Annotated in this window: 52 protein-coding genes and 1 other RNA gene (1 of these 53 only partly in view); 36 read left to right on the top strand and 17 right to left on the bottom strand. The window is 62.3% G+C overall.

Features of this window, described 5'->3' with window-relative positions; genetic code table 11:
* On the top strand, positions 1-862 hold the 3' portion of the coding sequence (locus H7A76_RS21305) for a DUF1329 domain-containing protein (protein ID WP_185700324.1). The gene continues 503 nt to the left of window position 1, outside the view; only the last 862 of its 1,365 coding nucleotides appear in the window; its start codon lies off the left edge, out of view; it ends in the stop codon at positions 860-862.
* 311 nt (positions 863-1,173) lie between these two features.
* On the top strand, positions 1,174-3,909 hold the full coding sequence (locus tag H7A76_RS21300) for a LuxR C-terminal-related transcriptional regulator (RefSeq protein WP_185700323.1): 2,736 nt from the start codon (positions 1,174-1,176) through the stop codon (positions 3,907-3,909).
* Here the strand turns inward: H7A76_RS21300 and H7A76_RS21295 are convergent.
* The 3 genes from H7A76_RS21295 to H7A76_RS21285 form a co-directional block, all read right to left on the bottom strand.
* Positions 3,906-4,844 carry a LysR family transcriptional regulator gene (locus H7A76_RS21295; RefSeq protein ID WP_185700322.1) on the bottom strand — a complete coding sequence of 313 codons (939 nt, stop codon included), beginning with the start codon at positions 4,842-4,844 and terminating at the stop codon, positions 3,906-3,908. The two genes, H7A76_RS21300 and H7A76_RS21295, sit on opposite strands and share 4 nt — an antisense overlap.
* Positions 4,845-5,015: 171 nt before the next feature.
* Complete coding sequence (locus H7A76_RS21290) at positions 5,016-6,356, bottom strand: HAMP domain-containing sensor histidine kinase (protein WP_185700321.1); 1,341 nt, start codon at positions 6,354-6,356, stop codon at positions 5,016-5,018.
* A complete protein-coding gene (locus H7A76_RS21285; RefSeq protein WP_185700320.1) occupies positions 6,349-7,023 on the bottom strand; it encodes a response regulator transcription factor in 675 nt (224 codons plus the stop codon). The genes H7A76_RS21290 and H7A76_RS21285 overlap by 8 nt, the downstream gene beginning before the upstream one ends.
* Positions 7,024-7,323: 300 nt before the next feature.
* On the opposite strand from H7A76_RS21285, the gene H7A76_RS21280 reads away from it, so the two are divergent.
* From H7A76_RS21280 to H7A76_RS21265, 4 genes are all read left to right on the top strand, one after another.
* The gene (locus tag H7A76_RS21280; RefSeq protein ID WP_185700427.1) at positions 7,324-7,572 is read left to right on the top strand and encodes a hypothetical protein; all 249 of its coding nucleotides are present in this window, start codon (positions 7,324-7,326) and stop codon (positions 7,570-7,572) included.
* A 142-nt stretch (positions 7,573-7,714) separates the two neighbouring features.
* Positions 7,715-8,215, top strand: a complete 501-nt coding sequence (locus H7A76_RS21275) for a methylated-DNA--[protein]-cysteine S-methyltransferase (protein ID WP_185700319.1) — start codon at positions 7,715-7,717, stop codon at positions 8,213-8,215.
* A 56-nt stretch (positions 8,216-8,271) separates the two neighbouring features.
* Entirely contained in the window at positions 8,272-8,916 is a 645-nt protein-coding gene (locus tag H7A76_RS21270; RefSeq protein WP_085594834.1) for an MBL fold metallo-hydrolase, read from the top strand.
* Positions 8,917-9,026: 110 nt separating this feature from the next.
* A complete protein-coding gene (locus tag H7A76_RS21265; RefSeq protein WP_185700318.1) occupies positions 9,027-9,776 on the top strand; it encodes an OmpA family protein in 750 nt (249 codons plus the stop codon).
* 81 nt (positions 9,777-9,857) lie between these two features.
* On the opposite strand, the gene H7A76_RS21260 is transcribed toward H7A76_RS21265, so the two are convergent.
* Positions 9,858-10,292 (bottom strand): YhcB family protein, encoded by a 435-nt coding sequence (locus H7A76_RS21260; protein ID WP_185700317.1) that lies wholly within the window; start codon positions 10,290-10,292, stop codon positions 9,858-9,860.
* 144 nt (positions 10,293-10,436) lie between these two features.
* On the opposite strand from H7A76_RS21260, the gene H7A76_RS21255 reads away from it, so the two are divergent.
* From H7A76_RS21255 to zapE, 3 genes are all read left to right on the top strand, one after another.
* Complete coding sequence (locus H7A76_RS21255; protein WP_185700426.1) at positions 10,437-11,066, top strand: alpha/beta hydrolase; 630 nt, start codon at positions 10,437-10,439, stop codon at positions 11,064-11,066.
* Between the two features lie 24 nt (positions 11,067-11,090).
* Positions 11,091-12,446, top strand: coding sequence for a tryptophan--tRNA ligase (locus tag H7A76_RS21250; RefSeq protein ID WP_185700316.1), 1,356 nt, complete (start codon positions 11,091-11,093; stop codon positions 12,444-12,446).
* An 88-nt stretch (positions 12,447-12,534) separates the two neighbouring features.
* The gene (gene zapE, locus H7A76_RS21245; protein WP_185700315.1) at positions 12,535-13,629 is read left to right on the top strand and encodes a cell division protein ZapE; all 1,095 of its coding nucleotides are present in this window, start codon (positions 12,535-12,537) and stop codon (positions 13,627-13,629) included.
* Between the two features lie 43 nt (positions 13,630-13,672).
* Here zapE and H7A76_RS21240 read toward each other — a convergent pair whose 3' ends face one another.
* Positions 13,673-14,572: a GlxA family transcriptional regulator gene (locus tag H7A76_RS21240; protein WP_185700425.1), complete on the bottom strand. Its 900-nt coding sequence runs from the start codon at positions 14,570-14,572 to the stop codon at positions 13,673-13,675.
* Positions 14,573-14,815: 243 nt separating this feature from the next.
* Here H7A76_RS21240 and H7A76_RS21235 point away from each other — a divergent pair, with 243 nt between their 5' ends.
* The gene (locus tag H7A76_RS21235) at positions 14,816-15,952 is read left to right on the top strand and encodes an acyl-CoA dehydrogenase family protein (protein ID WP_409519200.1); all 1,137 of its coding nucleotides are present in this window, start codon (positions 14,816-14,818) and stop codon (positions 15,950-15,952) included.
* A gap of 68 nt (positions 15,953-16,020) precedes the next feature.
* Here H7A76_RS21235 and H7A76_RS21230 read toward each other — a convergent pair whose 3' ends face one another.
* A complete protein-coding gene (locus H7A76_RS21230; protein WP_185700313.1) occupies positions 16,021-17,061 on the bottom strand; it encodes an NADP(H)-dependent aldo-keto reductase in 1,041 nt (346 codons plus the stop codon).
* A gap of 246 nt (positions 17,062-17,307) precedes the next feature.
* Here H7A76_RS21230 and rplM point away from each other — a divergent pair, with 246 nt between their 5' ends.
* From rplM to H7A76_RS21195, 7 genes are all read left to right on the top strand, one after another.
* On the top strand, positions 17,308-17,736 hold the full coding sequence (rplM, locus tag H7A76_RS21225; RefSeq protein ID WP_022640822.1) for a 50S ribosomal protein L13: 429 nt from the start codon (positions 17,308-17,310) through the stop codon (positions 17,734-17,736).
* 14 nt (positions 17,737-17,750) lie between these two features.
* On the top strand, positions 17,751-18,143 hold the full coding sequence (gene rpsI / locus H7A76_RS21220) for a 30S ribosomal protein S9 (protein WP_022640821.1): 393 nt from the start codon (positions 17,751-17,753) through the stop codon (positions 18,141-18,143).
* 254 nt (positions 18,144-18,397) lie between these two features.
* Positions 18,398-18,991, top strand: a complete 594-nt coding sequence (gene petA / locus H7A76_RS21215) for a ubiquinol-cytochrome c reductase iron-sulfur subunit (RefSeq protein WP_185700312.1) — start codon at positions 18,398-18,400, stop codon at positions 18,989-18,991.
* On the top strand, positions 18,991-20,202 hold the full coding sequence (locus tag H7A76_RS21210; RefSeq protein WP_053131929.1) for a cytochrome b: 1,212 nt from the start codon (positions 18,991-18,993) through the stop codon (positions 20,200-20,202). Before petA ends, H7A76_RS21210 begins: the two co-directional genes overlap by 1 nt.
* A complete protein-coding gene (locus tag H7A76_RS21205; protein ID WP_185700311.1) occupies positions 20,202-20,984 on the top strand; it encodes a cytochrome c1 in 783 nt (260 codons plus the stop codon). The genes H7A76_RS21210 and H7A76_RS21205 overlap by 1 nt, the downstream gene beginning before the upstream one ends.
* A gap of 152 nt (positions 20,985-21,136) precedes the next feature.
* Positions 21,137-21,754 carry a glutathione S-transferase N-terminal domain-containing protein gene (locus H7A76_RS21200; RefSeq protein WP_185700310.1) on the top strand — a complete coding sequence of 206 codons (618 nt, stop codon included), beginning with the start codon at positions 21,137-21,139 and terminating at the stop codon, positions 21,752-21,754.
* Between the two features lie 16 nt (positions 21,755-21,770).
* Positions 21,771-22,184 (top strand): ClpXP protease specificity-enhancing factor, encoded by a 414-nt coding sequence (locus tag H7A76_RS21195; protein WP_185700309.1) that lies wholly within the window; start codon positions 21,771-21,773, stop codon positions 22,182-22,184.
* 48 nt (positions 22,185-22,232) lie between these two features.
* Here the strand turns inward: H7A76_RS21195 and H7A76_RS21190 are convergent, their stop codons facing one another.
* The 4 genes from H7A76_RS21190 to H7A76_RS21175 form a co-directional block, all read right to left on the bottom strand.
* The gene (locus H7A76_RS21190) at positions 22,233-22,811 is read right to left on the bottom strand and encodes a BON domain-containing protein (protein WP_185700308.1); all 579 of its coding nucleotides are present in this window, start codon (positions 22,809-22,811) and stop codon (positions 22,233-22,235) included.
* Positions 22,808-23,401: a phosphoheptose isomerase gene (locus tag H7A76_RS21185; protein ID WP_022640815.1), complete on the bottom strand. Its 594-nt coding sequence runs from the start codon at positions 23,399-23,401 to the stop codon at positions 22,808-22,810. Before H7A76_RS21185 ends, H7A76_RS21190 begins: the two co-directional genes overlap by 4 nt.
* Before the next feature lie 103 nt (positions 23,402-23,504).
* Positions 23,505-23,876, bottom strand: coding sequence for a YraN family protein (locus H7A76_RS21180; RefSeq protein WP_185700307.1), 372 nt, complete (start codon positions 23,874-23,876; stop codon positions 23,505-23,507).
* Complete coding sequence (locus H7A76_RS21175) at positions 23,876-25,687, bottom strand: penicillin-binding protein activator (protein ID WP_185700306.1); 1,812 nt, start codon at positions 25,685-25,687, stop codon at positions 23,876-23,878. Before H7A76_RS21175 ends, H7A76_RS21180 begins: the two co-directional genes overlap by 1 nt.
* A 215-nt stretch (positions 25,688-25,902) precedes the next feature.
* Between H7A76_RS21175 and rsmI the strand changes: the two genes are divergently transcribed.
* The 18 genes from rsmI (at position 25,903) to lpxC (ending at position 45,332) form a co-directional block, all read left to right on the top strand.
* A complete protein-coding gene (gene rsmI, locus H7A76_RS21170; RefSeq protein WP_185700305.1) occupies positions 25,903-26,757 on the top strand; it encodes a 16S rRNA (cytidine(1402)-2'-O)-methyltransferase in 855 nt (284 codons plus the stop codon).
* 72 nt (positions 26,758-26,829) lie between these two features.
* Positions 26,830-27,183: RNase P RNA component class A (rnpB, locus tag H7A76_RS21165), an RNA gene on the top strand.
* Positions 27,184-27,491: 308 nt separating this feature from the next.
* Positions 27,492-27,947, top strand: a complete 456-nt coding sequence (mraZ, locus tag H7A76_RS21160) for a division/cell wall cluster transcriptional repressor MraZ (protein WP_011063319.1) — start codon at positions 27,492-27,494, stop codon at positions 27,945-27,947.
* Positions 27,944-28,891, top strand: a complete 948-nt coding sequence (gene rsmH, locus H7A76_RS21155) for a 16S rRNA (cytosine(1402)-N(4))-methyltransferase RsmH (protein WP_022640810.1) — start codon at positions 27,944-27,946, stop codon at positions 28,889-28,891. Before mraZ ends, rsmH begins: the two co-directional genes overlap by 4 nt.
* A complete protein-coding gene (gene ftsL, locus H7A76_RS21150) occupies positions 28,888-29,181 on the top strand; it encodes a cell division protein FtsL (protein WP_003171871.1) in 294 nt (97 codons plus the stop codon). Before rsmH ends, ftsL begins: the two co-directional genes overlap by 4 nt.
* A complete protein-coding gene (locus H7A76_RS21145; protein ID WP_185700304.1) occupies positions 29,178-30,914 on the top strand; it encodes a penicillin-binding protein 2 in 1,737 nt (578 codons plus the stop codon). Before ftsL ends, H7A76_RS21145 begins: the two co-directional genes overlap by 4 nt.
* Positions 30,914-32,377, top strand: coding sequence for a UDP-N-acetylmuramoyl-L-alanyl-D-glutamate--2,6-diaminopimelate ligase (locus H7A76_RS21140; RefSeq protein ID WP_185700303.1), 1,464 nt, complete (start codon positions 30,914-30,916; stop codon positions 32,375-32,377). The genes H7A76_RS21145 and H7A76_RS21140 overlap by 1 nt, the downstream gene beginning before the upstream one ends.
* Entirely contained in the window at positions 32,370-33,752 is a 1,383-nt protein-coding gene (gene murF, locus H7A76_RS21135; protein WP_185700302.1) for a UDP-N-acetylmuramoyl-tripeptide--D-alanyl-D-alanine ligase, read from the top strand. The genes H7A76_RS21140 and murF overlap by 8 nt, the downstream gene beginning before the upstream one ends.
* Positions 33,752-34,834 carry a phospho-N-acetylmuramoyl-pentapeptide-transferase gene (gene mraY, locus H7A76_RS21130; RefSeq protein ID WP_185700301.1) on the top strand — a complete coding sequence of 361 codons (1,083 nt, stop codon included), beginning with the start codon at positions 33,752-33,754 and terminating at the stop codon, positions 34,832-34,834. Before murF ends, mraY begins: the two co-directional genes overlap by 1 nt.
* Before the next feature lie 5 nt (positions 34,835-34,839).
* The gene (gene murD / locus H7A76_RS21125) at positions 34,840-36,186 is read left to right on the top strand and encodes a UDP-N-acetylmuramoyl-L-alanine--D-glutamate ligase (RefSeq protein ID WP_185700300.1); all 1,347 of its coding nucleotides are present in this window, start codon (positions 34,840-34,842) and stop codon (positions 36,184-36,186) included.
* Positions 36,183-37,400 (top strand): putative lipid II flippase FtsW, encoded by a 1,218-nt coding sequence (gene ftsW, locus H7A76_RS21120; protein ID WP_409301671.1) that lies wholly within the window; start codon positions 36,183-36,185, stop codon positions 37,398-37,400. Before murD ends, ftsW begins: the two co-directional genes overlap by 4 nt.
* Positions 37,390-38,460: an undecaprenyldiphospho-muramoylpentapeptide beta-N-acetylglucosaminyltransferase gene (gene murG / locus H7A76_RS21115; RefSeq protein ID WP_185700299.1), complete on the top strand. Its 1,071-nt coding sequence runs from the start codon at positions 37,390-37,392 to the stop codon at positions 38,458-38,460. Before ftsW ends, murG begins: the two co-directional genes overlap by 11 nt.
* Entirely contained in the window at positions 38,453-39,910 is a 1,458-nt protein-coding gene (murC, locus tag H7A76_RS21110) for a UDP-N-acetylmuramate--L-alanine ligase (RefSeq protein ID WP_185700298.1), read from the top strand. The genes murG and murC overlap by 8 nt, the downstream gene beginning before the upstream one ends.
* The gene (locus H7A76_RS21105; protein ID WP_185700297.1) at positions 39,907-40,863 is read left to right on the top strand and encodes a D-alanine--D-alanine ligase; all 957 of its coding nucleotides are present in this window, start codon (positions 39,907-39,909) and stop codon (positions 40,861-40,863) included. The genes murC and H7A76_RS21105 overlap by 4 nt, the downstream gene beginning before the upstream one ends.
* A gap of 4 nt (positions 40,864-40,867) precedes the next feature.
* On the top strand, positions 40,868-41,734 hold the full coding sequence (locus H7A76_RS21100; protein WP_016966667.1) for a cell division protein FtsQ/DivIB: 867 nt from the start codon (positions 40,868-40,870) through the stop codon (positions 41,732-41,734).
* A 14-nt stretch (positions 41,735-41,748) separates the two neighbouring features.
* Positions 41,749-43,008, top strand: a complete 1,260-nt coding sequence (ftsA, locus tag H7A76_RS21095; RefSeq protein ID WP_053131918.1) for a cell division protein FtsA — start codon at positions 41,749-41,751, stop codon at positions 43,006-43,008.
* A gap of 103 nt (positions 43,009-43,111) precedes the next feature.
* Entirely contained in the window at positions 43,112-44,308 is a 1,197-nt protein-coding gene (gene ftsZ, locus H7A76_RS21090; RefSeq protein WP_022640798.1) for a cell division protein FtsZ, read from the top strand.
* A gap of 112 nt (positions 44,309-44,420) precedes the next feature.
* The gene (lpxC, locus tag H7A76_RS21085; RefSeq protein WP_011063304.1) at positions 44,421-45,332 is read left to right on the top strand and encodes a UDP-3-O-acyl-N-acetylglucosamine deacetylase; all 912 of its coding nucleotides are present in this window, start codon (positions 44,421-44,423) and stop codon (positions 45,330-45,332) included.
* Positions 45,333-45,401: 69 nt separating this feature from the next.
* Here lpxC and H7A76_RS21080 read toward each other — a convergent pair whose 3' ends face one another.
* The 7 genes from H7A76_RS21080 to H7A76_RS21050 all read right to left on the bottom strand — a co-directional run bounded on the left by H7A76_RS21080 (position 45,402) and on the right by H7A76_RS21050 (position 55,277).
* The gene (locus tag H7A76_RS21080) at positions 45,402-46,925 is read right to left on the bottom strand and encodes a sensor domain-containing diguanylate cyclase (protein ID WP_185700296.1); all 1,524 of its coding nucleotides are present in this window, start codon (positions 46,923-46,925) and stop codon (positions 45,402-45,404) included.
* A gap of 138 nt (positions 46,926-47,063) precedes the next feature.
* Positions 47,064-48,395, bottom strand: a complete 1,332-nt coding sequence (locus H7A76_RS21075; protein WP_185700295.1) for an OprD family porin — start codon at positions 48,393-48,395, stop codon at positions 47,064-47,066.
* A gap of 189 nt (positions 48,396-48,584) precedes the next feature.
* Positions 48,585-48,809, bottom strand: coding sequence for a hypothetical protein (locus H7A76_RS21070; RefSeq protein ID WP_022640787.1), 225 nt, complete (start codon positions 48,807-48,809; stop codon positions 48,585-48,587).
* Positions 48,810-48,984: 175 nt separating this feature from the next.
* Complete coding sequence (locus H7A76_RS21065; RefSeq protein WP_185700294.1) at positions 48,985-50,349, bottom strand: heavy metal sensor histidine kinase; 1,365 nt, start codon at positions 50,347-50,349, stop codon at positions 48,985-48,987.
* Positions 50,339-51,016, bottom strand: a complete 678-nt coding sequence (locus tag H7A76_RS21060; RefSeq protein ID WP_185700293.1) for a heavy metal response regulator transcription factor — start codon at positions 51,014-51,016, stop codon at positions 50,339-50,341. Before H7A76_RS21060 ends, H7A76_RS21065 begins: the two co-directional genes overlap by 11 nt.
* 8 nt (positions 51,017-51,024) lie before the next feature.
* Entirely contained in the window at positions 51,025-54,120 is a 3,096-nt protein-coding gene (locus tag H7A76_RS21055) for a multidrug efflux RND transporter permease subunit (protein WP_185700292.1), read from the bottom strand.
* Positions 54,117-55,277: an efflux RND transporter periplasmic adaptor subunit gene (locus H7A76_RS21050; RefSeq protein WP_185700291.1), complete on the bottom strand. Its 1,161-nt coding sequence runs from the start codon at positions 55,275-55,277 to the stop codon at positions 54,117-54,119. The genes H7A76_RS21055 and H7A76_RS21050 overlap by 4 nt, the downstream gene beginning before the upstream one ends.
* A gap of 371 nt (positions 55,278-55,648) precedes the next feature.
* On the opposite strand from H7A76_RS21050, the gene H7A76_RS21045 reads away from it, so the two are divergent.
* A partial coding sequence (locus H7A76_RS21045; RefSeq protein ID WP_185700290.1) for a PAS domain-containing methyl-accepting chemotaxis protein occupies positions 55,649-56,748 on the top strand: 1,100 nt, incomplete at its 3' end.

The following is a 56,748-nucleotide window of genomic DNA, read 5'->3' as shown; positions in this document are numbered from 1 at the left end:
CTGGAACCACATCACTCGCTATCGCGGCGGCAGCGTGACTCGCCTGGTGACCCAGGCCACTCCGCAAGCCAACGGCTCCTACAGCCTGGTGTACTTCCAGGACCAGTTCGTGTTCCGCGACAAGATGAAGGACTACGACCCGAAGAACCCGGGCAACATCCTGTTCTACTTCAAGCAGAAGGTCACCGCCCCGGCGCGCCTGGCCGGTGGCGTGCTGCTGGTGCACGAAACCCTGGACCAGGTGAAGGAGCCGCGTTCGGCCTGGGTCTACAACGCTGGCCAGCGTCGTGTGCGTCGCGCCCCGCAAGTCTCCTATGACGGCCCGGGTACCGCGGCCGACGGCCTGCGTACCTCCGACAACCTGGACATGTACAACGGCGCTCCGGATCGCTACGACTGGAAGCTGGAAGGCAAGAAGGAGATGTACATCGCCTCCAACAGCTACAAGATCGACTCGCCGACCCTCAAGTACGCCGACATCATCAAGGCCGGCCACATCAACCAGGACCTGGCTCGCTACGAGCTGCGCCGGGTCTGGCATGTGGTCGCGACCCTGAAGGAAGGCCAGCGCCACATCTACGCCAAGCGTGACTTCTACATCGACGAGGACACCTGGCAGGCCGCGGTGATCGACCATTACGACGGTCGTGGCCAGCTGTGGCGCGTGGCCGAGGCCCATGCCGAGGACTACTACGACAAGCAAGTGCCCTGGTATGCCCTGGAAACCCTCTACGACCTGCAGTCTGGCCGCTACCTGGCACTGGGCATGAAGAACGAAGAGAAACAGGCGTATGACTTCGGCTTCACCGCCACCACCAGCGACTTCACCCCGGCCGCCCTGCGCCAGGACGGAGTCCGCTGATCCGCGTTACCCCTTAGAGGCCGCATCCTCGAAAATTGCCCCGGCTGGTTCGGGGCTTTTTTTTGTCTGCGCGATAGGTCCGGGCCAGCTGACGTAGAAATCAGTGGCAATGCGACTATCTTTCTCGGGACGAATTGGGAGCTTGTCTAAATAAGCAAACGAAATATCGCCCAATAATTGCGGAATATCTGACCTATTTGGTCATAGTCTTTTTCGCGCGAATGGTCGCAAAAATCTTCAACAGGTGGCCTTTTACCGCTAGTCTGCGGACATCTGCTACGCCGACAACCGTACACCAATAAGAGTTGGCCATGACTGATCTGTTCTCCCTCCTGCGGTCTGACAGCGCAGTGATTCCTGCGCTGGAAGGGCGTTTCTATCGACCGCCATTGCCTGATGGCTATGTGTCGCGGCCGCGCCTTTGCGAACGTCTTAAGGGAGGGTTGAAAGGGCGCCTGTTGCTGGTCTGTGCTCCGGCCGGGTTCGGCAAGAGTTCGCTGGCGATCGAGTTTTGCCAGAGCCTGCCGGTGAACTGGCAGAGCCTGTGGCTGGGCTTGAGCCGACGGGATAGCGATCCAGGGCGTTTCCTCGAGCGCCTGCTGGCCGGGTTGCAGCAGTATTTTCCGCAGCTGGGCCGGCAGTCCCTGGGCTTGTTGAAAATGCGCCAGCGTCATCAGCCGTTTGCCTTCGAGGAGTGGCTGGACGGCTTGCTGGACGAGTTGGCGGAGCAATTGACCAGTGCCAACCCCGTGTTGCTGGTACTGGACGACTACCACCTGGCCCAGGGGCCGGTGCTCGATCGTTGCCTGCAATTCTTCCTCAATCACCTGCCCGATGGCCTGCTGGTGATGGTCACCAGCCGGCAGCGCCCGGATTGGCACCTGGCGCGCCTGCGCCTGTCACGGCAATTGCTGGAGCTGCATGAGCAGGACCTGCGGCTGACCCACGACGAGTCCCTGAGCCTGCTGGACCGACACAGCAGCGCCTTGCGCGGCGAGGCCCTGGAAAACCTGATCGAACGTAGCGAGGGCTGGGTCGCGGGGCTGCGTTTCTGGTTGCTCGCCGCCTCCGAGGCCGGAGCCGTGGGCACCTTGCCCCAGGGCTTGCATGGCGGCGAGGGGTTGATCCGCGATTACCTGCTCGAAGAAGTCATCGATTGCCTGCCCGCCGAGGTCCAGGCCTTCTTGTACGACACCGCCCCCCAGGAGCGCTTCTGCGCCGAGCTGTGCGATGCCCTGCGCGAGGCCCACGACAGCGCCGAGATCCTCGGCTTCCTGCAGGCGCACCAGGTGTTCCTGGTGCCGCTGGACGAGCATGGGCACTGGTACCGTTATCACCACCTGTTCTCCGACCTGCTGCGCAGCCGCCCAGCGGCCAGCGCCCTGGTGCCGGCCGCCAGCCTGCACTTGCGCGCCTGTCGCTGGTTCAACGCCCAGGGCCTGCTGGATGAGGCGGTGGAACAGGCGCTGCGTGCCGGGCACCTGGACGTGGCCGCCAACCTGGTACAGAACTTGTCCGAGGAACAACTGCTGGCTGAGCAGAATATCGGCATGCTGTTGCGCTGGAAGATGGACCTGCCCGACAGCCTGCTGATCAGTTCGCCGCGCTTGATCGTGTTGTATAGCTGGGCCTTGGGCCTGGCCTGCCAGCTGGATGCGGCCCAGGAGCTGGCTGCCCAGTTGAGCCGTTTCCTGCCGGCGCCTTCGGCGACGGCGCAAAAGTCGATGCTGGCGCAGTGGCTGGCCCTGAGCGGGATCATCGCCCGAGGGCGCGGCCAGCGGGAGCAGACCCTGGCCTATTGCAGCGAGGCCCTGGAGAGCCTGCCCCTCAAGCGTTATGGGCAGCGGCTGATGTGCCTGTCGACCTTGTCCAACCTGGCCATCACCGATGCCGACGTGTGGCGTGCCCGCAGCCTCAATCGCGAGTCGCTGGAATTGGCGCAGCGGGTCGGCAACCCGCTGTTCGAGGCCCTGGCCCACTATGACCGGGCGCGGGTCCTGCAGGCCCGGGGCGAAGTGTTGCGGGCGCTGGATGAGGTGCAGCAGGGACTGGGGCGCTTGCAGGGGCTGTCGGCCCAGCGGTTGTACGCAGTGCGTGCCCGGCTGACGCTGTATGAAGGCTACCTGCTGACCCTGAGGCTCGAGCCCGAGTCCGGCCTGGCCAGGTTGCAGGCCGGGCTGGTGGAAGCGCGGGCCTGTCGCGATATCAGCGTGCTGATCGGTCATTGCGTGATCGCCAAGCAGGACGGCATGCGCGGCGAATTCGCCCGGGCCTTCGCCGAACTGGCCGAGGCCGAGCGCCTGATGCATATCTGGGATGTGCCGCCGATCTACTACCTGGCGATGATCACCCTGGTGAAATGCGAGCTTTGGCTGGCCCAGGGCCGCATCGACCTCGCCGAAGCCTGGCTGGCCCGCCTGGGGCAGACCTACACCGGGGGGCAGGCGGCGGCCCCGCCAGAGTTCCATCCCCAGTTGCCCTTGCATATCGAATTGCAGCAAGCCCGGTTGGAAGTCATCAAGGGCGACGTCGTCCAGGCCGAGCGGCGCCTGGCCCGGCTGGTGGAGGATGGGCAGAACAGCGGCCGGCAGTTGCTGTGTGCCATGGCCCTGACCCAGAAGACCGCGCTGTTGCTGGCCCTTGGTCGAGGCCAGGAGGCACGCCGTGATCTGCTCCTGGCCCTGGAGGCGGCAGTGGGGGGCATCCTCCAGCCGTTCGCAGGCTTGATCCTCGATTATCCCGGCTGGATGCGCGAGCAGCTGGAGCAGTGCACCGGCACCGCGTTGACCCAGGCTTTGCTCGAGCGCCTGCCCTCGGCGCCCCGTGAATTGCACGAGGCCGTTGCCCACAGCGAGAGCCTCAGCTCCCGGGAACTGGCGGTGCTGCAATTGATTGCCCGAGGCTGCTCCAACCAGGAGATCAGCGAGCGCCTGTTCATTTCCCTGCACACCGTGAAGACCCACGCCAGCCATATCAACAGCAAGCTGGGAGTGGAGCGTCGGACCCAGGCGGTGGCCCGGGCCCAGGAGCTGGGCCTGCTGGGCTAGGACTCGGCGTGCGGGTTGGCGTGCGGGTTGGCGGCCAGGGCCAGGTGCTGCTTGCAGTAGTCGGCGAACAGGCGCGCCGGTTTGGTCAGTTGTCCACGCTTGAGCCAGGCCGCCACCAGCCCGGACCCGGTCACGTCCTCGACTATCTCCACGCACACCACCGGCCTGCCGTCGTAAGAGCATTGGCAGTGGGGGCGGGTGACCAGGATCGAGAAGCCGAAGCCCTGGCCCACCATGCCCCGGACCATCTCGATGGACGGTGAGCTGAAGGCGATCTGCGGGGTCAGGCCCAGCTCCTCGAACAGGCTGACGAAGTAGGTCCGGCTCGGCTGCACATCCAGCAGGATCATCGGTTCCAGGCACAGGTCGCGCAGCGAAACCCGGGCCTGCTGGGCGTAGCGGTGGCCGGCCGGCAGCAGGGCATAGGGACGTTGTGGCGGCATCAGTGGCTCGGTCTCGATGGTGCCGTCCAGCTCATGTTCGTACAGGATCACCAGATCGTAGGCACCGCCGGTCAGGCCTTGCACCAGTTCCTGCTGCTCGCCGTCGCGGATGCGGATCTCGACACCGGGATAGAGCGCGCCGAAGCCGGCGATCAATTGCGGCAGGTACAGCGGCGCCACGGTCTCGAAACAACCGATGTCGATCTGCCCGCAGACCACATCGTTGTCCGCCAGGGCGTTCTGCTCGAACTCCCTGGCCATGCGCAGCAGTTCCTGGGCCTTGCGGTAGAAGCGCGCGCCACTGGGAGTCAGGGAGACGCCCTGGGCGTGGTGGCGGATCAGTAGCTGCACGCCGAAGCTGTCCTCCAGGCCCTTGATTGCGGTGGAGATCGAGGGCTGGGCGATGTACAGCTTGCGCGATGCCTCGGCGACACTGCCGCATTCGACGGTGGTGATGAAGTACTTCAATTGACGCAGATTGTAGGTGGCCACGGCGAACCTCGTTCCTTGCCCGGGGCGCAAGGGGAGGGCAGGACCGGTGGCTGGCCTCCCGAGCGCGATTGTCGTGCGCCCACGATACCCACAAGCGATGCTGTACAGGGCTTGGGCGGCCGAGCTTTTTCATCGCTTGCGAGCATATTTTTCCTCGCTAGTGGAGGCCGCCTAGGACAGCTGTCCGGGCTCGTTGTCTTCTTCGGCAGGTGGCTGCTCGGCGGCCGGGGCGGGCTCGAATGCCAGGGTGACGATGTAGCACTGTTGCTCGACCGCCACTTCGATGTGCCAACCCAGGCGCGCCGACAGCTGGCGCATCAGCTCCAGCCCCAGGCCGTAGCCAAAGTCGCTGGAGGTCTCGCTTTGCAGGGTTTCGCGGATGCGATTGACCAATCGCAGTTGCGGGTAGCCGAAGCTGACCTCGACGACGCCGTCATCGGCGTACTGCAAGGCATTGCGCAGGAAGTTGCCGACCACGATGCGGCATGCGGTGAGCGGCAGGCGACAGGGCTCGCTGCTGATATCGAGGATCAGCTCGATATCCCGGGTGCCGATCAGGTAGCGGTGTTCCTCGATCAGGTCGTTGACCAGGCCGCTCATGTCGATGGGCTCCTCGGGCAAGGGTTCGGGCAGCTCGCGGCTCATCCACAGCAGGGTCTCGGCGATGCGCTGCATGTTCAGCACCGAGCGTTCGATCCTTTGCAATGGCGGCGGCAAGACCCCGCCAGACTGCAGGGCCAATAGCTCGATATTGGCCTTGAGCACTGCCAGCGGGGTGCGCAGTTCGTGGCTGGTGTAGCGCAACAGGCGACCTTCGCGGGCGCTGGCGGCCTGTACTTGTTGCACGCTCTGGGCCAGGGCATCTGCCAACATGTTGAACTCCTTGAATCCGAAATTCGGGCGTTCGCCGGACACGGCTTCCGGGTCCTTGAGGGTGGTGGACCACTGGGCCAGTCGTCCCAGGGGGCGGACCACCCACCAGACCAGCAGGGCGATGATGATCAAGGCCGGTATGAACACCGCGAGGCTGATGAAGATGACGCCACGCAGTTCATGATCCATATAGGCGTCGGAACGTGGCGTTTCCACCTCTCCGCCTTCTTCTTGGTCATGATCGATGTCGTACATGTACAGGATCTTGCCGTCGCTCAGGGGCTGGGCCAGGACCGCGCGGCCTTCGTCCTCGTCGTCGGAGTCCAGGTCGCCGAACACTTGCACCGCGCCGAAGGACATGCTCGGCGGGGTATCGACCATGTGGCGGATCTTCTCCGGCAACGCTTCCTTGCCGATGACGCTGGTATAGAAGTAGTTGCTCGGTGGCGGCGTGTTCGGATCCTTGGCGTAGTGCCTGGAAAAATACTGGGCCTCCTCTTCCATCATCGCGCTGGCGGTATAGAGCAGGCCGCGCACGCTGTACTCGGGCAGCAGCAGGCTGTAGATCAGCAACACGATGGCGATCAGCAACAAGAAGCTGCCGCTGATCACCCATTTCAGAGCCAGGCGCTTACCCATGGGACCTCAACTGGATCCCGACGCCAGGTAGGGTGTGGATCAGCGGCTGGCCGAAGGACTTGTCCACGGTCTTGCGCAGCCGGTGCATGTGCACCTTGAGCGTGTTGCTGTCCGGCGGTTCGTCCCCCCAGATGGTCGCTTCCAGGCGTTCGCGGGTGACTGGCTCGGGGCTGGCGCGCATCAGGCATTCCAGCAGGGTCCAGCAGATCGGCGACAGGTGCAGTTCCTGGCCTGCCCGGCTGACCTTGCGACTACTCAGTTCCATGACCAGGTCGGCCACTTGCAGGCGGCTGGCCTGGCCGCTGCGGCGTACGCTCAGGGCGCGGATCCGGGCGACCAGCTCGGCCAGCTCGAAGGGCTTGACCAGATAGTCGTCGGCACCGGCGGCGAAGCTGGCCAGTTTGTCCGGCAGGGCATCGAGGGAGGTGAGCATCAGGATCGGGGTTTGGCTGCCTTGCTGGCGCAGCTGTGCGCAGAGCTGCTGGCCATCCAGGCGCGGCAGCATGATGTCCAGGAGAATGACGTCGTAATGCTGGTTCAGGGCCAGATTGAGGCCGGCCTGGCCATTGCTGGCGTGATCGCAGACGATGCCGCTGATTTCCAGGTATTCGATGACGGTATTGGCTAGATCGAGATTGTCCTCGACCAGCAGCAGGTTAATGTGCACGGGAGTGTCCTTCAGGGCCTGTGTCGCTCATTGGAGCGAAGGATAGCGAACTCCACTTGGGCTCCGCCGATGTTTACCTGCCGTTAACCCGGGGCTCGCTAGTCTGCAATCCTACTTCTCTTGAGCGTGGCGCCGCCATGAACCTGTCTTCGGTAATCAGAGGTCTCTTGCTGATCCTGATTCTTCTGGGCCTGATGACCTGTGCCCTGCCTCCCAAGGCGCCTTGGGGGCGACTGGGCGCGGGTGGGGCGCTGAGCGGGTTACTGATTGGGCGGAGCGTGGAGCATGCAGGTCCGGATTATGTTGCCAGCGCATTCTGATGACGCCAGCTACACCGATCAGTTGGTGTTGTGCCTGGTGTTGATACTCTGTGTTTCGATTTCCCTGGGCGCCTATATCATGCGTTTCAATGCGCAGATCGATAAGCAGCGCGAACTGTCTCCCGTGCACCTGCTCGAGTGTGGCAAGGGGCGTGGGGCGTTTATCGTCGACCCTCACGGCCAGCGCAGCAGCAGTGACAACTGCTACGTGATCGAAGACGATAACTAGCTCGGGGGCGCTTGGTTCTCCGTCGAGTTCGAGCGCAAGAAACGTAGTTCTTGCGCTCGAATCGCGATTTACAGTCAAGGCGTATCCAGGCTGCCCCCGCAAGGGCCGCCGATTGCCTTGGTGGATTGAAGGAGAACCCGATATGTCCTGTGCATTCAAGATCATTCCCTCCCCGGTGGGGGAGCTGACCCTGGTAGCCAGGGGCGCGAAGCTGGCCGCGATTCTCTGGGAGCAGGAGCGCGAGAACCGGGTACGCCTCGGCCCGCTCGAACAGGCCCCCGAGCACCCGCAACTGCTGGAGACCGAGCGTCAGTTGCAGGAATACTTCGCCGGTACGCGCAAGCGTTTCGAGCTCGAACTGGATTTCGTCGGCACCGAGTTCCAGTGCAAGGTCTGGCAGGCGCTGTTGACGATCCCCTTCGGCGAAACCCGTAGCTACAGCCAGATCGCCCAGCAGATCGGCAGCCCCAAGGCGGTCCGCGCAGTGGGCGCGGCCAATGGGCGCAACCCGATTTCCATCGTCACTCCCTGCCATCGGGTGATCGGGGCTTCGGGCGGCCTTACCGGCTTTGCCGGAGGGCTCGAGGCCAAGCAGTTCCTGCTGGCGCTGGAAGGTGGGGAAACCCTGCCGCTGGGGTTCTGAGTGAGCGGTGGCGGCACCTGTGCCAGAATGTTCCATCGTTTTTTCTGGACATTCCCATGGACGCCGCCAAACCCAGCCTCATCCGCGAAACCTTCCCCGTCGGTCCGTTGCAGTGCAACTGCACCATCATCGGCGACCCGCTGACCAAGAAAGCCATAGTCGTCGATCCGGGCGGCAATCCTGACTTGATCATGGCGCGCCTCGATGCCCTGGGCCTGAAGGTGGTCAGCATCATCCACACCCATGCTCACCTCGATCATTTCCTGGCCTCCGGGCAGATGAAGGAAAAGACCGGCGCCACCCTGCACTTGCACAAGGATGACCAGTTCCTCTGGGACAACCTGGAGATGCAGTGCAGCATGTTCGGCGTGCCCTATGCGCCGGTGCCGGCCCCGGATCGCTGGTTGGGCGACGACGAGGAGTTGGCCTGCGGCTGCGGCGTGGCCCTGCATACCCCGGGACATACTCCAGGTTCCATGAGCTTTTGGTTTTCCGAGGCTAAGCTTCTGATTACCGGCGACACCTTGTTCAAGCGTGGGGTCGGGCGCACGGATCTGTGGGGCGGCGACCAGGCCACCCTGGTGCGTTCGATCCAGCAGCGTCTGTATACCCTCGACGAAGACGCCACGGTGGTTGCCGGGCACGGTCCGGACACCCGGCTGGGCGATGAAATGCGTCAGAACCCTTTCGTGAGAGCTTGAGTTTTTGCTCGGCGTTCCACGGAATTTTTGCCGTTCTGTGTGTTCCAACGCCGGCACAGGTCCGTTGCCAACGTCCTTTGCATTACAGAATGCATATGTAGGAGCTTTCCATGTTCACCTCGCGTCGTTTGATTGTTGTCGCTACTGCTGTGGCCTTGTTATCCGGCTGCGCTTCGCCTAACCCCTATGACAACCAGGGGCAGGCCGACGGCGGTTCGTCGGGCATGAGCAAAACTGCGAAATATGGTGGCCTGGGTGCCTTGGCCGGCGCCTTGGCCGGTGCCGCGATCAGCCACAACAACCGTGGCAAGGGCGCGCTGATCGGCGCCGCGGTAGTCGGTGCGTCCGCGGCCGGTTATGGCTACTACGCCGACCAGCAGGAGAAGAAGCTGCGCGCCAGCATGGCCAATACCGGGGTCGAGGTGCAGCGCCAGGGTGACCAGATCAAACTGATCATGCCGGGCAATATCACCTTCGCCACCGACTCGGCGAACATCGCCCCAAGCTTCTATCAGCCGCTGAACAACCTGGCCAATTCCCTGCGCGAGTTCAACCAGAATCAGATCGAGATCGTCGGCTACACCGACAGCACCGGCAGCCGCCAGCACAACATGGACCTGTCCCAGCGTCGCGCACAAAGCGTGGCCACCTACCTGACTTCCCAGGGCGTGAGCGGTGCCAACCTGTCTTCGCGCGGTGCCGGCCCGGACAATCCGGTCGCCAGCAACGCCGACGTCAACGGACGGGCGCAGAACCGTCGAGTGGAGGTCAACCTCAAGGCGATTCCTGGCCAGCAGTACCAGCAGCCAACCCAGCAATACCAACAACCAACCCAGCAGCCGTACCAGCAGGGTTACTGATCGAACCGGCTTGAGCCGCAGGTACAAAAAAGCCCGCCCGATGAAAGTCGGGCGGGCTTTTTGTTGGCTGGCTGTAGCCGCTTACTTCTTCAGGCCATATTGCTCGTCGAGCATGCCCGGGGCGTTCGGCGTCTTTGGCGCGTAGTCCCGTGGCGGCTCCTGGTCCCGTGGTGGGGTCAGGCGTTCACGTGGTGCGTGTACCGACTCGGAGTGCAGGGCGGCCAGCAGGCGCTGACGGGTCAATTCGTCCAGGGCCAGGCGATTGGCGCCTTCGGCCAGGTGATCCTGTACTTCCTGATAGCTCTGGGTGAGTTTCTTCACCAGGTTGGCGGTACTGTTGAAGTGTGTCACCACTTCGTTCTGGTAATTGTCGAAACGTTCCTGGATATCGTCCAGCTGACGCTGCGTGCGGTTAGGCGCGGCATTGGGCAGCAGGCGAGCGACCAGGAATCCAATGGCGACACCCGCGACCAGGGCAAGAGTCGGCAACAACCAAACTAAGAGCGAGTGTTCCACGAGTCCTTCCTCTATAAACGGCTTTGCTTTACGTTAACGGCTCGAACCTGCGCTGTATACCGCGATTCACTCGCAATAGATTGGCACAGACCATTTGCTAGACGAGTCGACCCCCTTCGAGGTCACGGAGTTCCTTCCTTGCTTATGCGTGAAACCCCTGTAGTGATTGCCGGCCCCGTCGGCCAACTGGAAGCCCTGTATCTGGAGGTGCCCGACGCTCGCGGCGTGGCGCTGATCTGCCACCCGAACCCGGTACAGGGCGGCACCATGCTCAACAAGGTGGTGTCCACCTTGCAACGCACGGCACGGGATGCCGGGTTGATCACCCTGCGCTTCAACTACCGTGGCGTCGGCGCCAGCGAAGGCAGCCACGACATGGGCACGGGTGAAGTCGACGATGCCGAGGCAGCGGCCCACTGGCTGCGGGCCAGGCATCCGCAACTGCCGTTGACGCTGCTGGGCTTTTCCTTCGGCGGCTTCGTCGCGGCGAGCCTTGGCGGGCGCCTCGAAGCCCAGGGCGTGCAGCTCAAGCACCTGTTCATGGTGGCCGCGGCAGTGACTCGCCTGCGCGATACCGATACCTTGCCCCAAGGCTGCCCGCTGACCCTGATCCAGCCGGAGACCGACGAGGTCATCGATCCGCAGGCGGTCTATGACTGGTCCGCGGCCCTGGTTCGTCCCCATGAGCTGCTGAAGGTGGCAGAATGTGGGCACTTTTTTCATGGCAAGCTCACCGATCTGAAGGATCTGGTGCTGCCGCGACTTTCGAATTGATTGCAGTCTGATAAGCGATTACCCATGACTACTCGTACGCGCATCCTCACCGGCATCACCACCACCGGCACACCGCACCTGGGCAACTATGCCGGGGCGATCCGCCCGGCGATCCTCGCCAGTCGCGATAGCAATGCCGATTCCTTCTATTTCCTGGCCGACTACCACGCCCTGATCAAGTGCGATGATCCGCTGCGCATCCAGCGTTCGCGCCTGGAGATCGCCGCCACCTGGCTGGCCGGTGGCCTGGATGCGGATCGCGTGACCTTCTATCGCCAGTCCGACATCCCGGAAATCCCGCAACTGACCTGGCTCTTGACCTGCGTCGCCGCCAAGGGCCTGCTCAACCGTGCCCACGCCTACAAGGCCTCGGTGGACAAGAACGTCGAGGCTGGCGAAGACCCGGATGCCGGCGTCACCATGGGTTTGTACAGCTACCCGGTGCTGATGGCCGCCGACATCCTGATGTTCAACGCGCACAAGGTGCCGGTGGGCCGCGACCAGATCCAGCACGTGGAGATGGCCCGGGATATCGGCCAGCGTTTCAACCACCTGTTCGGCCAGGGCAAGGAGTTCTTCGCCATGCCCGAAGCGCTGATCGAGGAAAGCGTCGCCACCTTGCCGGGCCTGGACGGTCGCAAGATGTCCAAGAGCTACGACAACACCATTCCGCTGTTCACCAGTGCCAAGGACATGAAGGATGCGATCTCGCGGATCGTCACCGACTCCAAGGCACCGGGCGAGGCCAAGGATCCGGATAATTCCCACCTGTTCACCCTGTTCCAGGCGTTCTCCACTGCCGAGCAGGCCGCCGAGTTCCGTAGCGAACTGCTGCAGGGCCTGGGTTGGGGCGAGGCCAAGAACCGCCTGTTCCAGTTGCTGGACCGCGAGTTGGGCGAGGCCCGCGAGCGCTATCATCAATTGATCGCACGCCCCGCCGATCTGGAAGATGTCCTCCTGGCTGGCGCGGCCAAGGCCCGTAGCGTGGCGACGCCGTTCCTGGCCGAGCTGCGCGAAGCGGTAGGCCTGCGTTCCTTCGAAAACCAGGTGCAGGTGGCGGCCACCACCAAGAAGAAGGCGGCCAAGGCTGCGCGTATCGTCAGTTTCCGCGAGGACGATGGCAGCTTCCGCTTCCGTTTGTTGTCCGCCGATGGCGAGCAACTGCTGCTGTCGCGCAACTTTGCCGACGGCAAGGCTGCCGGTGCGGCGAGCAAGCAGTTGCAATCGGGCCAGGAGCTGGACCTGCGTGCCCAGGCCAACGGCTTCAGTATCTGGCTGGACGGCGCCAGCGTGGCTGACAGCCCGGTATTTGCCGACACTGCTGCCCGTGATGCGGCCATCGAAGAAGTACGGATCGCCTTGGCCCCGGCCCAGGACTGAGCGGAATCTTCCCGACCAAGGGCTGATTGCCATTCCCCAGGGCCGTCGCTAAAGTGACGGCCCGTTTTTGTTGCCTTGCTAACGAATTATGACGCCCCTAGAACGATACCAAGCAGATCTGAAACGCCCGGATTTCTTTCATGACGCTGCACAGGAAACCGCTGTGCGTCATTTGCAGCGCCTGTATGACGATCTGATCGCGGCCGAGCACAACAAGCCGGGCCTGCTCGGCAAGCTCTTTGGCAAGAAAGACCAGGTGCCGGTCAAGGGTCTGTATTTCTGGGGCGGCGTGGGGCGGGGCAAGACCTATCTGGTCGACACCTTCTTCGAAGCCTTGCCATTCAAGGAAAAGGTTCGTACGCACTTCCATCGATTCATGAAGCGCGTCCATGAGGAAATGAAGACCCTGGGCGGCGAGAAGAATCCGCTGACCATCATCGCCAAGCGTTTCTCCCAGGAGGCGCGGGTGATCTGTTTCGACGAATTCTTCGTATCCGATATCACTGACGCGATGATTCTCGGCACGCTGATGGAAGAACTGTTCAAGAACGGTGTGACCCTGGTCGCCACCTCGAACATCGTGCCGGACGGCCTATACAAGGATGGCCTGCAGCGTGCCCGCTTCCTGCCGGCCATTGCCTTGATCAAGCAGAACACCGAAATCGTCAACGTCGACAGTGGCGTCGACTATCGCCTGCGTCACCTGGAGCAGGCCGAGCTGTTCCATTATCCACTGGACGAGGCGGCCCACGAGAGCTTGCGCAAGAGCTTCCGGGCGCTGACGCCGGAATGCACCCAGGCCGTGGAAAACGACGTACTGATCGTCGAGAACCGCGAGATCCGTGCACTGCGCACCTGTGACGATGTGGCCTGGTTCGATTTTCGCGAGTTGTGCGACGGTCCACGCAGCCAGAACGACTACATCGAGCTGGGCAAGATCTTCCATGCGGTGCTGCTCAGCGGCGTGGAGCAGATGGGCGTTGCCACCGATGACATCGCTCGGCGTTTCATCAATATGGTCGATGAGTTCTACGACCGTAATGTCAAGCTGATCATCTCCGCCGAAGTGGAGCTCAAGGATCTCTACACCGGTGGCCGGTTGACGTTCGAGTTCCAGCGGACCCTCAGTCGTTTGCTGGAGATGCAGTCCCACGAGTTCCTTGCGCGGGCGCACAAGCCATAAATCCCGACTCAATGAAAAAGGGCCTGCAATGCAGGCCCTTTTTTCATGCCGCCAGTTGCTGGAACTGTTGGCGATACTGGTTGGGCGAAAGCTCGGTGTGCTGGCGGAATAGCCGGGCGAAGAAGCTGGCGTCGTCATAGCCGACTTCGTAGCTGATGGTCTTGATGCTCTTGCGTGTCCCCGACAGCAGGCCTTTTGCGGTTTCGATCCGCAGGCGCTGCAGGTAGTGCAGGGGCTTGTCGCCCGTGGCGGTCTGGAAGCGGCGCATGAAGTTGCGAATGCTCATGCCATGCTCGCGAGCGACGTCCTCGAAGCGGAACTTGTCGGCGAAGTGTTCTTCGAGCCAATGCTGGATCTGCAGGATGATCACGTCCTGGTGCAGCTTCTGGCCGCCAAAACCCATGCGTCCCGGAGCGTAGCTGCGCTGGACCTCGTAGAGGATGTCCCGGGCTACGGCCTGGGCCACGCTGGCGCCACAGAAGCGCTCGATGAGATAGATGTAGAGGTCGCAGGCCGAGGTGGTGCCGCTGGCGCAGTAGAGGTTGTCGGCGTCGGTCAGGTGCTTGTCCTGGTTGAGCTGGACCTTGGGAAAACGCTCGCTGAAGGTGCTGAAGAAACGCCAATAGGTGGTGGCCTCCTTGCCATCGAGCAGCCCGGCCTCGGCCAGCCAGAAGACCCCGGTGGCCTCACCGCATAGCACGGCGCCGCGGGCGTGCTGGGCGCGTAGCCAGGGCAATATCTGGGGGTAACGCTGGCACAGGGAGTCGAAGTCGTCCCAGAAGGCTGGGAGGATGATCACGTCGCTATCTCCCAGTGGACCATCCACTGGCATGACTACATCGCTGAAGCTGCGCACCGGCTGGCCATCAGGGCTGACCAGGCGGGTCTCGAAGGCTGGCGTCAGGCCTTGGCCCAGTTGCTTGCCGTAGCGCAGGCTGGCCAGGTGGAAGAAATCCTTGGCTTGCATGAGGGTGGAAGCGAAAACCCGGTCGATAGCCAGGATGCTGACGCGCCGCAAGGGCGTGGAAGTTTGGTTAGACATAATTCGATTGTTCTTATAGGGGAAAGTGGTCACCAGACGGCTGGATCGTCTTATTTTTTGTCGGATGTGTCCAGTGTCCCGTGCCGGTGGCTGGGCTTAGGCTCTGGCAGTCAGACCCGATAAATGACAACCACAGGTGGCTGCATGATCCCCAGAACCTTGTTCAGTTCCGAGCACGAACTCTTCCGCGACAGCGTGCGTACCTTCCTTGAAAAAGAAGCGGTGCCTTTCCATGGCGAATGGGAAAAGCAGGGCCACATCGACCGCAAGTTGTGGAGCAAGGCCGGGGAGGCGGGGATGCTGTGCTCGCACATTCCCGAGGAGTACGGCGGGCTGGGGGCGGACTTCCTGTATAGCGCGGTGGTGATCGAGGAGGTCAGCCGCCTGGGCCTGAGTGGCATTGGCTTCTCCCTGCACTCGGATATCGTCGCGCCCTACCTCCTGCATTACGGCAGTGAGGCGCTGAAGCACAAATACTTGCCACGGATGGTCTCGGGCGAACTGGTCACGGCCATCGCCATGACCGAGCCCGGAACCGGGTCCGACTTGCAGGGCGTGAAGACCACGGCAGTGCTGGACGGCGATGAGTATGTGCTCAACGGTTCCAAGACCTTCATCACCAACGGCTACCTGGCGGAGCTGGTGATCGTGGTGGCCAAGACCGATCCCAAGGCCGGGGCCAAGGGCACCAGCCTGTTCCTGGTGGAGGCCGATTCGCCGGGCTTCACCAAGGGCAGGCGCCTGGAAAAGGTCGGGATGAAGGCCCAGGACACCTCGGAACTGTTCTTCCAGGATGTGCGGGTACCCAAGGAGAACCTCCTGGGCCAGGCCGGGATGGGTTTCGTCTACCTGATGCAGGAGCTGCCCCAGGAACGCCTGAGCGTGGCCGTGGGTGGCCTGGCCAGTGCCGAGGCGGCGTTGAAATGGACCCTGGACTACACCCGCGAGCGCAAGGCCTTCGGCAAGGCGATCGCCGACTTCCAGAACAGCCGGTTCAAGCTGGCGGAGATGGCCACGGAAATCCAGATTGGCCGGGTGTTCGTCGATCGTTGCCTGGAGCTGCACCTCAAAGGCAAGCTCGATGTGCCGACGGCGGCCATGGCCAAGTACTGGGGGACCGACCTGCAGTGCAGGGTCCTGGATGAGTGCGTGCAACTGCATGGCGGCTACGGCTTCATGTGGGAATATCCGATCGCCCGGGCTTGGGCCGATTCCCGGGTGCAGCGAATCTATGCCGGGACCAACGAGATCATGAAGGAAATCATCGCCCGTTCTTTATAAGGAGGGCGCGAGCGCTGCCGGCGAACAGGCCGCTTGCCTGTTCGCCGGCAAGTGGAGCGAGGCGTGACTTACGGGGCGGGGTTGGGCTGGTCCTTGTGGATGGCCTCGATCCCGGCCAGGACTTCTTCCGATAACTTCAGCTCGGCGCTGGCGATGTTGCTGTCCAGTTGTTCCAGGGTGGTGGCACCGATGATGTTGCTGGTCACGAAAGATTGTTGGGTCACGAAAGCCAGGGCCATTTGTGCCGGGTCCAGGCCATGCTCGCGAGCCAGCGCCACGTAACGGCTGCAAGCGGCTTCCGACTGGGGATTGAAATAGCGGCTGAAACGGCTGTAGAGGCTCAGGCGTGCCTTGGCGGGGCGAGCGCCGCCTTCGTATTTGCCGGACAGGAAGCCGAAGGCCAGGGGCGAGTAGGCGAGCAAGCCGCATTGTTCGCGGATGGCGATTTCCGCCAGGCCCACTTCAAAGCTGCGGTTGAGCAGGTTGTAGGGGTTCTGGATCGATACCGCCCGCGGCCAGCCACGACTTTCGGCCAGGGCCAGGAATTTCATGGTGCCCCACGGGGTTTCGTTGGACAGGCCGATGTGGCGGATCTTCCCGGCCCTGACCTGTTCGTCCAGCGCCTCGAGGGTTTCCTCCAGCGGGGTGAAGTCTTCAGCGGCCTTGTGCTTGTAGCCGAGTTGGCCGAAGAAATTGGTGCTGCGCTCCGGCCAATGCAATTGGTAGAGGTCGATCCAGTCAGTCTGCAGACGCTTGAGGCTGGCATCCACGGCTTCGACTATGTGCTTGCGGTTGTGCTTGAGCTGCTTGTCGCGGATGTAGTCGATGGTGTTGCCGGGGCCTGCGATCTTGCTGGCCAGGATCCAGTCGGCACGGTCGCCGCGTTGCTTGAACCAATTGCCGATGTAGCGTTCGGTGGTGGCGTAGGTCTCGGCCTTGGGCGGCACCGGATACATCTCGGCAGTATCGATGAAGTTGATCCCGGCCTGCTTGGCCCGCTCGATCTGGGCGAAGGCCTCGGCCTCGCTGTTCTGCTCGCCCCAGGTCATGGTGCCCAGGCAGATGGCGCTCACGTTCAGATCGGTCCGGCCCAGTTGGCGGTAGTCCATGGGTACTTCCTCGGCAAAACAATCATAAAAGCAGGTTGAATTTTTTTTCGCAATCTGGATAATTCTGCAGCTCTTTCTGCGGTGGAAGTGATGCCCCGCCTGCCGAAGATTCTTGCCGCATGCCAGACGCGCTGACCCGAGCCCCCGAAAGCGTCTGTATTCGGCTGCCTTTGACCTTGTCAAAGTAAGCACCATTCAGTAAGATCCGCCGTCTATTTTGCTGGGCGGCCCCTGAGGCTATAAAGAATGAAAACTTTTACTGCTAAACCGGAAACAGTAAAGCGCGATTGGTTCGTCATCGACGCCGCTGGTCAGACCCTGGGTCGTCTGGCTACCGAAATCGCGAGCCGTCTGCGTGGCAAGCACAAGCCTGAGTACACTCCTCACGTTGACACCGGCGACTACATTGTCGTGATCAATGCCGAGCAGGTACGTGTTACTGGTGCTAAAACCACTGACAAAATGTACTACTCCCACTCCGGTTTCCCGGGCGGCATCAAGTCGATCAACTTCGAGAAGCTGATCGCTAAAGCCCCTGAGCGCGTGATCGAGACCGCGGTAAAAGGCATGCTGCCTAAGAACCCGCTGGGTCGCGACATGTACCGTAAGCTGAAAGTATATGCGGGCGCTGCTCACCCTCATACTGCTCAGCAGCCCCAAGAACTGAAGATTTAACGGAATAGTTCATTATGTCGGCGACTCAAAATTACGGCACTGGCCGTCGCAAGACTGCAACCGCACGCGTATTCCTGCGTCCGGGTACTGGCAACATCTCCATCAACAACCGTTCCTTGGATAGCTTCTTCGGTCGCGAAACTGCCCGCATGGTAGTTCGTCAGCCGCTGGAACTGACCGAGACCGTTGAGAAGTTCGATATCTACGTTACCGTGATCGGCGGTGGTGTAAGTGGCCAGGCTGGTGCAATCCGCCACGGCATCACTCGCGCCCTGATGGATTACGACGAGACTCTGCGCAGTGCCCTGCGTAAAGCCGGCTACGTAACCCGTGACGCACGTGAAGTTGAGCGTAAGAAAGTGGGTCTGCGTAAAGCGCGTAAGCGTCCGCAATACTCCAAGCGTTAATTCGCTACTGCGTTCAAAAAGACGCCCAGCCTCCTTTGGAGCTGGGCGTTTTTTATTGCTCAAAATTTGCCGTGTGACAACTTGCCACATCCGTGGAGGCCCTATACTACAAGGCCTGGCGCAGAGTCCGTCTGGTAATTACCTTGTCAGAATTGGGGGTTTTCATTACCATTCGGCAAAATTTTTATAAGTTCAGATTTTTACTTAGTAGATGCCTGATTTAACAGGCCACAAAGCTGATGGGAGAGGACTGAATGAGCAATGACGGCGTGAATGCAGGCCGGCGTCGCTTCTTGGTGGCAGCCACATCCGTGGTGGGTGCTGCTGGAGCGGTGGGGGCTGCGGTCCCGTTCGTGGGGTCATGGTTTCCCAGTGCCAAGGCGAAAGCCGCAGGTGCACCGGTGAAGGTGAATATCAGCAAGATCGATCCAGGTCAGCAGATGGTTGCTGAGTGGCGCGGTCAACCGGTATTCATCGTCCGCCGTACAGAGGAAATCCTGGGGAATCTTAAGAAGATCGAGGGCCAGTTGTCTGACCCTAACTCCAAGAACTCGGTACAACCAACCTACGTCGACCCGGAAGTGCGTTCGATCAAGCCAGAGATTCTTCTGCTGATCGGTATCTGCACCCACTTGGGCTGTTCTCCTACCTTCCGTCCTGAAGTGGCGCCTGCGGACCTGGGCAAGGATTGGGTGGGTGGCTATTTCTGCCCTTGCCACGGTTCCCACTACGATCTGGCTGGTCGCGTCTACAAGGCGCAGCCCGCGCCCCTGAACCTGCCAGTACCCCCGCATTCCTATGAGTCGGATGACATCATCGTCATTGGCGTCGACACGGAGAAAGCGTGATGAGCAAGTTCATGGATTGGGTGGATGCGCGCTTCCCCGCCACCAAGATGTGGGAAGACCATCTGAGCAAGTATTACGCTCCGAAGAACTTCAACTTCTTCTATTTCTTTGGATCCCTGGCACTGCTGGTTCTGGTCAATCAGATCGTTACCGGTGTCTGGCTGACCATGAGTTACACCCCTTCGGCAGAAGAGGCCTTCGCTTCCGTCGAATACATCATGCGCGACGTCGAGTACGGCGCGATCCTGCGTCTGCTGCACTCCACTGGCGCTTCGGCGTTCTTTATCGTGGTCTACCTGCATATGTTCCGTGGCCTGCTCTACGGTTCCTATCAGAAGCCGCGCGAGCTGGTCTGGCTGTTCGGCATGCTGATCTACCTGGCGCTGATGGCAGAGGCCTTCATGGGTTACCTGCTGCCTTGGGGGCAAATGTCCTACTGGGGCGCCCAGGTGATCATCTCGCTGTTCGGTGCGATCCCGGTCATCGGTGACGACCTGACCCAGTGGATCCGTGGTGACTACCTGATCTCCGGCATCACCCTCAACCGCTTCTTCGCCCTGCACGTCGTGGCCCTGCCTATCGTGATCCTGGGGCTTGTGGTGCTGCACATCCTGGCACTGCACGAAGTAGGTTCGAACAACCCGGATGGCGTCGATATCAAGAAGCACAAGGACGAAAACGGCGTGCCGCTGGATGGCATTGCGTTCCATCCTTACTACACCGTGAAAGATATCGTCGGCGTAGTGGTGTTCCTGTTCATCTTCTGCTCGATCGTGTTCTTCTTCCCGGAAATGGGTGGTTATTTCCTCGAGAAGCCGAACTTCGAACAGGCCAACCCGTTCAAGACGCCTGAGCATATTGCCCCGGTTTGGTACTTCACTCCGTTCTACGCGATCCTGCGTGCGGTGCCGGACAAGCTCATGGGCGTTATCGCCATGGGTGCTGCGATTGCCGTGCTGTTCGTATTGCCCTGGCTTGATCGCAGTCCGGTCAAGTCCATGCGCTACAAAGGCTGGCTGAGCAAGATCTGGCTGCTGGTGTTCTGCATCTCGTTCGTGATCCTGGGCGTGCTGGGCGTGTTGGCGCCAACTCCAGGCCGTACGTTGCTGTCGCAGGTATGTACCTTCCTGTACTTCGCCTACTTCATTCTGATGCCGTTCTACACCAGGCTCGAGAAGACCAAACCGGTTCCGGAAAGGGTGACTGGCTGATGAAAAAGTTATTTGCTGCACTGATTCTTGTTGCTATGCCTGTATTGTCCTTCGCTGCCGAGCACGGCGGTCCCGAGTTGGAAAAGGTCGACATCGATCTGAGCGACAAGGCGGCCATGCAAGATGGTGCTCGCACCTTTGCCAACTATTGCATGGGTTGCCACAGCGCCAAGTTCCAGCGGTACGAGCGGGTTGCCGATGACCTTGGCATCCCGCACGACCTGATGATGAGCAAGCTGGTCTTCACCGGCGCGAAGATTGGCGACCACATGAACATCGGCATGCAGCCGGCGGATGCCAAGACCTGGTTCGGTGCTGCTCCGCCCGACCTGACCCTGGTGGCTCGCGTTCGCGGTACCGATTGGCTGTATGGCTACCTGAAGTCCTTCTACGAAGATCCGGCGCGCCCTTGGGGTGTGAACAACAAGGTGTTCCCGAACGTGGGTATGCCCAACGTTCTAGCTGGTCTGCAGGGGCGTCAGGTGATCGGTTGCAAGCAGGTGCAGATTGTCGAGGATGGCAAGAAGCAGTTCGATCCGCTGACCGGCACTCCGTTGACCCATGAGGCTTGCGATCAACTGACCGTCAAGGAAAACACCGGGACCCTCAACGAGGCGCAATTCGATGAGAAGGTCAAGAACCTGGTGACTTTCCTGGCCTACTCGGCCAACCCGGTCAAGCTGCAGCACCAGCGCATCGGTACCTACGTACTGCTTTACCTGGCCTTCTTCTTCGTATTCGCCTATCTGCTCAAGCGCGAATACTGGAAAGATGTGCATTGATAGCGTTTTAAGCATCACTTGTTGAGCGTGCGCGCCCAAGGGCGTCTCTGAAGCTGTAACAACCCTGTATCATCCGGGGGTTATCAGAGGCGTCCTCAGGGCGCGCTCGTTTTTTCTGCTTTCGATAATTTCAACACGCGAGGAGGATCGCCATGGGCGTGACCAATCGGTTGGCCTGTTACTCCGACCCCGCCGACCACTATTCCCATCGGGTGCGCATCGTGCTTGCGGAGAAAGGTGTCAGCGCCGAGATCATCAGTGTGGAGGCGGGCCGCCAGCCGCCGAAGCTGATCGAAGTGAATCCCTACGGGAGCCTGCCTACGCTGGTCGATCGGGACCTCGCGTTGTGGGAGTCGAGCGTAGTGATGGAATACCTGGATGAGCGCTATCCGCATCCACCATTGCTGCCGGTCTATCCCGTGGCAAGGGCCAACAGTCGCTTGCTGATGCATCGGATCCAGCGTGACTGGTGCGGGCACGTGGATCTGATACTCGATTCGCGAACCAAGGATGCGGTGCGGGCGCAGGCGCGCAAGGAATTGCGGGAAAGTCTGACCGGTGTTTCGCCGCTATTCGCCGACAAACCGTTCTTCCTCAGCGAGGAACAAAGCCTGGTGGATTGCTGCCTACTGCCCATACTCTGGAGGTTGCCGGTCCTGGGTATTGAACTGCCGCGGCAAGCCAAGCCGTTGCTCGATTATATGGAGCGCCAATTTGCGCGTGAGGCTTTCCAGGCGAGTCTGTCTGGCGCCGAACGCGACATGCGCTAAGGCTTAAGGAGCCGTTATGAACTCCAGTCGACCTTATCTGGTCCGCGCGCTCTATGAGTGGATTGTGGACAATGATTGCACCCCGCATTTGCTGGTCAACTCCGACTATCCAGCGGTAGAGGTGCCTCAGGGATTTGCCAATGATGGGCAGATCGTCCTGAATATTTCGCCAAGTGCCGTGCGTCATTTGCACATGGATAACGATGTGGTGACCTTCGAGGGGCGCTTTGGTGGCGTGCCTCATAGCCTGCATGTACCGGTTGGCGCGATTCTTGGGATCTATGCCCGTGAAAATGGCCAGGGAATGGTGTTCGACCTGGAGTCTCCTCCGGATGACGAAGATGATATCGAGCCGGATGACGATATGCCGCCGCCAGACAGTGAGCCGCCGCGCCCAAGTGGCAGGCCGAGCTTGAAGGTGGTCAAGTAATAAAAAAGGCGATCCGGTTGGATCGCCTTTTTTACGCCTGCTGGAATCTCAGTCGATGTACTCGAACAGCTTGACGATCTTCTGCACGCCCGAGACACCCTGTACCAGGTTCGTGGCTTGGGCCGCTTCCTGCTTGGTCAGCAATCCCAGCATGTAGACGATGCCGTTTTCGGTCACCACCTTGATGCGTGAGGCTGGAACGTTGGCATCGGCGAGCATCTGGGTCTTGATCTTGGTGGTCAGCCAGCTGTCGTTCTGCCGGGCCAGGAACCCGGAAGGAGGCAGCACCTGCAATTCGTTGTGCACCTTCTTGACACGCTGTACTTCGCTGGCGGCTTGTTCGGCCGTTGCCTTGAGGTCCGGGCGCGGGGTCTGGCCGGCCAGCAGCACGATGCCGTTGAAGCTGGTCACTACGATGTGCGAGTTGTTTTCCAGGTCCGGGTTGGCCTTGGCGACGTTCACGGCGACCTTGGTTTCGATCAGGGAGTCGTCGATCTTGCTGCCGAAGGTGCGGGTGCCGCGGTCGTCGTCGATGGGTTTGTCGCGGGTGGCGGTAATCACCGAGCTGCAACCAGTGAGGCTCAGGCACAGGGTCAGGGCCAGGAGGCCGAGGCGATTAGGGGTCATTCTTCACTCCCGAACAATTGGCTGTCGATCAGGTCGCAGAGACAGTGGATCGCCAGCAGGTGGACTTCTTGGATGCGTGCGGTAACGGTGGCCGGTACACGAATCTCCACGTCTTCAGGCAGTAGCAGGGAAGCCATGCCGCCGCCGTCGCGACCGGTCAATGCTACGACAATCATTTCGCGATCGTGTGCGGCCTGGATCGCCTGGATGATGTTCGCCGAGTTGCCGCTGGTGGAGATAGCCAGTAGAACGTCGCCGGGTTGGCCCAAGGCGCGGATCTGCTTGGAGAAGACTTCGTTGTAGCTGTAGTCGTTGGCGATCGAGGTGATGGTCGAGCTGTCGGTGGTCAGCGCTATGGCGGGCAAGCTGGGGCGTTCACGCTCGAAGCGATTGAGCAGTTCCGAGGAGAAGTGCTGGGCGTCACCGGCCGAGCCGCCATTGCCGCAGGCAAGCATCTTTCCTTCGTTGAGCAGGGCGTTGACCATGACCTGGCTGGCTTGCTCGATGTGCGGTGCAAGTACGTCCATCGCCTGTTGCTTGGTGTCGATGCTGGCCTGGAAAAGCTGGCGAATTCGGGATTGCATGTCCATCTGTGTGACCTTAAGTAGCTGGGCTTGGTGGCACGTGAATGTGCGGCCCGCAATGCAAAGAGCAAAGAAATTGGGTGGAAGTGGCGCGGCCTGCGGGTGTCTTTCAGCCGTCAAAGGCGTTGCGTAGCCAGTTCAACTGGGCTTGGGGGCCCGGGGTGCCGTCAATGGCGACCACGTCGAAGCGACAGGGGTGACTGGACCAGCGTGATTCGCTTTGCAGAAAGAACTGCGCGGCAAGGATCAGTTTTTGGCGCTTGCGCCCATCGATACTGCCCAGAGCGCCACCCCATTGTGCGTGTTGTCTGTAGCGGACTTCGACGAATACTACTGTATCGCCGTCAAGCATGACCAGATCAAGCTCGCCGCGTTTGCACAGCCAGTTCTGCGCCACCAGGCGCAGTCCCTGCTGTTGGAGATGCCGAAGCGCAAGGCTCTCGGCATCTCTTCCGCTTTGCTGGCGTGATCCGGAGTACATCAGCGCACAGTGTCGGGCAGGCGAGTGATCTGGCCGCTGACGAACTTGGCCCATGGCAGTTGGCGCTCGATCCGCTGTCCTGTGGCCATGCCCAGGCTGCCTGATTCGCCGTCGATGCGAGTGTCGGGCAGGGCTTTGAGCTGGCCCAGGCGCGGGGCCAGGCGATAGGCGTCGACACCCATGGCGTACAGGCGGCCAAGGCTGCCTCCGGCCTGCGGCCATTGGGCGGTGACCTGGCGCCGCATTGTGCCGTTGACGTCCAGTAGCCATGGAGTCTCGCAGAACATGATGCCGTTCATGTCGTTGTACTGGTTCTGGTCGCCACTGGCGCTGAAGACGTTGGAAATGGCGTAGACAGGAACATCACCAGCGTACTGGAAATTCAAGGTTGGCTTGATCTGCTGGGCCTGTTGCGGAGTGGAGGCGAGGAAAATGAACTCGATATCCTGGCGGCGCGACGGTTGGGCGGCGACCTGGCTGCCAACGGTGCTTTGCAGGCTCTTGGCGCGTGCTTCGCTTTGGCGCAACTGGAACAGGTTGGCAATTTGCTGGGCCAGGGCTACGGGTTGGTCGATACGCTCGATGGCCAGTACGCTGCCGCCGTTGTTTTCCCAGTCTTGGCGGAAAGCCTTGAATACACGATCGCCCCATTCGCTCTTGGGCACCAGTGCTGCTGCGCGATGCAGGCCGTCGGCGCGGGCGCGCCGAGAGGCTTCGCGAGCTTCATCTTCGGCGGCCAGGCCGAATTGGAACAGTTGTGCAGGAGCTTGTTCGCCTTCGCTGTAGTTCAGGGCCAGAGTGGTGATGGGTAATTGCGGACTAGCTGCCAGTTGTTTGACCAGCGGCTTTTCCAGGGGGCCGACTACCAGTTGTACGCCATCGGCTTGGGCCTTGCGATAGAACTCATCCAGGGTTTTCAGGCGCGAGCTGTCGTAGAACTCGATGCTGGGTGGTTTCTGCCCGGCTTGCTGGGCTTGGTAGTGTGCGGCCATGAAGCCTTCGCGCAGGGCTTTGGAAACCGTTGCGAGCGGGCCTTCCTGCGGCAGCAGCAGGGCAATTTTCGAAACGGGCTGGCTGGCCAGTTCCTTGAGCTTGACCAGTGGTTGCGGCAGTTGGGTGGCGGCTGGGTGTTTTGGATTCTGGGTGCGCCAGTTGTCGATGGCGGTCTGCTGCTGTTCCAGGGTGCCTGCGTTCTTGACGGCGAGGGCCAGGCTCAGCCAGCCGCTCAGGTCGTCGTTCCCGACAGGTTGCAACTGGTCGGTAGGCAGGGCGGCGATAAGGGTCCAGATGGCTTCGTGGTTTTTGGCGGCGGCCTCATCCTTCAGCAGGGGAGCCAGGGTGATCCGTGCCTTGGCAGCAGCCAGGGTCTGGCCATCGGCCTCCAGGGCGCGGGCGTGAATGCTGAGAGTGCGGATCTGTTGTGCTGCGGGAAGCTCGCCCAGGTGCTGCAGGCTCGGATGGCTCAGGGCGGTCAATGCCGCCTTGGGCTGGTTGCGCGCCATGGCCAGTTCCGCTGCCAGAGTGCTGGCGAAGATCTGCTGGGCAGGCTTGAGCTGGTCCAGTTGGACTTGCTGCAGGATCTGTCCGGCGCGTCCGGCATTGCCTTGGCGGTAGGCCAGGTCGGCGGCACTCAGGCGCAACAGGGCGGCCTTGTCGGGATTTTTGCTGGTGGCAGCCTCATCGAGCAGTTGCTCGATGCTGGCGTCGGGTGTCCGTGGAAGTTCGCCAAGGCTGGAGGAGGGCGAGCTGGCGCAGGCCACCAGAAGGGTAGCCAGGCAGAGGGCGATAAACAGCCGCAGGCAAGCGATCATGTAAGTGTTCCTGATACTCGATCAAATGAACGTTGAATTGTACCCAAGCACTGGCCGGGGCGCGATGTTGCTGGCGATAAACCTCTATTTGGCGAAGGCAAATGTTGCCGTGTCATGCGTGCTTGAATGAACACGATACGCATTGATCAGCCTCCAGTGCGTACAATGATGCTTTTGCCGATCGCGAGGTGTGCGCTTTGACTGCTCCAGGTTCCATGAATTCCGTTGCCGGCTCGCTTTATGTGGTGGCGACGCCTATCGGCAACCTGGACGATATAAGTGCCCGGGCCTTGAAGCTGTTGCGCGAGGTGTCCTTGATCGCTGCTGAGGATACCCGGCATTCCCAGCGCCTGATGCAGCACTTTGGTATTTCCACTCCCTTGGCGGCTTGCCACGAACACAATGAGCGTGACGAGGGTAGTCGCTTCATCACTCGTCTACTGGCGGGTGAGGATGTCGCGCTTATTTCCGATGCCGGTACGCCGCTGATCTCCGATCCAGGCTATCACCTGGTGCGCCAGGCCCGGGCCGCGGGAATCGATGTCGTCCCGGTGCCGGGCGCTTGCGCGTTGATCGCGGCACTATCCGCGGCTGGGCTGCCTTCCGATCGTTTCATTTTCGAGGGATTCCTGCCAGCCAAGGCCAGTGGGCGCCGGGCGCGCCTGGAGCAGGTCCGCGAGGAGCCGCGTACGCTGATTTTCTATGAGGCCCCCCATCGCATTCTCGAATGCCTGCAGGATATGGAGGCGGTGTTCGGTGGTGATCGCCCGGCGCTGCTGGCTCGAGAACTGACCAAGACGTTCGAGACCCTCAAGGGGTTGCCGCTGGTCGAGCTGCGTCAGTTCGTCGAATCCGATTCCAACCAGCAGCGTGGGGAATGTGTGGTTTTGGTGGCAGGGTGGACTGCTCCGCAGAGTGACGAGGCCATCAGCAGCGAGACGATGCGAATTCTGGACCTGTTGCTCAAGGAGATGCCGCTCAAAAGGGCGGCGGCACTGGCTGCTGAAATCACTGGCGAGCGCAAGAACGTGTTGTATCAGGTCGCCCTGGAGAAGCAGAAAGAGCAATAAATAGCGGAGCAGGGTGGCCAAAGGCTTTTATCGCTTGTCCTGAGGCCGCTCTGCCGTTAACCTGCGCGGCGGAGAGTCGATTGGACAGTCGCTGCCCTCTATGAAAATTAGAGGGGGGAGGAAAGTCCGGGCTCCATAGGGCGGAGTGCCAGGTAATGCCTGGGGGGCGTGAGCCTACGGAAAGTGCCACAGAAAATAACCGCCTAAGCACTTCGGTGCCGGTAAGGGTGAAAAGGTGCGGTAAGAGCGCACCGCACGTCTGGTAACAGTTCGTGGCTAGGTAAACCCCACTCGGAGCAAGACCAAATAGGGTTCCAAGGCGTGGCCCGCGCTGGAACCGGGTAGGTTGCTAAAGATGTCCAGTGATGGCCATCGTAGAGGAATGACTGTCCTCGACAGAACCCGGCTTATAGATCGACTCTCCACCACTTCCTTCCCTGCTTGATTCAATAGCAGAAGCGTTTTTGTAATACCGAAAAAATCTTACTCTTAATAAATTACTTTAACTTCGCGATGCAGCTTTCTGAGCTGTATGAAGTTGATGCCGTGGAACACCTCTCGAATTTTCGTTACCCCTCCGCTAAGCCTCCTAAATCTCCGTTCTATAAGGGTTTTCCGTCGCCGCGTGCCTTGACGGTGGTATGGGCGCATTCCTATAGTGTGCGCAAGTGGCGGAAAGTGGCACAAAGTGGGTTTCTTGGACGCAAAACGCTAAAAATTGGAGAAACGCTGACGTGTTTCGCGGAGCCAACGCTATCAGTCTCGATGCCAAAGGCCGGCTAGCCATGCCCAGCCGGTATCGTGACGAGCTCGTTTCGCGAAGTTCCGGACAGCTGATCGTCACCATCGACGCCGTTGATCCTTGTTTGTGCGTCTACCCCCTCGACGAGTGGGAGCTGATAGAAACCAAGCTGCGTGCCTTGCCTTCTCTACGTGAAGAGAACCGCCGGCTGCAGCGATTGCTGATTGGTAATGCCGTCGATCTCGAGCTCGACGGGAGTGGGCGTTTTCTGGTGCCACCGCGCCTGCGTGAATATGCCAAGTTGGATAAGCGCGCGATGCTGGTGGGCCAACTGAACAAGTTCCAATTGTGGGACGAGGATGCCTGGAACGCTGTTTCTGCAGCTGACCTGGCAGCTATTCAACAACCGGGCGCCATGCCCGATGAACTGCGTGATTTGATCCTGTGACTATTGATAGCGGCTTTAACCACATCACCGTACTGCTTGACGAAGCCGTCGAGGCTCTCGCGGTACGTCCTGATGGCTGCTATCTGGATGGCACATTCGGACGCGGCGGGCATAGCCGGCTGATTCTCAGCAAGCTCGGGCCAGGTGGGCGGCTCCTCGGATTCGACAAGGACCCCCAAGCGATTGCCACCGGGCAAGCGCTAGCGGCCGAAGACGGCCGCTTTGTCGTTGTGCAGCGTAGTTTTGCCGAGCTGGGTTCCGAGGTCGCCGGGCGTGGGCTGGATGGCAAGGTCAGCGGCGTGCTGCTGGACCTGGGCGTGTCCTCGCCGCAACTGGACGACCCTGAGCGCGGCTTCAGTTTTCTCAATGACGGTCCGTTGGACATGCGCATGGATCCGAGCCGAGGCATCAGCGCTGCCCAGTTCATCGCCACTGCCCCGGTAGAAGAAATCGCCCGGGTGTTCAAGGAATATGGCGAGGAGCGTTTCTCCGGCCGCATGGCCCGGGCCGTGGTCGAGCGCCGCGAAGTCCAGCCTTTCGAACGCACGGCCGACCTGGCCGAAGTACTCAAAGTGGCCAACCCTGCCTGGGAGAAGGGCAAGAACCCGGCGACCCGGGCGTTTCAGGGTTTGCGTATCCACGTGAACAACGAACTGGGCGACCTCGAGGCCGGCCTGGAAGCTGCGCTGGAGTCCCTGGAAATCGGTGGGCGCCTGGTGGTGATCAGCTTCCACTCCCTGGAGGATCGTATCGTCAAGCTGTTCATGCGCCGCCTGGCCAAGGGTGAGGCCGATAACCTGCCGCGCAACCTGCCAGTGCGCTTCGAAGCCTTTCAGCCAAAGATCAAGATTCACGGCAAAGCGCAGTTCGCCTCCGAAGCCGAGCTCAAAGCCAACCCCCGTGCCCGTAGTGCCGTCATGCGTGTCGCGGAGAAGCTTCGGTGAGCAAGCTTTTCGCCAAACCACTTCCAGGCGGAAGCTTCTTCATGCTTCTGCTGTTCATCGGCGTTTTGGTTTCCGCGATCGCGGTGTCCTACAGCGCCCACTGGAACCGTCAGCTGCTCAATACGCTGTACGGCGAGTTGAGCGTGCGTGACAAGGCCCAGGCCGAATGGGGGCGATTGATCCTGGAGCAAAGCACCTGGACCGCCCATAGCCGGATCGAGGTGCTGGCCACCGAACAACTGAAGATGCACATCCCCGGCGCGGCCGAAGTCCGAATGGTGGCGCCATGAAACTCGACGGTGCTCTTTATCCTTGGCGTTTCCGCGTGGTGCTTGGCTTGTTGGCGGTCATGGTATCGGCGATCGCCTGGCGCATCATCGACCTGCAAGTGGTCGATCGTGACTTCCTCAAGGGGCAGGGGGACGCCCGTAGCGTGCGGCATATTCCGATTCCCGCGCACCGTGGCCTGATCACCGATCGCAACGGCGAGCCGCTGGCGGTGAGTACCCCGGTGACCACCCTTTGGGCCAACGCCAAGGAAATGCAACTGGCCAAGGACCGCTGGCCAGCCCTGGCCATGGCGCTGGGCCAGGATCCCAAGGTCCTGACCGAGCGTCTGGAAGCCCAGGCCAACAAGGAATTCATCTACCTGGTACGGGGCCTGACCCCGGAGCAGGGCCAGGCGGTGCTCGATCTCAAGGTCCCGGGTGTCTACGGCATCGAGGAGTTCCGGCGCTTCTATCCGGCCGGCGAAGTGACCGCGCACATGGTGGGTTTCACCGATATCGACGACCGCGGCCGCGAAGGCGTCGAGTTGGCCTATGACGAATGGCTGGCCGGGGTGCCGGGCAAGCGCCAGGTGATCAAGGACCGGCGCGGCCGGCTGATCAAGGATGTACAAGTCACCAAGAACGCCAAGGCCGGCAAGCCCTTGGCGTTGTCCATCGACCTGCGCCTGCAGTACCTGGCCAACCGCGAACTGCGCAACGCCATCGTCGAGAACGGCGCGAAGGCCGGCAGCCTGGTGATCATGGACGTCAAGACCGGCGAGATCCTGGCCATGGTCAACCAGCCGACCTACAACCCCAACAACCGCCGCAACCTGCAGCCGGCGATGATGCGTAACCGGGCGATGATCGACGTCTTCGAGCCTGGCTCGACCATGAAGGCCATCTCCATGAGTGCCGCGCTGGAAACCGGGCGGTGGAAGCCCAGCGACACCGTCGAGGTCTATCCGGGCACCCTGCAGTTGGGCAAGTACACCATCCGCGACGTGTCCAAGACTGAAGGTCCGATCCTCGACCTGACCGGCATCCTGATCAATTCCAGTAACGTTGGCATGAGCAAGATCGCCTTCGACATCGGTGGCGAAACCATTTTCCGCCTGGCGCAGAAAATCGGCCTGGGCCAGGACACCGGCCTTGGCTTTCCGGGGGAGCGCGTTGGCAATCTCCCCAACTATAGGGAGTGGCGCAAGGCCGAGACCGCGACGCTGTCTTATGGCTACGGTATCTCGGTGACCGCGATCCAGTTGGTGCATGCGTTCTCCGCCTTGGCCAACAACGGGCGCATCGCCCCACTGACGCTGATCAAGTCCGACAAGGCGCCACAAACCACCCAGGTGATCCCGGAGAAAGTCGCCAAGACCATGCAGGGCATGCTCCAGCAGGTGATCGAGGCCCCGCGCGGGGTGTTCCGCGCCCAGGTCCCGGCGTATCACGTCGCGGGCAAGAGTGGTACCGCGCGCAAGACTTCGGTGGGCACCAAGGGCTATGCCGAGAACTCCTACCGCTCGCTGTTCGCCGGTTTCGGTCCCATGAGCGATCCGCGCTACGCCATCGTGGTGGTGATCGACGAGCCGAGCAAGGCCGGTTATTTCGGTGGCCTGGTATCGGCCCCGGTATTCAGCAAAGTGATGTCCGGCACCCTGCGCCTGATGAACATCTCCCCGGATAACCTGCCGACCACGCAACAGGCCAATGCCACCGGCACCCCAGTACGAGCCAATGGAGGGCGTGGCTGATGTCCCTTAGCCTGAACAAGATCTTTGCCCACGCCGGTCGCGACTTGCTGATCCGCGAGCTGGCCCTGGACAGCCGCAATGTACGTGCCGGTGATCTGTTCCTGGCCGTGCCGGGCGCCAGGTTCGACGGTCGTGAACACATCGCCGATGCGCTGCAGCGTGGTGCGGCGGCAGTGGCCTATGAAGTAGAAGGCGCCACAGTGCTGCCGCTGACCGACGTTCCGCTGATCCCGGTCAAGGGTCTGGCTGCGCAGCTGTCGGACATCGCCGGGCGCTTCTATGGCGAGCCGAGTCGTCAACTGAACCTGGTGGGCGTGACTGGCACCAATGGCAAGACCAGCGTGACCCAACTAGTGGCCCAGGCCCTGGATCTGCTTGGCCAGCGTTGTGGCCTGGTGGGCACCTTGGGAACCGGCTTCCATGGCGCACTGCAAAGTGGCCTGCACACCACGCCGAACCCCATCGCTGTCCAGGCGGCCCTGGCCGACTTGAAGAGTGCCGGGGCCAAGGCCGTGGCCATGGAAGTTTCCTCCCATGGCCTGGACCAGGGCCGGGTGACCGCCCTGGCCTTCGATGTCGCGGTGCTGACCAACCTGTCCCGTGACCACCTGGATTATCACGGAACCATGCAGGCCTACGGCGAGGCCAAGGCCAAACTGTTCCACTGGACCGACCTGCGTTGCCGGGTGATCAACCTCGACGACGATTTTGGCCGCAAGCTGGCATCCGAGCTTCACGAATCACGGCTGATTACCTACAGCCAGGAAGATGCCAGCGCCTATCTGTATTGCCGCGAAGCTCGCTTCGATGACGACGGCGTGCGCGCGACCCTGGTGACTCCGCAAGGAGAGCATCACCTGCGCAGCAGCCTGCTGGGACGCTTCAACCTGAGCAACCTGCTGGCCGCGGTGGGCGCCTTGCTGGGCCTGGAATATGCGCTGGACGAGATCCTTGCGGTCCTGCCCAAGCTGGAAGGCCCGGCCGGGCGCATGCAGCGCTTGGGAGGCGGTCAGCAGCCATTGGTCGTGGTCGACTATGCCCATACCCCGGATGCCCTGGAAAAAGTACTGCTGGCCCTGCGGCCCCATGCCAAGGGCCGCCTGCTGTGCCTGTTCGGTTGTGGTGGTGATCGCGACCGTGGCAAGCGGCCGCTGATGGCCGAGGTGGTCGAGCGCCTGGCCGATGGCGTGCTGGTCACCGATGACAACCCGCGCACTGAAGACCCAACGCAGATCTTCGCCGATATCCGCGCCGGCTTCCTGAACGCGGACCAAGTGGAGTTCATCCCCGGTCGTGGACCTGCCATCGCCCGCCTGATCGCCTCCGCCTCGGCTGATGACGTGGTGGTGCTGGCCGGCAAGGGGCATGAGGATTATCAGGAGATCAACGGTCAGCGCCATGCCTTCTCCGATCTCGTCGAGGCGGGCAAGGCCTTGGCTGCGTGGGAGGTGGCCCATGCTTAAGCCCCTGAAGCTCAGTGAAGTAGCCGCTCCATTGAACGCCCGCCTGATCGCGGGCGATGCCCGTTTTAGTGGCGTGAGCATCGATAGCCGGGCGATCCAGCCGGGCCAGTTGTTCGTGGCACTCACCGGCCCGCGCTTCGATGGCCATGATTACCTGAACGAGGTGGCTGGCAAGGGCGCGGTGGCTGCGCTGGTAGAGCGAGAGATTCCCGACAGCACGCTGCCGCAGTTGCTGGTCAAGGATACGCGCCTGGCGCTGGGCCAGCTGGGGGCGCTGAACCGTAGTGCCTTCACCCATCCAGTAGCGGCCGTCACTGGTTCCAGCGGCAAGACCACGGTCAAGGAGATGCTGGCGAGCATCCTGCGTACCCGCGGGCCGGTACTCGCCACCCGCGGCAACCTGAACAACGACCTGGGTGCACCCCTGACCCTGCTGGAGCTGGCCCCGGAGCACAGCGCCGCGGTCATCGAGCTGGGTGCCTCGCGGATGGGGGAAATCGCCTACACCGTGGCGATGACCCGTCCCCAGGTGGCAATCCTCAACAACGCCGGCACTGCCCACGTCGGCGAGTTCGGTGGTCCGGAAAAAATCGTCGAGGCCAAGGGCGAAATCCTGGAAGGGCTGGATGCTTCCGGAGTTGCCGTGCTGAACCTGGATGACAAGGCATTTTCGATCTGGAAGGCCCGCGCTGCTGGGCGCCAAGTCCTGAGTTTCGCCCTGACCGACAGCGCAGCGGATTTCTACGCCTCCGATATCGGACGCGATGCCCGTGGCTGCCCGTCCTTTACCCTGCATAGCCCCAAGGGCACCGAGCAGGTCCAGTTGAACCTGCTGGGCACCCATAACGTCGCCAATGCCCTGGCTGCAGCCGCGGCTGCCCACGCCATGGGCGTATCGTTGTTCGGCATCGCCACCGGCCTGAACGCGGTGCAGCCGGTCAAGGGCCGCACTGTCGCCCAGTTGGCCAGCAATGGCATACGGGTGATCGATGACACTTACAACGCAAACCCCACCTCAATGTGCGCTGCCGTTGATATACTCGCCGGCTTTTCCGGCCGCACCGTCCTGGTGCTCGGAGACATCGGCGAGTTGGGCGACTGGGCGGAGCAGGGGCACCGCGACGTAGGTGCATATGCCGCTGGCAAGGTTTCGGCCCTCTACGCCGTAGGCCCGATGATGGCGCATGCCGTCACAGCCTTTGGCGAGCATGCGCGCCACTTCGCCAGCCAGGCTGAACTGATTGCCGCCCTGGACGTCGAGCAAGATCCAAACACCACCATTTTGATCAAGGGATCGCGCAGCGCGGCGATGGAGAACATCGTTGCGGCCCTGTGCGGCTCCCATCTTCAAGAAAAAGACGGAGTGAAACATTAATGCTGCTGCTGCTAGCGGAGTACCTGCAACAGTTCTACAAAGGCTTCGCGGTCTTCCAGTACCTGACCCTGCGCGGGATTCTGGGGGTGCTGACCGCCTTGTCTTTGGCACTGTGCCTGGGTCCGTGGATGATCCGTACGCTGCAGAATCGGCAGATTGGCCAGGCCGTACGTAACGATGGCCCGCAATCGCACTTGTCCAAATCCGGTACGCCGACCATGGGCGGCGCCTTGATCCTCTCGGCCATCGGTGTCAGCACCCTGCTCTGGGCCGACCTGCGCAACCACTATGTCTGGGTCGTGCTGCTGGTGACCCTGGCCTTCGGTGCCATCGGCTGGGTCGACGACTACCGCAAGGTGATCGAAAAGAACTCCCGGGGCCTGCCAAGCCGCTGGAAGTACTTCTGGCAATCGGTGTTCGGCCTGGGCGCGGCGCTCTTCCTTTATATGACCGCGCAAAGCCCGGTGGATACCACCCTGCTGATCCCGATGCTCAAGGACGTGGGCATTCCCCTGGGGGCCGGCTTCGTGGTCCTGACCTATTTCGTCATCGTCGGTTCGAGCAACGCGGTCAACCTGACCGATGGCCTCGATGGCCTGGCGATCATGCCGACGGTGATGGTCGGCGGTGCCTTGGGCATCTTCTGCTACCTGTCGGGTAACGTGAAGTTCGCCGAATACCTGCTGATCCCCTATGTGCCGGGGGCAGGTGAACTGATCGTGTTCTGCGGCGCGCTGATCGGTGCCGGCCTGGGCTTCCTGTGGTTCAACACTTATCCGGCCCAGGTGTTCATGGGCGACGTCGGCGCCCTGGCGCTGGGTGCGGCGCTGGGCACCATCGCGGTGATCGTGCGCCAGGAAATCGTGCTGTTCATCATGGGCGGTGTGTTCGTGATGGAAACCCTTTCCGTGGTGATCCAGGTCGCTTCGTTCAAGCTGACCGGCAAGCGAGTGTTCCGCATGGCGCCGATCCACCACCACTTTGAACTCAAGGGCTGGCCTGAGCCACGCGTGATCGTCCGTTTCTGGATCATCACCGTGATTCTCGTGCTGATCGGCCTTGCCACCCTGAAGCTGAGGTAGAACGAGTGTCCCTGATCGCTTCCGACCACTTCCGCATCGTTGTCGGCCTCGGCAAGAGCGGCATGTCCCTGGTTCGCTTCCTGGCGAGCCGGGGCGTTGCTTTTGCGGTGGCCGATACGCGGGAAAATCCGCCGGAGCTGGCCACGCTGCGCCGTGACTATCCACAGGTGGAAGTGCGTTGTGGCGAGCTGGACGTCGACTTCCTGTGCCGTGCCGACGAGCTCTACGTGAGTCCCGGCCTGGCCCTGGCGACTCCGGCCCTGCAGGCCGCCGCCGCCCGTGGGGTGAAATTGTCCGGTGACATCGAGCTGTTCGCGCGTAACGCGAAGGCGCCGATCGTCGCCATCAGCGGCTCCAATGCCAAGAGCACCGTGACCACCCTGGTGGGCGAGATGGCTGCCGCTGCCGGCAAGCGCGTCGCCGTGGGCGGTAACCTCGGGACCCCGGCACTGGACCTGCTCGGCGATGATGTCGAACTCTACGTCCTGGAGTTGTCCAGCTTCCAGCTGGAAACCACCGACCAGCTCGGTGCCGAAGTGGCCACCGTGTTGAACATCAGCGAAGACCATATGGACCGCTACAGCGGCCTGCCGGCCTACCACCTGGCCAAGCACCGGATTTTCCGCGGTGCCCGGCAAGTGGTGTTCAACCGCCAGGACGCCCTGACCCGACCGCTGGTGGGTGAGGGGCTGCCGTGCTGGAGCTTTGGCCTGGGGGCGCCGGACTTCAAGGCCTTCGGCCTGCGTGAGGAGAATGGCGAGAAGTACCTGGCTTTCGAGTTCCAGAACCTGATGCCGGTGCGCGAACTGAAGATTCGCGGTGCCCATAACCAGTCCAACGCCCTGGCGGCCCTGGCCCTGGGGCATGCGGTGGGCCTGCCGTTCGACGCCATGCTCGCGGCGCTGCGCAATTTCGCCGGGCTGGAGCACCGTTGCCAGTGGGTCCGTGACCTGGATGACGTCGGTTACTACAACGACTCCAAGGCCACCAACGTGGGTGCCGCCCTGGCCGCCATCGAAGGCCTGGGCGCGGACATCTCCGGCAAGATCGTGCTGATCGCCGGTGGCGACGGCAAGGGTGCCGACTTCAAGGACCTGCGTGGTCCAGTGGCGGCCAACTGCCGTGCCGTGGTCCTGATGGGCCGGGACTCCGAGCAGATCGGCCAGGCCATTGGCGATGGTGTGCCGCTGATCCGCGCCGCTTCGCTGCCTGACGCGGTGGCCCAGTGCCGGGCCGTTGCCCAAGCGGGCGATGTGGTGCTGTTGTCGCCTGCCTGCGCCAGTTTCGACATGTTCAAGAACTACGAAGACCGTGGTCACCAGTTCGTCCGCATCGTGGAGGAGCTGGCATGAACCTGAGGAACATCATCAAGCCTTATCCATCGCCGATCATCACCGGACGCGGCGTCGACCTCGACTTCCCGATGCTCGCCGGCTGCCTGACGCTGCTCGGCCTCGGGCTGATCATGATCGCCTCGGCATCTACCGAAGTGGCCGCGGCCCAGTCCGGCAGCGCGCTGTACTACATGATCCGGCACCTGATCTACATCCTGCTGGGCCTGGGCGCGTGCATCGTCACCATGATGATCCCGATCGCCACCTGGCAGCGCCTGGGCTGGATGATGCTGATCGGCGCCTTCGGCCTGCTGGTGATGGTGATCGTCCCCGGCATCGGTCGCGAGGTGAACGGTTCGATGCGCTGGATCGGCTTCAGCTTCTTCAACGTCCAGCCTTCCGAGATCGCCAAGGTGTTCGTGGTGATCTATCTCGCCGGCTACCTGGTGCGGCGGCAGAAGGAAGTACGCGAAAGCTGGATGGGTTTCTTCAAGCCGTTCATCGTGTTGTTGCCCATGGCCGGCCTGCTGTTGATGGAGCCGGACTTCGGCGCCACGGTCGTCATGATGGGCGCGGCGGCGGCGATGCTGTTCCTGGGGGGCGTAGGGCTGTTCCGTTTCTCCCTGATGGTGGTCCTGGCGGTGGCGGCGGTGGTGTTGCTGATCCAGATGCAGCCCTACCGGATGGCGCGCCTGACCAACTTCGCCGACCCGTGGGCCGACCAGTTCGGCGCCGGTTACCAGCTGTCCCAGGCACTGATCGCCTTCGGCCGCGGTGAGTGGCTGGGCGTTGGCCTGGGCAACAGCGTGCAGAAGCAGTTCTACCTGCCCGAAGCCCACACCGACTTCGTGTTCTCGGTACTGGCCGAGGAACTGGGGGCGGTGGGCTCGCTGTGCACTGTGGCGCTGTTCGTCTTCGTTTGCATTCGTGGCATGTACATCGGCCTGTGGGCCGAGAAGGCCCGGCAGTTCTTTGCCGCCTATGTCGCCTATGGCCTTTCGTTCCTGTGGATCGGCCAGTTCCTGATCAACATCGGGGTGAACGTCGGCCTTTTGCCAACCAAGGGCCTGACCTTGCCGTTTCTCAGTTATGGCGGCAGTTCCCTGGTGATCTGCTGTGCCTGCCTGGGCTTGTTGCTGCGTATCGAATGGGAGAGCAGGACCCACCTGGGCAGCGAAGAGATGGAGTTCAAAGAAAGTGATTTTGCCGAGGAGCCGATCCATGGGCGCTAACGTGCTGATCATGGCCGGCGGCACCGGTGGCCACGTGTTCCCGGCGCTGGCGTGTGCCCGGGAGTTCCAGGCGCGGGGCTATACCGTGCACTGGCTGGGCACCCCGCGGGGAATCGAGAACGACCTGGTACCGGCAGCGGGCTTGCCGCTGCATTTGATCAACGTCACCGGGTTGCGTGGCAAGAGCAAGCTGTCGTTGCTCAAGGCGCCTTTCGTGCTGCTCAAGGCCGTGCTCCAGGCGCGGCGGATCATGCGCCAGCTCAAGCCGGTCTGCGTGCTGGGTTTTGGTGGTTATGTGACTGGACCTGGCGGAGTTGCCGCCAAATTGTCCTCGGTTCCGGTCATCGTTCATGAGCAGAACGCAGTCGCCGGTACCGCCAATCGGCTGCTGGTGCCGTTGGCCGCCCGAGTCTGCGAAGCTTTCCCGGACACCTTCGGGGCCTCCGGTAGCCGCCGCACCACGGGCAATCCGGTACGTACCGAGCTGTTCCTCGAAGCACCGCGCCAGGCCCTGGCCGGACGCAAGGCACGTTTGCTGATCCTGGGTGGAAGCCTGGGCGCAGAGCCGTTGAACAAGCTGCTGCCGCAAGCCCTGGCACAGGTCGCCCCCGAGCTGCGCCCGGAGGTGTTCCACCAGGCCGGCAAAAATCACGATGAGGTCACTGCAGAGCGTTATCGCGCCGCTGGCGTCGAGGCGCAGGTGCAGCCCTTTATCAAAGACATGGCCCAAGCCTATGGCTGGGCCGACCTGGTGGTCTGTCGCGCAGGTGCGTTGACCGTCAGCGAACTGGCTGCCGCCGGTCTGCCCTCGATGCTGGTGCCTTTGCCCCATGCGATCGACGACCACCAGACTCGCAACGCCGAATATTTGGCTCGTGAAGGCGCCGCCTTCCTGATGCCGCAAAGAACGACTGGTGCAGCGGACCTTGCCGCGCGCCTGACAGAGGTTTTGATGCAACCAGAACGACTCGACAACATGGCCCGTGCCGCACGCCGCCTGGCCAAACCCGAAGCCACCCAGGACGTGGTGAATATCTGCCTGGAGGTGGCCCATGGTTGAGAGCCAGAAAGCCATGCCGCAACCGGAAATGCGCCGCATCCGCCGCATCCACTTCGTCGGTATCGGCGGCGTGGGCATGTGCGGGATCGCCGAGGTGCTGCTGAACCTGGGGTACCAGGTATCCGGTTCCGACCTCAAGGCATCGGCGGTTACCGAGCGTCTGGAGTCCTTCGGGGCGCAGATCTTCATCGGCCACCGGGCCGAGAACGCCGCCCATGCCGACGTGCTGGTGGTGTCCAGCGCCGTGAACACCTCCAACCCGGAAGTCGCTACCGCCCTGGAGCGGCGCGTGCCGGTGGTACCGCGCGCGGAAATGCTCGCCGAGCTGATGCGCTATCGCCACGGCGTGGCCGTGGCCGGTACCCATGGCAAGACCACCACCACCAGCCTGCTGGCCTCGGTATTCGCCGCTGGCGGCCTGGACCCGACCTTCGTCATCGGTGGCCGGCTCAATGCCGCGGGCACCAATGCGCAGCTGGGCACCAGCCGCTACCTGATCGCCGAAGCCGATGAAAGCGACGCCAGCTTCCTGCACCTGCAACCGCTGGTGGCCGTGGTGACCAACATCGACGCCGACCACATGGCGACCTATGACGGTGACTTCAACAAGCTGAAGAAGACCTTCGTCGACTTCCTGCACAACCTGCCGTTCTACGGGCTGGCGGTGATGTGCCTGGACGATCCGGTGGTGCGCGAGATCCTGCCGCAGGTCAAGCGGCCGACCGTGACCTACGGTTTCAACGAAGAAGCCGACGTACGCGCGATCAATGTTCGCCAGCAGGGCATGCAGACCTTCTTCACCGTGCTGCGTCGCGACCGCGAGCCACTGGATGTGTCGGTGAACATGCCGGGCAACCATAACGTGCTCAACTCGCTGGCGACGATCGCGATCGCCACCGACGAAGGCATCAGCGACGAAGCCATCGTCCAGGGCCTGTCGGGCTTCCAGGGCGTGGGCCGGCGTTTCCAGGTCTACGGCGAACTGCCGGTGGAAGGTGGCAACGTGATGCTGGTGGACGACTACGGGCACCACCCGACCGAGGTCGCCGCGGTGATCAAGGCCGTGCGTGGTGGCTGGCCGGAGCGCCGCCTGGTGATGGTCTACCAGCCGCATCGCTACAGCCGCACCCGCGACCTGTACGACGATTTCGTACAGGTGCTGACCGATGCCAACGTATTGCTGCTGATGGAAGTCTATCCGGCCGGTGAAGAGCCGATTCCCGGAGCCGACAGCCGCCAGCTGTGCCACAGCATCCGCCAGCGCGGCCAATTGGACCCGATCTATATCGAGCGCGGCGTCGACCTGGCGCCGCTGGTCAAGCCGCTGCTGCGTGCCGGCGACATCCTGTTGTGCCAGGGGGCCGGCGACATCGGCGGCCTGGCGCCCAAGCTGCTCAACAGTCCACTGTTCGCCGGAGCCGTGGCCGCAGGCAAGGGAGCGCCGAAATGACCGCTGCCTACGCCAAGCTGTTCTCCACCGTGCCCCCGGCCGACTTCGGTCGCGTGGCCGTGCTGTATGGCGGCAAGAGCGCCGAGCGCGAAGTGTCGCTGAAGTCTGGCAAGGCCGTACTCGAAGCCCTGCAGAGCGGCGGCGTGGATGCCTTCGGCATTGACGTCGGCGACGACCTTTTGCAGCGCCTGCTGAACGAGAAGATCGATCGCGCCTTCATCATCCTCCACGGCCGTGGCGGCGAGGACGGCAGCATGCAGGGCCTGCTGGAGTGCCTGGGGATTCCCTATACCGGCAGCGGCATCCTCGCCTCGGCGCTGGCCATGGACAAGCTGCGGACCAAGCAGGTCTGGCACAGCCTGGGCATTCCGACGCCACGCCATGCGGTACTGAGCTCTGAAAGCGACTGTATTTGCGCGGCGGCGGAACTGGGCATGCCTTTGATCGTCAAACCGGCCCATGAAGGTTCCAGTATCGGTATGGCCAAGGTGACCACCAGCTCCGAGTTGATCGAGGCATGGAAGGCGGCCAGTACCTATGATTCGCAAGTGCTGGTCGAGCAATGGATCCAGGGTCCCGAGTTCACCATCGCGACCCTGCGCGGCCAGGTGTTGCCACCTATCGCCCTGGGCACTCCCCACACGTTCTACGACTATGACGCCAAGTACCTGGCTTCCGATACCCAGTACCGGATCCCGTGCGGCCTCGATAGCGACAAGGAGCAGGAACTCATGGATCTCACGGCCAAGGCCTGTGAGGCGCTCGGTATCGCCGGTTGGGCGCGTGCCGATGTGATGCAGGATGCCCAGGGGCAGTTCTGGTTCCTGGAAGTGAACACCGCTCCAGGCATGACCGACCACAGTCTGGTGCCGATGGCCGCTCGTGCGGCCGGTCTGGATTTCCAGCAACTGGTGTTGGCCATCCTGGCAGCCAGTCTTGAGGCGCGAGGTTAAGTCCATGCAAGGCGCATCGCTTCGTCATCAGCAACCCGCACCCGGCCGCAAGCCGGTGCCGCGGGGTGCCAGCCGGATGGTGGCCAAAGAGCCGATGTCAGTGCGCCTGCCGAAAGCCAATTTCGGCTTCCTGAAAAGCCTGTTCTGGCCCGTGTTGCTGGTGGCATTGGGGTTCGGCACCTACGAGGGCGCCCAGCGCCTTCTGCCCTATGCCGACCGGCCGATCACCAAGATCGCGGTGCAGGGGGACTTGAGCTACATCAGCCAGCAGGCGGTGCAGCAGCGAATCGCGCCTTACGTCGCGGCGAGCTTCTTCACCATCGACCTGGCGAGCATGCGCACCGAGCTGGAGCAGATGCCCTGGATCGCCCATGCCGAGGTACGCCGGGTGTGGCCGGACCAGGTGGTGATTCGCCTGGAAGAACAATTGCCCGTGGCCCGCTGGGGCGACGAGGCGCTGTTGAACAACCAGGGCCAGGCCTTCACCCCGCGTGAACTGGCGAACTATGAACACTTGCCGCAGTTGTTCGGGCCGCAGCGGGCCCAGCAGCAAGTGATGCAGCAGTATCAGGTGTTGAGCCAGATGCTGCGGCCGCTGGGCTTCTCGATTGCCCGTCTGGAACTGCGCGAGCGTGGCAGCTGGTTCCTGACCACCGGTGCCGGCAGTGCCGGGCCGGGAATCGAGTTGCTGCTGGGTCGCGATCATCTGGTGGAGAAGATGCGCCGCTTCATTGCCATTTATGAAAAAACGCTGAAAGAACAGATCACGAACATCGCGCGCATCGATCTGCGCTACGCCAACGGCCTGGCCGTCGGCTGGCGCGATCCGGCGGCACCCACGACGGCGCAGCCCGCCGTCGCGAAGAATTAAGAAGAGGCAGGACCATGGCAAATGTGCAAAGCGGCAAAATGATCGTCGGCCTGGATATCGGCACCTCCAAGGTGGTGGCGCTGGTGGGCGAAGTCGCGGCCGATGGCTCGCTGGAAATCGTCGGTATCGGTACCCATCCGTCCCGCGGCCTGAAGAAGGGCGTGGTGGTGAACATCGAGTCCACCGTGCAGTCGATCCAGCGGGCAGTGGAAGAGGCGCAACTGATGGCGGGCTGCCGCATCCACTCGGCGTTCGTCGGCGTGGCGGGCAATCACATCCGCAGCCTGAACTCCCACGGCATCGTGGCGATCCGCGACCGCGAGGTCAGCTCGGCGGACCTGGAACGGGTCCTGGACGCGGCCCAGGCGGTAGCGATCCCGGCGGACCAGCGGGTCCTGCACACCTTGCCGCAGGACTACGTGATCGATAACCAGGAAGGCGTGCGCGAGCCCCTGGGCATGTCCGGCGTGCGCCTGGAAGCCAAGGTCCACGTGGTGACCTGCGCGGTCAACGCGGCGCAGAACATCGAGAAGTGCGTACGTCGCTGCGGCCTGGAAATCGACGACATCATCCTCGAGCAACTGGCCTCGGCCTATGCGGTGCTCACCGACGACGAGAAGGAGCTGGGCGTCTGCCTGGTGGATATCGGCGGCGGTACCACCGACATGGCGATCTTCACCGAAGGCGCGATTCGCCACACCGCGGTGATCCCGATCGCCGGCGACCAGGTGACCAACGACATCGCCATGGCCCTGCGGACTCCGACCCAGTACGCCGAAGAGATCAAGATCCGCTACGCCTGCGCCCTGGCCAAGCTGGCCGGTGCCGGCGAAACCATCAAGGTGCCGAGCGTCGGCGACCGTCCGCCGCGCGAACTGTCGCGCCAGGCCCTGGCCGAGGTGGTCGAGCCGCGCTACGACGAGCTGTTCACCCTGATCCAGGCCGAGCTGCGTCGCAGCGGCTACGAGGACCTGATCCCGGCGGGCATCGTGCTCACCGGCGGCACCTCGAAGATGGAAGGCGCGGTGGAGCTGGCCGAGGAGATTTTCCACATGCCGGTGCGCCTGGGCGTGCCCCACAGTGTCAAGGGCCTGACCGACGTCGTGCGCAACCCGATCTATTCCACCGGTGTCGGCCTGTTGCAGTACGGATTGCAGAAGCAGTCCGACGGTATCCAGTTCTCCGGTATCGGCAACCGCGACAGCTACAGCAGCGACGAGCCCAAGGCCGCCTTGCTCGATCGCATCAAGAGCTGGGTCCAGGGCAACTTCTGATACACGGCTCCAAGCAGCAGGTTTCAAGCGGTAGGCAGTAAAGCAGCAGGCAACAAAGCAGTAGGCAGTAGGCGAAAAATTAGAGAATGAAAGGAGAGGGAAAATGTTCGAACTCGTAGACAACATCCCGCAAAGTCCGGTAATCAAGGTTATCGGCGTGGGCGGTGGCGGCGGCAACGCGGTCAATCACATGGTCAAGAGCAACATCGAAGGCGTCGAGTTCATCTGCGCCAACACCGATGCTCAGGCGCTGAAGAACATCGGCGCGCGGACCATCCTGCAACTGGGTACCGGTGTGACCAAGGGCCTGGGCGCGGGTGCCAATCCGGAAGTCGGCCGTCAGGCTGCCCTGGAGGACCGCGAGCGTATCGCCGAAGTACTGGCGGGCACCAACATGGTGTTCATCACCACTGGCATGGGCGGCGGTACCGGTACCGGTGCGGCGCCGATCATCGCCGAAGTGGCCAAGGAAATGGGCATCCTCACCGTCGCGGTGGTCACTCGTCCGTTCCCGTTCGAAGGCCGCAAGCGCATGCAGATCGCCGATGAAGGCATTCGCGCATTGAGCGAAAGCGTCGACTCGTTGATCACCATCCCCAACGAGAAGCTGCTGACCATCCTGGGCAAGGATGCCAGCCTGCTGTCCGCCTTCGCCAAGGCCGACGACGTGCTGGCCGGTGCCGTTCGCGGTATCTCCGACATCATCAAGCGTCCGGGCATGATCAACGTCGACTTCGCCGACGTTCGTACCGTGATGAGCGAAATGGGCATGGCGATGATGGGTACCGGCTGCGCCAGCGGTCCTAACCGTGCACGTGAAGCCACCGAGGCGGCGATCCGCAACCCGCTGCTCGAGGACGTCAACCTGGAGGGCGCTCGCGGCATCCTGGTGAACATCACCGCCGGTCCCGACTTGTCCCTGGGCGAGTACTCCGACGTGGGTAGCATCATCGAGGCCTTCGCTTCCGAGCACGCCATGGTCAAGGTCGGTACCGTTATCGATCCGGACATGCGTGACGAGTTGCACGTGACCGTGGTGGCCACCGGCCTGGGCGCGAAGATCGAGAAGCCTGTGAAGGTCATCGACAATACCGTTCAGACCTCCATGTCGTCCGCGCAGTCGCAAGCGCCAGCCCCTGCTCGCCAGGAGCTGCCGTCGGTGAACTACCGCGACCTGGATCGTCCGACCGTCATGCGTAATCAGGCGCAATCGAACGCGGCGACCGCAGCGAAGTTGAATCCGCAAGATGATCTGGACTACCTGGACATCCCGGCATTCCTGCGTCGTCAGGCCGATTGATGGAGTGCATCAGGGGTATTAGGGTGATTGGTGTTCAGCAAAGGCGTGGTCTGCTATTATCGCCAGCCTTTGTTGATACCAGTTCGCAATTTGCGCTGAAGCGGCCCAAGCCATGATTAAACAACGCACCCTGAAGAATATTATCCGTGCCACAGGTGTAGGCCTGCATTCCGGGGAGAAGGTATACCTGACCCTCAAGCCTGCGCCTGTCGACACCGGCATTGTGTTTTGTCGTGCCGACCTGGACCCTGTGGTGCAGATTCCTGCTCGCGCGGAAAACGTTGGCGAGACCACCATGTCGACCACTCTGGTCAATGGTGACGTCAAAGTGGACACGGTGGAGCACTTGCTCTCGGCCATGGCTGGCCTGGGCATCGATAACGCCTACGTCGAGCTCTCCGCGTCCGAAGTCCCGATCATGGACGGTAGCGCCGGACCCTTCGTATTCCTGATTCAATCTGCTGGCCTCGAAGAACAGGACGCAGCTAAAAAGTTCATCCGCATCCTTCGTGAAGTGACAGTGGAAGACGGCGACAAGCGCGCCACTTTCGTGCCTTTCGATGGTTTTAAAGTGAGCTTCGAGATCGATTTCGATCACCCGGTTTTCCGTGACCGCACCCAGAGTGCAAGCGTGGACTTCTCCAGTACTTCTTTCGTAAAAGAAGTCAGTCGCGCCCGTACCTTTGGTTTCATGAGTGACATCGAGTACCTGCGCAAGCACAACCTCGCACTCGGCGGTAGCGTGGAAAACGCCATTGTGGTCGATTCGGATGGCGTACTGAATGAAGACGGTCTTCGTTACGAAGACGAATTCGTCAAGCACAAGATCCTGGATGCAATTGGTGACCTCTACCTGCTGGGCAACAGCCTGATAGGTGAGTTCAAAGGCTTCAAGTCGGGCCACGCCCTGAACAACCAACTCCTGCGCAAGTTGATTGAGCAGAAGGATGCTTGGGAAGTGGTGACCTTCGAAGATGCCAGCACTGCACCGATCTCTTACATGCGTCCAGTCGCGGCCGTGTAAGTAATACTCTCTTTCCTTTTATTTTGAAGGCCATCCCCCCGGATGGCCTTTTTTTATGTCCGCGATATTTCAGGCGTTGCGCCTGGAGTGGCCTTGGGACATGTTGGAAACCACGCGATTGCGGCCGCTGGACTTGGCCTGGTAGAGGGCCTTGTCGGCGTTGCCTACCCAGTCTTCCTGGTGAATACCGGGGTTGCCCGACCAGGTGTTGATACCGATGCTGACGGTCAGGCAAGCGGCATGCTCGGCAACGGCCGGCAGTGCCTCGATGCTGGCGCGGATCTTCTCGGCCAGCAGCGAAGCGCCGGCCGTATCGGTGCCGGGCAGGATCACCGCGAACTCCTCGCCGCCATAACGCGCCGCCAGGTCTGTCGGGCGACCCACGCAAGCGGCGATGTTCTGCGCCACCAGGCGCAAGGCCTGATCCCCCAGGGGATGGCCGAAACGGTCGTTGAAGGACTTGAAGTGATCGATATCGATCATCAACAGCGACAGCGGCTGGAGCGAGCGCTGGGCCCTGGCCCATTCGTTTTTCAGGGCCAGGTCCAGGCTTCGGCGATTGGCCAGGCCAGTCAGTTCGTCCACGGCGGCGAGGCGTGCCAGTTCCTGTTCGGCGTTATGCCGGCGTCGTAGCTCGCGGCACAGCAACAGGGTCAGCCATAGCAGAGCGATGCACAGGGCTCCGGTGGCGCCGCTGACCAGCAGCGCGGTGCGGCGCCAGGAGCTGAAGACCTCATCGATGGACAACGCGACAATCACGATCAGCGGCAGGTCGCCCACCTGGGAAAAGGTATACAGCCGGTGCGTCTGATCCACGCTGGACACCCCGCTGAAGCTGCCATTGCCTTCGTGGAGGATGCGTACGAAGTTGGGGCGATTGCTGAAACTCTTGCCGATCAGGTCGTCGGCCAGGGGTGGTTGCTGGGCGAGCAGAAAGCCATCGCGGCTGATCAGGTTGATCGTGCCGTTGCGGCCGATGTCCAGATTCTTGAACAGTTCATTGAAGTAGCTCAGGCGCATGGCCGCTTCGGCTACACCGATGAACTCGCCATTCTCGTTGCTCAGTCGACGACTGAAGCTGATCCGCCAGTCATGCTCGGCGGTGCGGGCGCGGAACGGAGGGCTGATCATCATCCTCGGGTCCGGGTTGTCGATATGTGGGCGAAAGTATTCGCGATCGGCGAAATTGCCCCTGCGAGGCACAACCGAAGCCGAGTCGGCAAGCACATCGCCGTGCTTGTCCAGCAACAGGATATCGCCCTTGTACGGCGCGGCGGTGGCTCGGTCGAACAGCGCCAGATGACGGATAGGCGCCGAAACGTTCTTCAGGTCGTTGCGTTGCGCTGCACTGATCAGTCCCTTGAGGGACAGGTCGTAAAGTTCGACGTTGCGCAATACGTCGGCGTCGATCAGTTGCACGATATTGTTGGCGGAACGGATGGCGGCCTGTTCGGCAGTACGGTGTTCACGGATCAACAGGTAGGTGACGATACTGAGAATGGCCACGACGATCAGTGAACTGATCAGGACCAGCAGACGTTCAGGATTTGACGCGATCTTCCCTGTGCGGGGTGTCGCACGACTCACGCTCATGATTTTGATTTCTGCTACGTCGACGGGTTTAAGTCTAGTGTGGACGTGGGCTACAGAAATCGGTCACGTCTGCGCGCTATATAAATCCCGCCTGAACAAAAGGCCAGCAAAACCTGCTGGCCTTCCATTTATAGCGTCTTAGAAGACATTGATCGGGTAGTCGACGATCACACGGTATTCGTCGGTGTCGTTATCCACGACGCGGTAACCATTGCCACCCCGATTGGTTGCCCATTGCAGGCGTACCGCCAGGTCCTTGGCCTTGCCGCCCTGCACCACATACTTGAGATCCAGGTCACGTTCCCAGTGCTTGGCATGCTTGCCATCGGCGCTGTACCAGTTGGCATAACCAGGGCTGTCCGGGTTGACCTTGGTCAGGTCCAGCTCGCCGCGCGAATAGGACAGCGCCGAGGTCAGGCCGGGCAGGCCGATGCCGGCGAAGTCATAGGCGTACTTGAGCTTCCACGAGCGCTCGTTGGGGCCGTTGAAGTCCGAGTACTGCTGGGAGTTGTCCAGGTAGATGCTGTCACCCTGGGTGATGTAGTCGAACGGTGTATTGCCGTTGACCCGCTGGTAGGCGGCGGTGACGCTGTGGCTGCCTACGCCGACGGTGAAGTGCAGGCTGTAGGTGTTGTTGTCGATGTTGCCCAGCAGCGCCTTGCCGGTGTCCTGGGTGTGGTAGTAGTGCAGGCCCGGGTTGAGGCTGACCAGGTCGTTGACCGCGTAGGTGTAGTCCAGGTCGTAGTAGTACTGGTTCCAGATGTCCTTGAGCTCGGAAGCATAGAGGCTGCTGGTCAGCCCCGGTACGCCGCTCCAGGCCACCCCGGCCCAGTTCAGGTGGCGGCTTTCATCATGGCTGGGCAAGGTGCCGTAGGCGGTACCGATGCGCTTGTGGCCGCTCTGGTTGTAGAGCTTGGTGAAGCTGGCCTGGCCGCCTTCGATCAACCAGCCGTCGAAGCTGTGGTTGGTCAGGCTCACGCCACGGAAGGTCTGCGGCAGCATGCGGCTCATGCCGCCGGCGATCACCGGGTTGTTGAGGAACAGGTCGCCGGCTTTCAGTTCGGTGTCGAAGGCGCGCATCTTCAGGGTCGCGCCAGCGGTGGAGAAGGAGCCCGGGGCTTTGCCGCCGTCCTTGCCGCTACGGCTGATCGGCAGGATGCTCGAGCCGTCGGTGCCGCCACCGCCATCGAGCTTGAGGCCGAGCATGGCATTGGCATCCACGCCGAAACCGACGGTGCCTTCGGTATAACCGGACTGGAAAACCCCCAGCAAGCCCTGGCCCCACTCGATGTTGTCATCGTTGTGCTGCTGGCGGTTGCGGTGCATGTAGTAGTTGCGAGCGTTGAGCTTGAGGCTCGAACCGGCGACGAAACCTTCGGTCGCGCTGTCCTCGGCGGCTAGTCCAAGGCTTGGGATAGTTGCAGCGATTGCAATGAATAGCGGGCTGACCTTCAGTGAAGTCCTAAACAACGTATTGCTCCTTTGGTGGGTGAAGATGATTTTTTATTTTGAATTCGGTGTGTTCTTGTTCTGTAGATGACGAACATGCCGCGGGTTTCTCCACGACAAAAAAAAGCCGCTGGATTCAGCGGCTTTAAGACAACTTACTCCGGTGTAGAGCGCAGAGAAGTTATCGAGGGAAACGAGTCGGTGGCGCGATCAACTGTCCTTTCGGGCATCAGCCTTGCTGTGCTCGGCAGTGATCTTCTGGGCTTGCTGACTGTTCTGCTGCTGGGCCGCCTGGGCGATCTGTGCTTGTTCGAACGCGGCGGCGCGTGCGGCATTGCGTGCGACGAAAGCCTGGGATTCTTCGGCCATGGCGGCAGGCGCCACGAACAGGGAAGACAAGACGAACGCGCTGGCAATACCCATGCTGTTGGACATTTCTGAAGACCTTCTTGCAGTGCAAGTTCAATTCGGTACGACAAAAATATAACCACGATGAGGCTGGAAAAAGAGCCGAACAGGATAAGGACTGTTACCAAAAAAACAACAGTCAAGAGCGCGATGGTTGCAGGATTTTGCCGCCTCTTGTCCCAGGTCAGGGGGCGCGGTGGTTTCAGCGGGGCAGGTAGAGACCGAAGGTGTTGATGCCCCGATCGCTGTGCACGAAGACGTCGCCGCCATGCATCAGGGCGATGGCCTTGACGATGGCCAGGCCCAATCCATGGTTGGCGCCGCTGTTGCTGCGCGAGGCATCGACCCGGTAGAAACGCTCGAACAAGCGTGGCAGGTGCTCGCTGGCGATGCCCTGACCCGGGTTGCTGACGGCGATCGCCACGTGCCGTTCCTGAACCTCGATCCGGACCCGGATCACTTCGCCGGCGGCGGTGTGCTGCACGGCGTTGCTCAGCAGGTTGATCAGCGCCCGGCGCAAGTGGGCGATCTCGATCCGGACCTGGGCGTCGCCTTCCACCTCGACCCTGACCTGGGCGTCTTCGAGGATGAAGTCCAGGTAGTCCAGGGTGGTCGCCACCTCGGTGGCCAGGGAAGCGCTGGTGAGCTTGGTGGCCTTGCTGCCCTGGTCGGCGCTGGCCAGGAACAGCATGTCGTTGACGATCGAGCGCAACCGTTCCAGTTCTTCGAGGTTGGATTGCAGCACCTCGAAGTAGTGCTCCGCGGAGCGTCCCCGGGTCAGGGCCACCTGGGTCTGGCCGATCAGGTTGGTCAGCGGCGAGCGCAGCTCATGGGCCACGTCGGCGTTGAACGATTCCAGGCGCGAGTAAGCCATCTCGACCCGCTCCAGGGTGGAGTTGAACGAGTTGACGAACTGGCTCAGCTCCGGCGGCAGCGGTGACAACTGCAGGCGCCCCGAGAGTCGTGGCGGGGCCAGGCGCTGGGCCTCCTGGGACAGCTTGATCAGCGGCTTGAGGCCGATCCGCGCCACCCAATAGCCCAGGGCCGAGGCCAGCAGCACGCCGACGATGGCCAGGCCGATCAGGGCCATCAACAGGCGGTGCTGGGTCTGGTGGAAGGTCTCGGTATCGATGGCGATCAAAAAGCGCAGGGGCGGGCGCTGTTCCCTGGCTGGCAACTGGCTGACCAGCACCCGCAACGGATAGGGATGCTCGTCCAGGCTCAAGTCGCGCATGCCCAGCGGGCCCTGGGCGAAGGCGCGGATCCGTGCATCGGGGTTGCCGTACTCATAGTCCGGGTCGCCACTGATGGCCCAGAAGCGGATGCGCTTGTCTTCCTCGCTGAGCAGCTTGAGCTTGGCGCTGATCTTGCCCCAGTGCTCCGGGTTGCCATAGCGGGTCAGGGCCGACTCCAGCACGCTGTAGCGCGCTTCCAGCTCGGCCTCCGGCAACAGGCCCAGGCCCTTGTCCACCTGTTGATAGAGCGCCCCGCCGATCAGCAGGAAGATCAGCAGCGCCACCAGGGTGAACAGCCCGCTCAGGCGCAGGGCGATGGAGTTACTCGGCACTGCGGTTCTCCAGCACGTAGCCCATGCCGCGGATGGTATGCAGCAGCTTGTGTTCGAAAGGCCCGTCGAGCTTGGCTCGCAGGCGTTTGATCGCCACCTCCACGACGTTGGCGTCGCTGTCGAAATTGATGTCCCAGACCATCTCGGCAATCGCGGTCTTGGAGAGGATCTCGCCCTGGCGCCGGGCCAGCACGCTGAGCAGCGAGAACTCCTTGGCGGTCAGGTCCAGGCGGGTGCCGGCGCGGCTGGCCTTGCGGCTGATCAGGTCGATCCACAGGTCGGCGATGCTGATCTGCACCGGCTCGTGGCCGCCGCTGCGTCGGGTCAGGGCCTGCAGCCGGGCCACCAGTTCGAGGAAGGAGAACGGCTTGCCCAGGTAGTCGTCGGCGCCGTCGCGCAGGCCCTTGATCCGGTCCTCGACCCGCTCGCGGGCGGTGAGCATGATCACCGGGGTCTGCTTGCGTGCGCGCAGGGCCCGCAGCACGCCGAAGCCATCCAGACCCGGCAGCATCACGTCGAGCACTATCACTGCGTAATCGCTTTCCAGCGCCAGGTGCAGGCCTTCGATGCCATCACGGGCCAGGTCCACGGTGTAGCCTTGCTCGGTCAGCCCGCGATGCAGGTAGTCCGCGGTTTTTTCTTCGTCTTCGATGATCAGGACGCGCATGACCCGCCTCAGGAATTGGTTGCTGGCGCCAGGGCCGGTCGTGGCCGGTGGAACAGCCGCTCGAGCCACAAGTATATGACCGGGGTAGTGAACAGCGTCAGCGCCTGGCTCACCAGCAGGCCGCCGACCACGGCGATGCCCAGGGGCTGGCGCAACTCGGCGCCGGTGCCGTAGCCGAGCATCAGTGGCAGGGCGCCGAGCAGGGCGGCCAGGGTGGTCATGATGATCGGCCGCAAGCGCGTGACGCAGGCCTGGTGGATCGCCTCCTGCGCAGGCAGGCCACCATTGCGCTGGGCCTCCAGGGCGAAGTCGATCATCAGGATGCCGTTCTTCTTGACGATGCCGATCAGCAGCACCAGGCCGATCAGCGCCATGATCGAGAAGTCCTGGCCACACAGCCAGAGCATCAGCAGGGCGCCCAGGCCCGCCGAGGGCAGGGTGGAGATGATGGTCAAAGGATGCACGAAGCTCTCGTACAGCACCCCGAGGATGATGTAGACCGCCACCAGCGCCGCCAGGATCAGGTACGGCTGGCTGGCCAGGGAGCTCTGGAACGCCTGGGCCGCACCCTGGAAGTTGCCGCTGATGGCTGCCGGCATGCCGATCTCGCGCTTGGCCTGGTCCAGCAGGATCACCGCATCGCCCAGGGCCACGCCGGGAGCCAGGTTGAACGACAGGTTGGCCGCCGGGAACATGCCCTCGTGGGCGATCGACAACGGTCCCACGGTGGGTGCATCGAAGCGCGCCAGGGCCGAGAGCGGGACCATCTGCCCGGTCAGCGGCGAGCGCAGGTAGAAGTAGTCGAGGCTCTCGGCTTTGCCGCGCTGTTGGGTATCGAGCTCCAGGATCACGTTGTACTGGTTGACCTGGGTCTGGAATTCGTTGATCTGGCGCTGGCCGAAGGCGTCGTACAACGCCTCGTCGACATCGCTGGCGGTCAGGCCGAAGCGTGCCGCAGCGATCCGGTCGATCTCTATGTGGGTGATGCTGCCGCCCAGTTGCAGGTCGTTGGAAATATCGCGAAAGGCCGGGTTGCCGCGCAGTTTCTCGGTCAGGCGCTGGGTCCAGGTGCTCAGGGTCGCACCGTCGTTGCTCTTGAGCACGTACTGGTACTGGGCGCGGCTGGGACCCGAGCTGAGGTTGATGTCCTGGCCGGCCCGCAGGTAGAGGGTGATGCCCGGCACCTTCATCAATTGCGGGCGGATGCGGTCGATGAAGGCGCTGGCGGAGACGTCCCGCTCGCCGCGTTTTTTCAGCGAGATCCAGAAGCGGCCATTGGCGATGGTCTGGTTGCTGCCGGACACCCCCACCGAATGGGAGAACGCCTGCACCGCCGGGTCGGCGGCGACGATCTGGGCCAGGGCCTGGTGTTTCTTCACCATGTCCGGATAGGAAATGTCCGCCGCGGCCTCGGTGGTGCCGAGGACGAAGCCGGTGTCTTGCACCGGGAAGAAGCCCTTGGGAATCAGGATGTAGCCGGCGATGGCCATGCCCAGGGTCAGGGCGAAGATGCCCAGCATCAGTTTCTGGTGCGCCAGGGCCCGGCGCAGGCCACGCTCGTACAGGGCCAGCAGGCGCTCGCCGAAGCCCGGCTTGCGATGGGGCGGATGCACTGGGGCGCGCATGAACAGCGCCGCCAGGGTCGGGGCCAGGGTCAGCGAGACCACCACCGAGATCATGAGGGTCGAGGTGGCGGTCAGGGCGAACTCCTTGAACAGCCGACCCACCACGCCGCCCATGAACAGCAGCGGAATGAACGCCGCCACCAGGGAGAAGCTGATGGACACCACGGTGAAGCCGATTTCCCCGGCGCCCTTGATCGCCGCTTCGCACATGCCATCGCCGGCTTCCAGGTGCCGGTGGATGTTCTCCACCACCACGATGGCATCGTCCACCACGAAACCCACGGCGATGACGATGGCTACCAGGGTCAGGTTGTTCAGGCTGAAGCCCATCACGTACATCAGCGCGCAACTGGCGGTCAGGGATACCCCCAGCACCGCCGAGACGATCAGGGTCGCCGACCACTGGCGCAGGAACAGCGCCATCACCGCTACCACCAGCAGCACGGCAATCAGCAGGGTGATCTCCACCTCATGCAGCGAAGCGCGGATGGTCTGGGTGCGGTCCACCAGCACCTTGACCTGCACCGAGGCCGGCAGCATCGCCTCCAGGCCCGGCAGGGCGGCCTGGATCCGGTCCACGGTCTCGACGATGTTGGCGCCCGGCTGGCGCGAGATCACCAGGTTGACCCCGGGCTGGTCGCCGGACCAGGCCTGGACATAGGCGTCTTCCGGGCCATCCACCACCCGGGCCACGTCCTGCAAGCGCACTGGCGCGCCGTTCTTGTACGACACGATCAACTGGCCGTACTCCTCGGGATGGAACAGCTGGTCGTTGGTGGACAGGGTGGAGATGCTCGAGGCGCCGTACAGTGCGCCCTTGGCCAGGTTGAGGCTGGTCTGCTGGATCGCCAGGCGGATGTCGGCCAGGGTCAGGCCGATGGCCGCCAGCTTGTCCGCCGAGGCCTGGACGCGGATGGCCGGGCGTTGCTGACCGGTGATGTTGATCTGGCCGACCCCGTCGATCTGGCTGAGTTGCCGGGCCAGCAGGGTCTCGGCGTAGTCGCTCAGTTCGGTCCCGGGCATCTGCGTGGAGCTGATGCTGAGGATCAGCACCGGGCTGTCCGCCGGGTTGACCTTCTTCCAGGTAGGTAGCGTGGGCATGTCCTTGGGCAGCTTGCCGGCCGCGGTGTTGATCGCCGCCTGCACTTCCTGGGCGGCGGTGTCGATGCTCTTGTCCAGGGAGAATTGCAAGGTCAGCAGGCTGGTGCCCAGGGCGCTGCTGGAGGTCATCTGGGTCATGCCGGGGATGGCGCTGAATTGCACTTCCAGGGGCGTGGCCACCGAGGAGGCCATAGTGTCCGGACTGGCCCCGGGCAAGGCCGCCGAGACCTGGATGGTGGGGAACTCGGCCTCCGGCAGTGGCGCCACCGGCAGCCGCGGGAAGGCGATCAGGCCCAGCAATACCAGGGCAAAGGTCAGCAGGACGGTGGCGACCGGATGATCGATGCACCAGGCGGAGATCGAGCCATGGCCCTTCATGGCTTGGGTTCCTGGACCTGGGCCACTGGCGGCGGATCGCCCACCACCTGGACCCGTGCGCCGGGCTTGAGCCGCGACTGGCCGTCGCTGACCAGCACATCGCCGGCCTGGACCCCGGAAATGATATTCAGGGCGCTGTCCTGGTACAGCACCTGCACCGGCACGGCTTCCACCTTGTCGCCCTTGACCCGGTACACGAAACGCTGGTCCAGGCCGCGCTGGACCACGGTCGGCGGTACGGTCAGCGCGCCCTGGTCCAGGGCGGTCTGGATCTGCACCGTCACCAACTGCCCAGGCCAGAGCGCCTGGCGAGCATTGTCGAACTCGGCCTTGGCGCGCAGGGTGCCGGTATCGCTGTTGATCTGGTTGTCGATCAGGGTCATGTGGCCGTTGCCCAGCAACGCCCCGGGGTGGTCGCCGTCGGCGCCCAGGTAGGCCTTGACCGCCGCTGGATCCTGGGCCTGGATCAGGCCTTGCAGGGTGGGCAGCATCTGCTGGGGCAGGGAGAACTCCACGGCGATGGGATCGATCTGGGTCACCGAGAACAGGCCCTGGCTGTCGGTCGTGCGCAGGACGTTGCCTTCATCCACGGTACGAATACCCACTCGCCCAGTAACTGGAGAGCGGATCTGGGTGTAGGAGAGCTGTACCAGGGCGGCATCGATGGCCGCCTGGTTGCCCTGGACCGTGGCGTTGAGCTGGTTGACCAGGGCCAGTTGCTGGTCGTAGGTCTGCTTGGAAACCCCGTCATCCACCGACAGCAGCTTGTAGCGCTTGAGGTTGACCTGGGCCACCTGGAGCTGCGCCTGGTTCTGCGCCAGTTGGGCCCGGGCCTGGTCCAGGGCGGCACGGATCGCCCGGTCGTCGATGGTGGCCAGCAGGTCGCCGGTCTTGACCAGTTGCCCCTCCTTGACCAGCAACCGGGTGAGGATGCCATCCACCTGGGGCCGGATGACCACGCTGTGCAGCGACAGCACCGTGCCGATGCCGCTGGTGTAGCGCGGCAGGTCCTGGCGGAGCACCTCCACCACCCGTACCGGAATCGCCGTGGGGGCGGCCGATCTGGCGGTCGTCGGCCGGCACAGGAACCATGCCCCAATGGCGACGAGGGCCACGAGCAGCGTGGCGGTGACGGCGATTTTCTTGGCGATGGACATGGGGGAGGCGCCGGGGGCAGTGATGTCGGAAAGATGGCCAGGATCTGTGGACAGTTATATTCCGGCGACCGGGTCAGCAGCGTGACGGCCAGCTGTCAGCGCTGTCAGAAAACCTCTCTTGCGGCCCTATGCGCGCCGTCGTTGCGACGCTGGGCTGATCATCACGCCAAGACTCGCGACCTGGCAGCGCCGGACACCGGCGCACGCCATGCGCCACCGCGAAAATGGCCGATAATGCGGCGATATGCGCTTTTTCAAGGACGATGATGGCTAAATGCTTTAAAACTGAGCTGGATCAGTATTTGTGCTTTCAGTGCGCTTAGAGTCAGCAGCCCTTCTGATTCCACCCAACAATTACGAGCGCGCTATCCATGAAGATCAACCTTCCGGTTACTGGGCGAAACGTGGACTTTGCCCCTGATGCGAACATCCTCTCGACCACCGATCTGACCAGCGCGATCACCTACGCCAACCCTGATTTCATCAATATCAGTGGCTACAGCCGTGAGGAATTGCTGGGCTCTCCCCATAACTTGCTGCGCCATCCAGACATGCCGACGGCGGCGTTCGCCCATATGTGGCGGACTCTCAAGCGTGGCCGTTCGTGGATGGGCATGGTCAAGAACCGCTGCAAGAACGGCGATCACTATTGGGTCAGCGCCTACGTTACTCCCGTGACCCGCGACGGCCAGGCGGTGGAGTACCAATCGGTGCGGACCAAGCCCAGCCCGCAACAGGTGGAGGCCGCCGAGCGGGCCTATGGCCGCCTGAACAACCCGGGACCGTCCTGGTCGAGCCTGTTGCCGGTGCTGAGCCTGCGCTTGCGACTGTGGGCCTGGATCAGCGCCAGCTTCATCGGCACCTTCGGCATCTCGGTCTGGCTATTGCCGCAATCATGGATATACCAGGGCGTGGCGGTGGCCCTGGGTTGCTGCCTGGGCTCGTTGGGCGTCGGCTGGCAGTTGCGGCCATTGGGACGCCTGACCGAACGGGCCCGGCAGATCGGCGACAACCCCTTGAGCCAGGGCATCTATACCGGGCGGGCGGATGAATTCGGGCGTATCGAGTTCGCCCTGCAGATGCTCGAGGCCCAGGTCGGCGCGGTGGTGGGGCGTATCGGCGACGCTTCCCAGCGGCTGGCCGGGCATGCGTCCGAGCTGGTGGAGCACTTGCATTGCAGCCACAACAGCACCCTGGAACAGCAGGCGGAAACCGATCAGGTAGCGGCGGCGATCAACCAGATGGCGGCCAGCGTGGCCGAGGTGGCCACCCATGCCCAGCAGGCTTCGGTGGCGGCCGACCAGGCGGAGAGCGAAACCCGCGAGGGCCACCTGTTAGTGGGGGAAAGCCGCAGCGCGGTGCTGCGCCTGGCCAACGAGCTGGAACGGGCCACTGAAGTCATCCATCAATTGGAAAGCCACAGCATCGACATTTCCGGGGTGCTGGAGGTGATCCGCAGCATCGCCGAGCA

The sequence above is a fragment of the Pseudomonas sp. MSSRFD41 genome (assembly GCF_014230245.1).
Taxonomy (GTDB): domain Bacteria; phylum Pseudomonadota; class Gammaproteobacteria; order Pseudomonadales; family Pseudomonadaceae; genus Aquipseudomonas; species Aquipseudomonas piscis.
The sequence above is the reverse complement of the archived record's forward strand: the minus strand, read 5'-3'. Positions and strand labels throughout refer to the sequence as shown.

What these genes read in the sequence shown, in the direction of transcription:
- H7A76_RS21235 (WP_409519200.1), top strand. Translation starts at nt 14,816, where the DNA reads ATGATCCCCAGAACCTTGTTCAGTTCCGAGCACGAACTCTTCCGCGAC.
- ftsZ (WP_022640798.1), top strand. Translation starts at nt 43,112, where the DNA reads ATGTTCGAACTCGTAGACAACATCCCGCAAAGTCCGGTAATCAAGGTT.
- H7A76_RS21205 (WP_185700311.1), top strand. Translation starts at nt 20,202, where the DNA reads ATGAAAAAGTTATTTGCTGCACTGATTCTTGTTGCTATGCCTGTATTG.
- rsmI (WP_185700305.1), top strand. Translation starts at nt 25,903, where the DNA reads ATGAATTCCGTTGCCGGCTCGCTTTATGTGGTGGCGACGCCTATCGGC.
- H7A76_RS21070 (WP_022640787.1), bottom strand. Translation starts at nt 48,809, where the DNA reads ATGTCCAACAGCATGGGTATTGCCAGCGCGTTCGTCTTGTCTTCCCTG.
- H7A76_RS21050 (WP_185700291.1), bottom strand. Translation starts at nt 55,277, where the DNA reads ATGTCCATCGCCAAGAAAATCGCCGTCACCGCCACGCTGCTCGTGGCC.
- H7A76_RS21055 (WP_185700292.1), bottom strand. Translation starts at nt 54,120, where the DNA reads ATGAAGGGCCATGGCTCGATCTCCGCCTGGTGCATCGATCATCCGGTC.
- petA (WP_185700312.1), top strand. Translation starts at nt 18,398, where the DNA reads ATGAGCAATGACGGCGTGAATGCAGGCCGGCGTCGCTTCTTGGTGGCA.
- H7A76_RS21060 (WP_185700293.1), bottom strand. Translation starts at nt 51,016, where the DNA reads ATGCGCGTCCTGATCATCGAAGACGAAGAAAAAACCGCGGACTACCTG.
- H7A76_RS21200 (WP_185700310.1), top strand. Translation starts at nt 21,137, where the DNA reads ATGGGCGTGACCAATCGGTTGGCCTGTTACTCCGACCCCGCCGACCAC.
- H7A76_RS21145 (WP_185700304.1), top strand. Translation starts at nt 29,178, where the DNA reads ATGAAACTCGACGGTGCTCTTTATCCTTGGCGTTTCCGCGTGGTGCTT.
- H7A76_RS21180 (WP_185700307.1), bottom strand. Translation starts at nt 23,876, where the DNA reads ATGTACTCCGGATCACGCCAGCAAAGCGGAAGAGATGCCGAGAGCCTT.
- H7A76_RS21270 (WP_085594834.1), top strand. Translation starts at nt 8,272, where the DNA reads ATGGACGCCGCCAAACCCAGCCTCATCCGCGAAACCTTCCCCGTCGGT.
- ftsW (WP_409301671.1), top strand. Translation starts at nt 36,183, where the DNA reads ATGAACCTGAGGAACATCATCAAGCCTTATCCATCGCCGATCATCACC.
- rplM (WP_022640822.1), top strand. Translation starts at nt 17,308, where the DNA reads ATGAAAACTTTTACTGCTAAACCGGAAACAGTAAAGCGCGATTGGTTC.
- H7A76_RS21265 (WP_185700318.1), top strand. Translation starts at nt 9,027, where the DNA reads ATGTTCACCTCGCGTCGTTTGATTGTTGTCGCTACTGCTGTGGCCTTG.
- H7A76_RS21140 (WP_185700303.1), top strand. Translation starts at nt 30,914, where the DNA reads ATGTCCCTTAGCCTGAACAAGATCTTTGCCCACGCCGGTCGCGACTTG.
- H7A76_RS21175 (WP_185700306.1), bottom strand. Translation starts at nt 25,687, where the DNA reads ATGATCGCTTGCCTGCGGCTGTTTATCGCCCTCTGCCTGGCTACCCTT.
- H7A76_RS21190 (WP_185700308.1), bottom strand. Translation starts at nt 22,811, where the DNA reads ATGACCCCTAATCGCCTCGGCCTCCTGGCCCTGACCCTGTGCCTGAGC.
- rpsI (WP_022640821.1), top strand. Translation starts at nt 17,751, where the DNA reads ATGTCGGCGACTCAAAATTACGGCACTGGCCGTCGCAAGACTGCAACC.
- H7A76_RS21105 (WP_185700297.1), top strand. Translation starts at nt 39,907, where the DNA reads ATGACCGCTGCCTACGCCAAGCTGTTCTCCACCGTGCCCCCGGCCGAC.
- H7A76_RS21275 (WP_185700319.1), top strand. Translation starts at nt 7,715, where the DNA reads ATGTCCTGTGCATTCAAGATCATTCCCTCCCCGGTGGGGGAGCTGACC.
- lpxC (WP_011063304.1), top strand. Translation starts at nt 44,421, where the DNA reads ATGATTAAACAACGCACCCTGAAGAATATTATCCGTGCCACAGGTGTA.
- H7A76_RS21255 (WP_185700426.1), top strand. Translation starts at nt 10,437, where the DNA reads ATGCGTGAAACCCCTGTAGTGATTGCCGGCCCCGTCGGCCAACTGGAA.
- H7A76_RS21195 (WP_185700309.1), top strand. Translation starts at nt 21,771, where the DNA reads ATGAACTCCAGTCGACCTTATCTGGTCCGCGCGCTCTATGAGTGGATT.
- H7A76_RS21300 (WP_185700323.1), top strand. Translation starts at nt 1,174, where the DNA reads ATGACTGATCTGTTCTCCCTCCTGCGGTCTGACAGCGCAGTGATTCCT.
- zapE (WP_185700315.1), top strand. Translation starts at nt 12,535, where the DNA reads ATGACGCCCCTAGAACGATACCAAGCAGATCTGAAACGCCCGGATTTC.
- H7A76_RS21080 (WP_185700296.1), bottom strand. Translation starts at nt 46,925, where the DNA reads ATGAGCGTGAGTCGTGCGACACCCCGCACAGGGAAGATCGCGTCAAAT.
- H7A76_RS21185 (WP_022640815.1), bottom strand. Translation starts at nt 23,401, where the DNA reads ATGGACATGCAATCCCGAATTCGCCAGCTTTTCCAGGCCAGCATCGAC.
- murF (WP_185700302.1), top strand. Translation starts at nt 32,370, where the DNA reads ATGCTTAAGCCCCTGAAGCTCAGTGAAGTAGCCGCTCCATTGAACGCC.
- mraY (WP_185700301.1), top strand. Translation starts at nt 33,752, where the DNA reads ATGCTGCTGCTGCTAGCGGAGTACCTGCAACAGTTCTACAAAGGCTTC.
- H7A76_RS21250 (WP_185700316.1), top strand. Translation starts at nt 11,091, where the DNA reads ATGACTACTCGTACGCGCATCCTCACCGGCATCACCACCACCGGCACA.
- H7A76_RS21230 (WP_185700313.1), bottom strand. Translation starts at nt 17,061, where the DNA reads ATGGACTACCGCCAACTGGGCCGGACCGATCTGAACGTGAGCGCCATC.
- H7A76_RS21100 (WP_016966667.1), top strand. Translation starts at nt 40,868, where the DNA reads ATGCAAGGCGCATCGCTTCGTCATCAGCAACCCGCACCCGGCCGCAAG.
- murG (WP_185700299.1), top strand. Translation starts at nt 37,390, where the DNA reads ATGGGCGCTAACGTGCTGATCATGGCCGGCGGCACCGGTGGCCACGTG.
- ftsA (WP_053131918.1), top strand. Translation starts at nt 41,749, where the DNA reads ATGGCAAATGTGCAAAGCGGCAAAATGATCGTCGGCCTGGATATCGGC.
- murC (WP_185700298.1), top strand. Translation starts at nt 38,453, where the DNA reads ATGGTTGAGAGCCAGAAAGCCATGCCGCAACCGGAAATGCGCCGCATC.
- H7A76_RS21290 (WP_185700321.1), bottom strand. Translation starts at nt 6,356, where the DNA reads ATGGGTAAGCGCCTGGCTCTGAAATGGGTGATCAGCGGCAGCTTCTTG.
- H7A76_RS21280 (WP_185700427.1), top strand. Translation starts at nt 7,324, where the DNA reads ATGTTGCCAGCGCATTCTGATGACGCCAGCTACACCGATCAGTTGGTG.
- H7A76_RS21210 (WP_053131929.1), top strand. Translation starts at nt 18,991, where the DNA reads ATGAGCAAGTTCATGGATTGGGTGGATGCGCGCTTCCCCGCCACCAAG.